The sequence below is a fragment of the Falsiporphyromonas endometrii genome (assembly GCF_042654485.1).
GTDB lineage: Bacteria > Bacteroidota > Bacteroidia > Bacteroidales > Porphyromonadaceae > Porphyromonas > Porphyromonas endometrii.
Genome location: NZ_JBHSGO010000214.1, coordinates 1 through 41,361 on the forward strand (window position 1 = coordinate 1; position 41,361 = coordinate 41,361).

Consider the following 41,361-nt stretch of genomic DNA (forward strand, 5'->3'; position numbering starts at 1 on the left):
CCCGGGCGGACGCCAATCCCCCCGGTGTTTTTCATGTCCGCCTGACGGATGAACAAAACAATGAAATGAAATGATTAATTTTGACTCAAAGATAAACCTCCTTTACACACTTTTTGGGATACTACCTAAAAGATGATTTTATAAAGAATTACTGATAAAAATCAAGCCATATGCCTAAATCGCATTGAATATTTGAAGCTAAGACAAATCTAGGTTTATGGATTGGGATACAAAGGATTGTAATTATCGATATAAATGGATGCTTCTTCTAATCTCACATTATGAGACTGTCTTGTTATCATCCAATATCATGTTGATGATTTCTTGAGCCATTTCTTGATCTTTTATTCTTATTGCAGATTCTTTTTCGGATGATTTGTTGAGGTAATTGATATTGCCATACCATACGATTTGATTATCGATGATGGTAGCATTGATATTGATTGGATGATTTGTTATGTAGTTGGTTCCTAATGCTTGGAATAGATTTAGGAGCAAAGTTGTATTTGTAATTATAGTTGTTTGTATACCTCTAAGATTAGCTTCTTTGATTGTTTTTCTAACCTCTTTTGAATAGTAGGTACTTATTTTGGGGCTTACAATGACGATCGTTTTGTTTGCATGTTTAATGTCTTTTAAAAAAGCGCATTGATAGTTTGTTCCATTGAAGATACTGTTAAGTAGCTGCTCCTTTTGAGTCTGATCTCTATTGAAGGTTTTGTATCCGATGGCTTTATATGTAGAGATTCTTTTTTTGTACATGTTTTCGCAAACCGGTATGTGAATATCTACATAATCATATATGTAAACATAGCAAAACTCACAAGTAGCTATATTCCAGCAAATTGGGATAACAAAAAAGAAAAGTTGGTAACGATAAGGAAACCAGCGATGTTCTATATTCTTCCCTGTTTTGCATTTTCAAAGAATCGCTTTTGAATACGACAAAGGTAATATTATCTGTGGAGAAAGACGAAACTTTCTCCGTTTTTCTTTTCTGACGGCACTCTATTCAGACAGCTGATTCTATTTTTCATCTTATAGTTCATTGTTGTGGCAGTCTTACTTGTGAAGACTGCCTTTCATTTTTTTTCACTCTGTCCTCTGCAGTGTTCCACTCCACATTCTACTCTATGTATTCGCTTCGGGATCGGTCTTCGTTCTCTTCGGCAAAGGTAGTTCCGGTGTCTGACGGGCAAAAAGGTCAAGCGGCAAGCCGTTAGGACAACAATCTCCACACTTCATTCTTCAGGTAGTATTCTTGCCCTAAACCTTGTTGTCCTTGCCCCCTACCTTTTTATCGCCTTGAAACGAAAACGACCGACCCGACGGAAATACGCAAAAAAAATGTCGGAAACGAGAGGACAGAGAAAAAGAAAAATGGAAACTCAACTCCCTCACCTCAAGAATCCGCATAAAATCAAAAAATCAGACAAGATGAAACTGAGATACAAAATATCAATTTGGGTGGCTCTTGCACTTGTAGGCTCTCTCCTTTGGGGCGGAAGCGTCTGGCTTTGGCTGGCAGGGATATGTGCAGGGAAATTCCTCATTCGGCTACTCCTTTCCATCGCTTTGGCTATCGCAATGTACATTCTGACTTATGCCCTCATCATCGGGGGAATACTTTGGTTACTCATTTCTTAAACAGACAGATATATGAAAAGAAGAAGCAAGACAATCGCACAGCAATGCAGATACTACGAGGTAGATAACATCTTCGAGTATATGGTATCGGTTTACCTCAATGGAAATATATCCGCCTTTGGGGAACTATACAAGGAACTCAATCGGAAAGACAGAAGGGAGTTTATCACCTATCTCTTTTCAGAGGTTGCCCCTACCCATATCCAAGAAATCATTTTAGCAACAATCTAAACATAGAAACAATGGAAGCATTCAGATTTTACCAAGACCGAAAGGTTACTTGTTGGGAACGCACCCACTTTGAAGTAAGCGCAGGAAGTTACGAGGAAGCCGTTGCCCTTGTCAAATCGTGGCAAGGTGAGGATGTACTCTGTTTTGAGGACAACGAGAAAGTCATCATCACAGACGGAGAGACCTTATTTGAAACATCGGAAAGTCTATCCGTAGAGGACAATGACGGACAACCAACAATAGAGGTCTTTGGAGAGTACGGAGAAGACATCATCAATAATAAACCCGATAACACCGAACAGATATGAGAACGGAAATAAGAACATACGAAGTATATAACCTCCACGAACTGACAAGAGAGGCACAGACAAAGGCACACAGCCATTGGGCAGAACATTACGACTATGCTTGGGACAAAGAAAACCGAAAGACATTGCAAGCCTTTGAACAGATATTCAATATCAAGGTGGACAGATGGTCATACGATAGTTGCACCTATTGGTATCGTTTCACTTCCCATTACAGCGAGGAGGAAGACAATCTGAAAGGAACAAGACTCCTGAAATATCTTGTCAATAACTATTGGAACGACTTGTATATACCAAAGACTTATTGGAGCAGAAACTACAAGAAGAAACGCAAGAGCCGTGTATTTGTTTCGGACGATTGTGTGCTGACGGGCTACTATATGGACTATGAGATATTACAGCCTATATATGATTTTTTGAAATCCCCCGACGACACCACCCTTTACGAACTTATGGACAGGTGCTTGGACGGCTTTTTCAAGGCTTGCAGGGACGATATGGAATACCAACTTAGCGAGGAAGCCTTTGCCGAGAGTTGCGAAGCAAACAACTACGAATTTCTATCCAACGGAACATTATTCAACTGATTAAAATATCAACCACAATGAAAGGTACAGAACATTTTAAGGACGTTATCCAAAACTATTTGGAAACGAGAGCATCATACGATGAACTCTTTGCAGAGAGTTTCCGCAAGGAGAACAAGAACATAGATGAGTGCATTACCTACATCTTGACGGAAGTCCAAAGAATGGGATGTGCAGGTCTGTCCGATGAGGAGGTATATTCCCTTGCCGTCCACTACTACGATGAGGATAACATCGAGGTGGGCAAGTCCATCAACTGCCAAGTCGTGGTAAACCATACTATCGAACTTACAGAGGAGGAAAAAGCAGAAGCACGGAAAAAGGCTGTCAAGCAATACCAGCGTGAGGAACTTGCCAAGATACGGAACCGTAATGCAAGACCAAAGAAAGCGGAGACAACGGAAATCGCATCACAGCCCTCACTGTTCGAGTTTTAACCCCTAAACAACAAAAGGATATGGAAGCAATGGATTTGAATGAAGCACGCATCTATGTAGGCACTTATGCCAAGTACAACAACGGCTCATTGCAGGGCGAGTGGGTGGAACTTTCAGACTTCTACGATTGGGACAGCTTTATGGAGCGTTGTGCCGAGATACACGAGGATGAGGAAGAACCCGAGTATATGTTCCAAGCGTGGGAGGAAATACCCGATGGTCTGATAGACGAAGGGCATTTGGAGGAAAACGTCTTTGAACTTCGGGACGAGTTGGACAGACTGAGCGACAAGGAGCAAGAAGCCTTTTGGGTATGGGCGGACGGCAACAACGCACAATTCACCCAAGACGCATACAGCCTTGTAAAGGCTTTCCAATCCTCCTATATAGGCAGTTATGCAAGCAGAGAGGATTTTGCGAAGGAACTCGCAAAAATGGAGAATGAATTACCCGATTTTGCACTGATATACTTTGACTTCTCCAAATATGCCGATGACCTTTTCTGTACGGACTTTTGGTATAAGGATGGCTATGTATTTCGTAACGAATAAAGCAAGAAGGACAGATTATGAAACCGAGAAACAAATATGAGAAAGCAGTACTTGCCGAGAGCAAGAACCTACGCCCGATAACTAAGACACAGAGCAAATGGGCATTCCGTGAATGTATAGACCATTTCGCCTACCGCCTACCCAAAGGTCGTACCACGTGTATGGATTGTGGGCATAATTGGACAATGGAGAAGCCAACGGACACTTGCTCTTGCCCTCATTGCAGGGCAAGGTTGCAAGTCAGGGAAACTTTTGAACGTAAGATAAGGCAGAAGCAGTACTTTACGATACTTACCATTTGTGGAGAGTATCAAGTGCTAAGAATGTTCCTGCTTTCTGTGGAGATGGAGAAAGGTTGCAAGGCATCATCATACACGATTGAAATAGGTCAGTATTGGTGGAACGCACAAGGTAGAAAGACGATTGTTGCCGTTCAGAGAGTATTAGGCAGATATATCGACACCTTTTCCTATTGCTCGCCTATGGCAATCCGCAACGACAACGAAGCCTACCGCCATATATCATACTCCCCGATATATCCTAAGTTCAAGGCTACGGAAGCACTCCGCAGGAATGGATTTGAGAATGATTTTCACGGCATCGCACCAACCGTTCTCATTCCTGCCCTATTGTCCGACAGCCGTGCGGAAACATTGATGAAAGCAGGTAGAACCGAGCATCTGAAATACTTTCTTGACAATTCGAGTGCATTTGACGCTTGTTGGCAGTCCTATAAAGTCGCCACTCGCAACGGCTATGAGATAGAGGACATTTCGATATGGTGCGACTATATGGATATGCTCCGCAGATTGAATAAGGACATACACAGCCCGAAGTATGTTTGCCCCACCGACCTGCATAGGGAACACGACCGCAGACAAAACGAACTTCGCAGACAAAGGGAAAGGGAAGAAAAGGAGAAGAGACGCAAAAAGGCAATGGAGGACGAAAAACGTTTCCACGAACTCAAATCAAAGTTCTTCGGTATCTCATTCACGGATGGCACAATCCAAGTCCACGTCTTGGAGAGCGTGCAGGAACATTTGGAGGAAGGAGTGGCAATGCACCATTGTGTATTCGATAGTGCCTACTATCTCAAAGAGAACTCACTTATCCTTTCGGCTACCATTGGGGGCAGACGGATAGAAACCATAGAGGTCAATCTGGACACGCTCAAAGTGGTGCAAAGTCGTGGTGTGTGCAATCAAGACACAGAATATCACGACCAAATCGTGAGCCTTGTCAATGCCAACAAACGGCTAATCCGTCAGCGAATGAGACAAACGGCATAAAGTATAAACCATAAAACTATCACAGCAATGAAAGCAGAAATAGAAAGCATCGTATGCAATTGGGCAGACGAGATACCCCATATCCTTGTAAGGGTGATCAATGCCATTATCCTATCTGCCAATGAAGAGGAACTAAGGACTGCCATCAAGCGGATAGCCGAAGAAACGGAACTTGACAAGTTCTTTGCATACGGCTATGGCGCACACCATTTTTGACTTACCCACCGCAGGTTATCCAATGGAGAGCCAAAGGAATACAGATTATTAAAGGTTGAATTTTGAGAATATGAAGAAGAGAGTTTACAGAATACGGACACAATACATCTTCGAGGGAGTTTTTGAAGTGGTTGCCGAAAGCAGGGAGGAAGCACGGCAGAAAGTTCGGCAAAATTGTGGTTTGGTAATGGGTGGAAACATTCACAGCACTTTGCCCGATGAGGAAATCAATTGGGCTTTCTCCACTCACCCCGATGTAAAGACGGGACGAATAACCATTCAAGAAAAACAAACAGAGTAAAGCGGTCGGCAGATTTGCCGACCGCTCCTTTCTTTCGTGAGCTTCGAGCGGACAAAGAAAGGAGCAAAGAAACCCCGATGAAAAACACCTCGTTACTTTTGACAGTGAGTTGAGACGGCTCAAAAGTAACAAAAAGCCATAGTTAAACCTCCATAAAAACAAGGCTTTTACTTCGCAACATTCGAAAGCCGTTTTTGCTTTTCAAGCAACTCATTTAATGTCAATATCAGAAACATTATAGTCTCGGATATGGTTCCGCGTATTCATAGTGAGAAAATCGAATAAAACAGACAGGAAACGCCCCTTACAAGCCGATAAAACTTACAAGGGGCGTGCTTCGTTAATCAGGGTATATAAAACAGGGCAAACTCCACCTTTCGCCGTTTGACAAGATCTCTGAGAACTTTACCCTTGTATCGGCAGAACGAGACATATTCACGGTAAATATCCCTATCGCCCGACTCCAATTTCCGGACAAGGCGACACTTCGGTCGCTTGCCACTTCCCAAGAGGCGATACTCGCCTACATTGTAGGAGAGAACGGTGAGCAGGAGCGCATCTTTACCAAACCTTTGGAACGAAGCAAAACGCTTCATCAGGTCTGCCCGAAGCAGGGAATCCGCCTGCCGTTCCGTCATCGCCGCCGTGAACCGTTCTCCGGGCAGAAGCCGATGCCCATAACCCACATAGGGATAATCCTTCCAAGAATGTAAGCCCTCGAAGTGCTTGATGCAGACAACGGCACGTTCGAACGGCGGTAGTGAGAAGAGAGCCTTTCCGCCCTCCTGAGCGGAAAGGCGGAAGCAGGATAGGCAGACGAGGTAGAAGGCGAGAAGTTTACTTCTTGTCCTCATTCGGTTTTTCCTTTTCCTCGTCCCTTTGGCTGTTGAATTCAAACGAGAGTTTTGCCCTCTGTCCGAAATTATCCTCCACATACACGTCTATCGTCTGTTGGTCAGTAGAAGCGGAGGTATAATACAGCCTGAACTCCTCTTTCATGAGCGGATAGCGGTCATTGGCTTTGAAGACCGTGCCGTTATCCATCTTCAATCTTCCCTTGCCGTCAGGCTGAAAATACCTTATGGTGTAGTGGGTGTCGGCAAAGTTTCCTTCCCTTTTCAATGTACAGCGTATCTCCGCCGTCTGTCCCTTGACGATGTGCTTCTGCACCGGCATCGTCTCTACCGTGAATGAATATGCCTGCTGAATATCCAACTCGTGATTACAAGCAGATAGACAAAACCCCACAAGGGCAAGCACTCCCATTACCCAAATCGTATTCAATATTTTCTTCTTCATTGTTCGTTATCGTTTTGTTGTTATACATTGTTCTCTGCTTTCTTGGAAAGCAGAAACTCATTCAAATCCTTATGGTTGTCATACAGGGAGGAACGGTCGATGACCTTCTCCCCGAAACAGTCGTGCAGCCTTTGAAAAGTCCTTCGCCCCGCCTCGTCATTGTCGAGGAAGCAGTCAATTCTCTCATAGCCGTGCAAGGCTCTTACTGCCTTCTCCACATTGGAAATGGAATTAAGCACAAGCCAGTCCGAAGCAATGATGCCGAGTTGCATAGCCGAGAGGTAGTCCATAAAGCCCTCGAATATGGCACATACATCCGAGCCGTTACGCTTCAGTGAAATATCTTTCGGCGGTATGCAGCCCTTGAAGAATCGGTTGCGCAATTCCAATCCTCCAGCCTCGTTACGGAATCCGATGGCATAGTACCGTTTGCCATGCATACGGTATCGAACCTCCTCGCAGTTGGCTATGGCAGTATCGGCAAAAATACCCCGTTCCCTCAGATACCCCAGCAATTTGCTGTCCTGTAATGGACGTACCCAAATGTCCTCGAATACGGGTTCTTTCTTTTCGCTTCTTTGCGATTGTTCCAAAGCAGGTAGCGGACACATTCCGCTCTTTGCAATGAAAGCCGCCCGCAGGAGGAAATCCTTGCTTCCGATAAACTCTCCTGCCAAGTCGAAGATGTCGCCCCCTTTGCCCATCCCGAAATCGAACCAGACATTCTTGGCGCTATCGACCTTGAACGAAGGTGTCCGTTCCGTGCGGTAAGGGGCGGAATACCACAAGGCGTTTCCTTTCTGTTTGGTCGGATGAATCCCCATTGCGTTTAGGAAGTCCGCAATGGGAATTTCTCTCATCTTCTCTACCTCCATCATCAGTCAATCATTATTTTCAGTCCGACACCGTATTGCGTATGAAAACGCCCCGTGGAGCTTCCCCACAGACAACGCTCCCTGCCATAGAGCAGCAACACCAACCTGTCCGTCAGATAGATCTCCGCCTGCAAGGTGACGGCTCCGCCATAAAGAAAGCCGTCCTTATTGCGTAGTGTAGCACCGTCAAAGAGCCGTTTCTCTCCGCCATTGACCGTCTCATATCCCACCAAAGCGGAAACACCTGCGGAGAGGAAGAAGGTCTTGCTCCCATCCGAAAGCACGCCAAAGAAGAAACCTCCCTCGCCCGTGAACTGTTCCACAGGGATACGGCTATCCCGATAAGGATGGTATCTGCGGAGATACTCCGCCCCGAACACCCATTGATGTCCGCCTTTCGTGTAGGTGGCAAGCGAAGCCCCAAACGAATAACCCGTCTCATTCTTGGAAGAGGGAGAATAAAAACCGTCCGCCATACCTGTGGTAAGGCGTATGCCCTTCATCTTGGGCAGACAGCGTTGGGCGTGCGCCTGCCCCACAAAGAGGGCAAGCATCACGGCAAGCAGGAAAAACAGAGACTTTCTCATACTACTTCACTTTGAGTTCGTCAATTACTCTTGCACGAACAAGGTCTTCGTTCTCCACGACAAAGGACTGGTGTCTTCCTCCGTTCTTCTCATGCATCTCCACAATAAGCTGCTTGTCATCGGGGATGGTGAACTTCTGGAGTGTGAACACCGTGCGTTCGCTCTTCTGCCCCGCCACGCAGGTGATGTAATTGTAGGCACGCAGCGGAAGCAACACCTGCTCCTGCATGGCGGTCTGTTTGGCGACCTTCTTGTCCACGATTTTGAACGTGATGAAGTCGATGTCGAACGGCACGTTGGATTTGTTGCGCAGTTCCGTATGGAAGTACAGCAGTCCGTTATGCGAGTACAGCCCTTTGAGCAGGTACTGAATGCCGAAGGACTTGCTGCCAATGTGTTTCACCGTCCGCCTGTCCTCCTTGTGAATGGACTTCATAATGAGCCGAACCAGCATCGGGCTTTCGCTGCCGAGTTCCTTGAGATAGACCTCCATCGCATTGTTCGGACGGTTTACGCCCTCCCCATCGTGGATGAAGTCCGTCATTTCCACATTAAGTAGTAGTGGCTCGTTGGCATACTTGACATTGAATGTGTAGAATGCCCCGTCTTCGGTAATGACACTCATGTTCGTCTCTTCACGGAAGTCCTTGACTGTCGCTTTCACACGGATAACGTTTTCCGCTCCGTCCGCCTTCCCCGCAATGAGGTTGGGCGACCCCAGATCCACATAGCGCACGGCAGAGGGGAAGATGATGTGCACCGTCTTGTCGTAGGTGATTTCCAAGCCGTGGGGCGGTATCATCCGCTCGAAGGCAATCTTGCGGGTCAGCCCCTGATAGAGGTCTCCCATTGAAGTCGTTTCCTGTGCGTTGGCACAGACTGCGCCCAGCATCAGGGCGATGGCTAAAACTATTCTTTTCATTTTTACTTTGGATTAAAGTGGTGAATAATAACTTTGAATTACTTGTTTTCAGGTTGGTAGAGCAATACCTTGTATCCTGCTTTGAGATGCACCTTGACGGTGCGCATCTTCTTGGCGAAATATTGCGAAGTTCCCTGTATCAGCCCCTTGCCCAAGTCGGCGGCAAGCTGTGCGCCCGCATCGGTGGAGATGTTCACGCTACTGCCCACGGATGTCCCCATGTTAGCGGCAATCTCCTTGGCGGCACTGCGCTCCATCGAGCCGGGGATGAATATCCCTGCCTGTCCGTCCGTATCGTACACTGTCAGCTCTATGGGAATGATATTGCCCTGATATTCCAGTGAAGAGATGAGTACGCTCAGGCGTTCGCCCTGTATCTTCGCCACGCCGACCACCGAGGTGTTCCGAGGGATTTCCTTGCCGGATACCAGCATCGGCTCCAAGAGACGGAAACGTACCGTTTGCCCGTCCGTAACCGTCTGCCGGGTATGCACACAGGCGGAGATGGTATTCTTCTCCGTCAGCGGGGCTGTTCCGATGGCGGTATGGAACATATAGTTTCTATCCTTGACATATTCGGAGCGGAAAGTCGAGTCGCTCATCGGCTGCGCCAGAGCCGACACCTCTTGCTCGCTCACAGGGGCAACGGGAAAGGCTGTCGCCTTCCCGTTTCGGGTGGTTGCGACCGCTTTCCTTTCAGAAGCCGTTTCCCCGTCCGATGCCGATGTCATACTGGAAGAGGGCTGTCCACTGCCCGACGGCATATACTTTGCCGCCAACTGATAGGACTTTTCAAGCAATGCCATCTGGTCGTTCACGGTTATGGCAGGCGACTGCTGTTCGCTACTCATACGGTTTTCCAACTCTGCCAATCGGGCACGCAGTTCCTCCTTTTCGGGGTCTTCCCTCGGTGCTTCATAGAAACTTCCGAGCGTGCGGTTGATGTCTTGGTAGGCTGATGCAGAGGCATGAAAGCCGTCTTGCGGAGCAGTGGCACGAGAGCCGAAGCCGTTATCTCTTTCCGATGCGTCCGTCTTCAAAGCCAACTCTTCGGAACTCTGCACCGGTAGTTGTCCTCCTGTCATTTCCCCGAACATGGAACTGAGGCTTTGCATCGCCTGACTTCGTTCCTGCTCCTTCTGTTCCATCATCTCCTTCTCGTAGGCTTTCTTCTTGTCGCCGATCAGTTCGGCTGCCATCGGGTCGGGCATTTCCGTATTGAAGCCCTTTGCCTGTTTCTCTTCTTCTTTCTCCGATGGAGCGAAGATGAGCCACATGGAGCCTGCAAAAAGCAGGAACATCAGGGGATAAATGACAAACTTCTGTCGCCTTTGTCTTTCTTCCTCCGTCAGCTCAGGCGAGGTGCTCGTGTCGGAGGCTGTCTTTCTTTTGAATGGGAACATAATCGTAATACTTTAATAGGTTGATACTGTCTTGCGGATAGAGCCGCCTTACTTCAGGGGCTTCTATATGCTTGATTGCCGGTAGCGTTTCCTCTTCGGAGTCTCCTTCGGAAAAGATATGGTACAAACCGTTGAAGAAAACATAGTTGGCAAGGAAGGCGAAAAAGAGAAGCATCGTCAGGACGACATACAGCCTCAGGTGAGTGGGGATGCGTCCGCACAGGCGGCGGAGTCTTGCCTCCGCTCCCTCCTGCATCATTCGGAACAGACTTTTCTTTTTCATCGCTTACGGGTACTGATGTCCTTGTTCTCCACAATCTCGAATCCCTCGATATTGAAGCCATTCGGATTGTCATCGCTGCGGCTCGTATTGAGCAGGCGACATACGGTCACGAGACTGCGCTCGGTCACGTTGGTGGCACGGATAATCATCTGCCGGGCATGCGTCCGTACCGCATAGGGATAGCGGTCGAAGTCGCAGAGTACGCTGTCCACCTGCACGACCTGATTGATATTTCCCGCCACGATACGGTTGTAGTACCCTTTCTCGGAGAAATCCCGATAGTAGTTGTAGGCACTCTTGTCCGCCAAGAGCAGTGCACGGGAGATATTCCCCTCGATGGCACTCTTGTCGGGCGAAAGGGTGAAGAACAGTTCGTGGAAGCGGCGCACATGCTCCTTGGCTTCTGCGGGTCTGTTCTGTGACAGATCCTGCGACAGGGCGAGCATCAGCGACTTACCGCCATCCAGCACATAGATTTTCTGCCTCTGGGCTTCGGCGAAGGAGTAGGCACTCCATACCGAATAGCCCGCAAGGGCGGTACACAGGCAGACGACCACCAACGTAAAGAGGCGTATCTGCCTGAAACTTGTTTCAATATTCTTTAATGACTTAAATTCCATAGCTTCTTAGTTTTGTTCCGATGGTTCGGATGATTCCGATGATTTGTTTCCTCCCCGATGAAATAATTTTCCGGCAATCTCTTTTCCTTTGCTCCCTGCATAGTTCATCACGTTTCGTGCGTGTCCTCCGGCGAAACCGCCAACGGCTCCACCCACAGCACCTGCGATACCGGCTCCCTTTCCTGCCGCATAATTCACATTCTTGCCGAAATTACCCGCTCCACCTGCCTGTATCACCCAGCCCGCAACCGTCGGAATGGTGAAGTAGCCGATGATGCCGATAATCATGAAGACGAGGTACACGCCATTCGAAGCATCGATCGTGTAAGTAGGGTCGTTCTGCAACTGTGTGATGTCGTGCTTGAGCATCAGTTCCTGAATCTTTGCCAGCATCGAACTGAACAAGTCCGCCACGGGCAGCCACAGATAGATGGAGATATACCTTGTGAACCATTGCGTGAGGGTACTCTGAAAACCGTCCCACACGGAGATGGCAAAGGCTATCGGTCCCAAAATGGAGAGGACTATCAGGAAGAATGTCCGGAGCGTGTCGATGAGCAGGGCGGCAGCGGCGAAAAGCAGTTCTAAAAGTTCCCTCACCATATTGCGAATCGATTTCTTCAGGTTATACATACCTCGCTCCACATACATTCCCGCCATCGTCGCCATATCCGAGGGGGCGATACCGAGTTCATCCAGTTTCTTGTCGAACTCCTCATTGCTGACCAGATAGGCTGTTTCGGGATTTTTCACCATCGCCTCGTATTCCAGTTTGTCCCGTAACTTGCGGTATTCATCTATGCTGAAGGTCTGCTTTTCGAGCATCTTGTGCGTACCCTGTACAATGGGACTGAGCACGCCGTTGATGGTGTCCAAGACCATCGGGAAAAAGAGGATGCAGAGACCGAGAGCAAAAGGACGAAGCAGCGGATAGACGTCGATGGGTTCCGCACGGGCAAGTGTCTGCCATACCCGGAGTGCCACATAAAAGAGCGCGCCCAAGCCCGCAATGCCTTTGGCGACGCCTATCATGTCGCCGCACATCGGCATCATCTCCGTGTAAAGGGTACGGAGGACTTGGTGCAGGTTGTCAAATTCCGCTCCCATACCTACCAATACCTTTCATTATCCGTTCCATAGAGCGAGAGCACCCGGTCAGTGTCCTGCTGCTTTTTGGCTCTGAGGTAGCTCACGGAGATGTTCTTGTTCGTGTAGTAACGCACGAGGTTGCGGTAATCCCTGATTTCCTTGTAGCAGCGGTCCACCACGTCCATACGTTCCTTGTCGGTCATCTTCAGCGTAGTGATGTTCACCACCTGCTTCAGCTCCTTGAGCAGGTTGTTGCTTTCTCCGAGCAGTTTGGTGTAACCATTGGCAATGGCGACCAACTCCTCCGGACGGAAGTTTGGGTCAGAGAGCATCTTCTTGTAGTTGTTCACATAGATGTCAGAGATTTCCCCGACCATCAGGATGGTCTCCTTTACCCGTTGGGCATCCCGCACGAGGTCATTCACCTTTTTCAGGGCATCGTAGTATTTCTTGCTCTCATTGTAGAGCTTCTCGACCTCTTTGAAGTTGTCAAGCGTGTTCTTGACCGTCTTGGAGGTCTGCACGATTTCCTTGGTCGTGTTGATGATACTCTGTGCAAGATTGGTGGGGTCTGTGACCACCCACTGGGCGTGTGCACTGCCTGCCAAGAGGCAACCGCACGCCATAAGCATTAAAATTCTCTTTCTCATTTTTCAAATTGATTTTGGCGTAGATACAATGTCGTTCGAGTCGGGTGAAAAATCAGTCGAGTAAATCTGGAAATCAGTCGACTGTTTTCTTGAAATATGACGTCATATTTTTTCAGACTTGTCGTATTACGCTGTTAAACTTTTATTGATTACTATTCTTCTTCGGCGAGTTGCCTGATGGCAAGCTCCATATTCCCGCCGAGTTGCTCGGCACGGGCAAGTACACGCATCTTCTCCGTCTCCTCGGTCGTGTAAGTGAGGTATTCGGCTTTCGATACTTCGGTGGCATAGACGGCAGATTGCACACCTCCCAGTCCGATCCACACCTCCTTGTACAAGCGTGTGGCATCGTTGCTCTGATTGATGGAGAGTATCTGCCCCCGTTCCTTGTCCGTCAGTCCCAAGAGTGCCTGTATCTGGTCGAACTTGTTCATGTACTTGCGCTGGTCAAGCAGAATCTTGCAATCACTATTATTGATGATGGACTCCTTGACCACGGGCGAGGAGATGATGTCGTCCACTTCCTGCGTCACCACGACCGCCTCTCCGAAGAACTTACGGACGGTCTTGTAGAGATACTTGATGTATCCCGCCATATTTGCAGATGCAATCGCCTTCCACGCCTCCTCGATAAGGATGACTTTCCGCACCCCTTTCAGTCGTCGCATCTTGCTGATGAACAGTTCCATAATGATGATGGTCGTGATGGGGAAAAGGATGGGATGATCTTTAATCGCGTCGATTTCGAAGACGATAAAACGGGCATTCAAGAGGTCGAGCTGCTTGTCCGAGTTCAGCAGGTAGTCGTATTCGCCACCTTTGTAGTACGGCTCCAGCACATTGAGAAAATTGGCCAAGTCAAAATCCTTTTCCCTGACCTTTTTCTCACGGAGCAATGCCGAGTAGTCGGTGGTGAGATACTCGTAAAAGCTGTTGAACGAGGGTACGATACCATCGTCCGCCTTGATACGCTCGATAAAGAGCGACACGGCATTGGAGAGGGCGACCTCCTCCGAACGGGTGGCAGGCTCATTGTCCTTCTTCCATAGTGTCAGCAGCAGGGTCTTGATGCTTTCCCGCTTCTCCACATCATACACCTTGTCGGTGGTATAGAAGGGATTGAAGCTGATGGGTCTCTCATCCGAATAGGTGAAATAGACCCCGTCCTCGCCCTGTGTCTTGTGGCGTATCATCTCGCACAAGCCCTGATAGCTGTTTCCCGTGTCCACCAAGACGATATGGGTGTTCTGCTCCCAGTACTGCCTCAAAAGGTGGTTGGTGAAGAACGACTTTCCCGAACCCGAAGGACCCAAGATGAACTTGTTGCGGTTCGTGGTGATGCCTTGCTTCATCGGCAGGTCGGAGATGTCGAGATGAATGGGCTTGCCGCTGCGGTCAGCCATCTTGATACCGAACGGTGACAACGAATCACGGTAGTTGGTCTCCTCATTGAAGAAGCATACCGCCTGTTCGATGAACGTGTAAAAACTCTCTTCTGCGGGAAAATCGGCTTCATTGCCGGGAATGCCTGCCCAGAACAGCGTCGGCACATCCACCGTGTTGTGTCGTGGCTTGCACTCCATCAGAGCCAGCTGACTGCCCACATCGTTACGGATACGGCGAAGTTCCTCCTCATCCTCGCTCCACGCCAAGACGTTGCAATGACAGCGGACGGAGGTAAGCCCGAAGCTGTGTGCCTCGTTCAGATACTCGTCAATCCATTGCTTGTTGATTTGATTGGAGCGACTATAACGGGAGAGCGAATGCATATTCCGTGCGCTCTTCTCGAAGCGTTGCAGGTTCTCGGCACTGTCATCAATCAAGACATACTGGTTGTAGATATGGTTGCACGAGAGCAACAACCCTACGGGAGCGGCAAAGGAAAGGCGGCAGTCGCTGCGGTCGGTGGATAAACGCTCATAGCGCATATCCGTGCCTACCAGCCCGGGCAGGTCTTCCGTATCGGAAAGGGTATGCAGGCAGAGCCGCTTGTCGCCGATGCGCATTTGGTCGGCTTTGAGGTCGATGTCCTCCAAAACCGTCGTGTCGGAGAGGGAAAGCGAGAAATACTTCTCTATCAGTCCCGGCTTTTCTTCCGTGCCGACAATCTCTTCGTCGTTCAGGCGAGAGAGGCGAATAAAACCGCTTTCGTTCATAATCCGCTCGAATTGTTCGGTCGCTTCGAGGAACTTGCGGGCAGTATCCTTGTCCCGTACCTCCTTGGGGATGATATGTCCCCGGCAGAGGGTGGAGAAGTTGCTTTGCTGTCGATTGCGGTTCTTGGTCGTCTTGGTCAGGAACAGGTAGCAGGCGTGATGGAGGAAGGGTCGCTCATTGAAGTGTCGCTCGAAACTGCGGGAGAGGAAACTCATATCCTCCTTTTGCAAGTCCGGACGGTAGCCCTCCTTGACAAACCAATCCTGCTTGTGTACGACACTGTAGGTCGGCAACACCTTGATCGCTTTTACCCAAGAGGAATGGATGGTGGCATACTCCGCACTCGTCACCGTATAGAGTTCGGGAAGCTCGACCCGAAAGGCGACCGTAATGTCGGCGTCTTTCGAGAGGATACAGCCCTCTTCGACGGCAAGCAGCGGAAAGCGGTTCTCCAGCGTGGTGGCTTTCAATAGGTTTCTCATTGTTTTTCCTCCTTTCTGTTTGGCAGATTCTTCATCGGTTGCTTTTCCGTTCTTTTCCGCTCTCGATGGCGGAAGAGACGGGGGATACGTCGTCGGTTGAGCAAGTAGCGGGGATGGCTGTGCAAAGCGGAACGCTTCATCAGCCCGTGTTCCCCATACTTCTTGTTCAGGGAGAAGGTCTGCCACACCAGAATGGATGCGGAAGTCCCTCCGAAGCCGATACAGATCCATTGATTGACACCCGCCATATAGAGGATGACAAACAGCACGAAAAGGGCAAGCAACCCTCCGGCGAAAATGAACAGATACTGGCTTTTGAGTCCTTGAAACTCTACCGAGCGACCGATTCCCTTGTTGATGGGATAGGTCTCCATAGGCTTAGAGGAAGAAACTTCTCAGAATGGTGGCTGCGACAATGAGGAAAATACAGGCTCCGAACCAGCTTGCAGCGGTCTTCGAGGTGTCAGGATCTCCGGACGAAAACTTTGAGTATACCTTTACCCCTCCGATAAGTCCCACGACCGCACCGATGGCATAAATGAGCTTCGTGGCAGGGTCAAAATAACTCGTTACCATACTGGTGGCTTGGTTGATGCCTGACAAGCCGTTGCCTTGGGCAAAGGCAGAGGAAATGGAGAGCAGCAGAATGGCTGCGAAAAGAAAATATTTTTTGGTCATAAATCATTCTTGTTTTGTGTCGGGAGAGGTGGATAGGCTCTCCCGACGGATGAATACTGTTGTTACTTTTGGATCTTAGTGGTGGCTCTCTTGGGGTCAGCCGTACTCTTTTTCTTTCATTGCTTGTTGCATTAAAGGGTTCATACTATTGGAACAAAACCATTCGGAAGGGACGTTATGCCTTCTCACCGCTGTAAAGTTCCTCGAAACGAGCACGGACGATTTCATCTATCGTGGCCGAGCGTTTCGCATCGCTTCGGAGCGTTTCCATCAGGTGAGTTCCTTCCAACTCACTCAGCGTATCGCCGGTTCGCTGTCGTTCTGCTTCGGTGGGGGCGTGGCGGTGAATGACCGCCAAGGCTTCCAGCACCCGCTCAAAATCAATCCCCGTGGCATATTCGCTTTTTCCCGATACGGGAAGTTCTTCATCTTCCTCTTCTGCAAAGGATGGAGCATCCGAAGACTCATACACCAAAGGAATCTCATCTATGTCGGGCAGATCATCCGGCTCTTCCGATGGCTCTTGTCCGTTTTCGAGGGCAAATGTAGAAGCCTTTTTTGCTTCTGCCTCGCCTTTTGGATAACTGCGTACTTGTGGCGTCGAGTGGCTTATCTTAAAGCGACTCTTACCGATGATTTCGGCTTCATTGACCGTCTGGCAAGGTTCTTTGGGGGATGCTCCCTTCTTTCTTCTTTTCCCCTCATACAAGAGAAAAAGAAGCAGCCACACAAGGTAGAGCAAGAGAAGGACAAGGACTATTCGGTACATAGGCGTTGCAGGATTTCGTGAAGTTCATCGCCCAACCCGTTGCATAGCTGACTCAACTTTCCTCCGTGGGGTGGGAAGAGGGTGCATACCCCTTTTCTGCGTTCGGAAAGCAGCGGACGATACAAACGGGAGTGGCTCAATGAGGTCTGCATCAGGAGGACTCCCGTTTCATCGGCAAGGGTGCGACAGCGTTCGTCGGCTTCCTCTCGTTCCCAAGCCTGTATCATATTGCGGAGCAGGTAAAGTTCACGGATATTGCCCTTGCCCATCGTCAGTATCTGTTCTCCCAAGATGTCGATGAAATGGCGGACAGCTTCCATATCCATCGGACTGCCCGTAACGGGAAAGACGACGGCATCCATTGCTGAAAGCAGCTCTACTGTTCCTTCGGTACGCATCAATGGAGGGAGGTCGAAGAGGATGCAGCGAGGAGGATTGTCCGCACAGTGTCGCTCCACCCTGTTCAGGGCTTCCCGCACCGGAGTACAGATAATCGGATAAGGGGCATAGGCTGTCCGATGTTTCAGGCGCATCAGCCTTTGAGGATTCAGTTCTTCCGACTCTTGTTGCCGCAGACGGGCGATGGTATAGACGGGATGATTGCAATCCACGACGGCGACATCGTACCCTCTGTGGTAATGCAGAATGCTTGCGGCAAGTACCGTAAGCGAGGTTTTGCCGACACCTCCCTTGAGGGAAGCGATGGCGAGATAGATGGGGTTACTCATACTTTCTCCTTTCTTTGAATGGGTGAATACTATGTCTTGATAAATCGTTTGTAATCGAAATTGCCTGACAGAATCTCTTTCGGGGCTTCTTCGGCAACGCGATCCAGCAATTCGCGGACACGTTCCCCGACTGCTTTCTTAATTGCTTGGAACATTGGGGAGTCGTGTATCTTATAGATGGTTTCAGCAGCTTTTGCAGCTTCCTCTATCGGAGCATTCTTGCAGGAAAGGACATTACCCATTTGTTGCAGTTCTTCCACGGTGATGCTTTCCGAAAGAGAGTGGCTTTCACCTTGGACTTCCACCAATACATAATCCTCTTCCTCTTCGGGGATGAAAGGAGAGGTCTCTTCCGACATTCCCGTTTCAGGCGTCTGTTCCTGTTGCTCTTCTTCAATGGGCAACTCGGCTAAAAGGATATTCTCCTCTTGGGAGAGTTCCTTCTGAGGGATGCGGATGGTAACGACGAATTTCCCCTTGCCTCGTTCTCGGAAAAAGAGCCGCAATTCACGATAGAGTCTCACGGCACTCCGATAGCGTCCGTACAGAAAGCGGGCAACCTGTACGCTGCCGAGATAGGCTAAGCCTACCGACAGCAGAATGACAATCACCTGCTTCATCGCTCGAAACGTTTACGGAACTGTTGCTCAAACAAGGCATCTATCTCATCACGGTGACTCTCTAAGTGATGCCGGAGAATATGTTCTACGAATGCCCCAATCGTCAGTTTGCCTGCGGCTGCCACATAGACGATTTCAGAAATCTCTTCCTGTGTCTTTTTGGAAATGAACACTCCCTTTCGGTCTCCGATGTTCAGGGGGTGCAGAAAGGCGGTTTCATAATCGCTTCTCTCTTCCTGAAGGAGACCTGTAGAGTGTCCCTCGGAATGCTCGATGAGCGTGGTGGAGTTACGGATGGTTACTTTTGATGAGACGCTTTTTCGTTCTCTGCAGGACTTATTACCTGCCATTGGTCGGTCTTTTTTCTGTTTCATATCACAATAATTTCTTGAAGTTCTTTTCACTTAATCGGTTGATTTCTTCCTTGTAGTCCTCCAAATGTTTGAGAAGGATGTTTTCCACGTACATACCCAATGTCATCTCTCTCTTTCGGATGAAGAGGACGATTTCCGACAGTTTGTCCTGCAACTCTTTGGAGATGTAGATTGCCTTACGGTCGTATAGGTCATTGCGGTGCATGAAAAGCGAGATGTAATCTCCCTTGGCGGGATTCTTGCGACGTGTTCGGATGGGGAGTTGTGGCTCTTCCGCAACCTCTTTCCGTGTTTCCGAAACAGACTCATCCACCTCTTCGACGGTGGCAGGCGGTATCATCTCGCTCTCTTTCTTTTTCATTGGGATACCCTGCGAAATCAGTTCCCGGATAGCGACGGGATCTATCGCCCCCTTATTCTTTCCTGCCATATGCTTCTGGTTTTACGATGGACAGGATTTCCTCCACAAGCTCTTTCAGACGACTGCCTCTGAGCAGTGTGCGAGAGGCGGGAAAGATGGTCGAACGGAAGAGGGTCGTACCCTCCTCCATTACCTCCTTTTTGTAGCGGGTCGTATTGGGGACTGCCGTTTTTAAGATGGGAAGTCCCAAATCGGCAATGACCTTTTCATACATCGCATAGAGGGGTGTTTTCTCTCTCCCGTCCACCATATTCCAAAAGAGATAAATCCCTTTGTTGGCAGTGGCTGCATTATTGGTTATCGCCTCCTTGATGATGGCAGAAAAGCTCAGCGTGCTTTCCAAGGAAATACGGTCGGCGGAGATGGGCGTGAAGATGTAATCCATACCGGAGAGTGTGTTCAGTACACCGTCATTGTTGATGGTTCCGGGCAGGTCAAAAAAGACGAAATCCGTATCGGGTTCGTCTGTTTTCAGATATTCCCTGACCGTATCCACGGCTGCCTCTGCCGTGGCACAAAGAATGGTGTACGTGGGCTTTTGCAACTCGGAGAATTGAGTTGCTGCCAATTCTTGCAGTGCGGGGTTGCGATCCACGCCCTGTGCGTCACGCTGACGCATGGCATTGATGCTGAATTGCGGATAGTCGCAATCCACCACAATAAGGTTATACCCGCAGGCATAGTACAGGTAACTTGCCGTCAAGACCGTAAAGGTCGTTTTGCCGACACCGCCCTTCTGGGTGGAGAAGGCAATGAAAACAGGTTTCTTTTTCATTTCATTTTCTGTTTAATGGTTTTACATATATGTGTGGAAAGGCGTATGCACACCTTGGTTTGTTTCCTTGAAAAGGCAGATGTGGAAACGAGTCTGTGAGGGAATAGATCCCCGGACAGGCATACAGAAAGGTATTCCAACAAGGGAACATAGACCTGCCTTTCGGGATATGTCCCTCCCTGCATAAGGGTGGGGCTATATGACGGGATTCATACCTGCGCACATCCACCCATCCATACGTCCGCACTTGTACCCTTGTGCAAGGGTATGGGGATCGACGGGTGCAATAACTTGTACATATTCTCATTCCTATTTCCATTTCCGTAATTGTCTGTTCAAATGGTTGCGGACTGGTTTTTAGACTTGGGCAGGCAGGTATATCCACCGACCCGCAAACAGCCGTCCGACGGGGCAAATATAGATGCCTTTACCCCCTTGTTTCTACCATTTTTGCTAACTGCGTACTTGTGGCTTCGATTTGCGTATTTGTGGCTTCGTAAAAGATAAGTGACTTAGGCACAAGGCTTAGTAACTTTGCACCCAAGCGGAAAGCCGAAGTATTCGAGGCATGAAGCGTTCTTTTTTGAGAGACTCGACTTCCGTCCTTCGCGGACGGATTTATTTGCGTCGGAGCAAATAGCAAGATATGTCCTGCGTTACTCGAAATAAATTCGGTAACTCAGAACTCTTGCTCTTGCAGAGGGCTGAAAAAACTCCGAAGTCGTTTTTTCTTGGAAGAGAGAATGACTTGTCTTGAATGCCGGTGATGCCGTGAAACCTCCCGAAAGGGACTCCATCGTGCTTTGCACATCTGTCCCCTTAGAGAGAAATACAAACCATTAAAATCCAAAGTAAAATGACAAAGAGACATGTGGGGAGACCCTTGAAAAAAGAGAAAGCCAACCATTGTTGTATGGTTCGGTTTACGGACACGGAGTTTGCGCGTTTCCTGACGCTTTATGAACAGTCAGGAGTCCCGAACAAAGCGCTTTTCATCAAAGCAAGGGTCTTTGATGAGACTTTCCGGGTGATAAAAGTAGACCGTTCATTGCTTGATTACTACCAAAAACTGACGAATTTGTACGGGCAGTTTCGCAGTGTTGGAGTGAATTATAACCAAACTGTAGTCACTTTGAAGAGTAATTTCACCGAGAAAAAAGCCTTCGCCATGCTTGCCCAATTGGAGAAACTGACACTCGAATTGGCAGCCATCGGAGGTGAAATCGTACAACTCACCCGTGAATTTCAGGAAAAATGGTCGCAAAGATAAATTATGGAAGCTCCCTTTACGGCGCGTTGGCGTACAATGGGGAGAAGGTAAATGAGGGCGTTGCCAAGATTCTGGAGACCAACAAAGTGTTCTCTCCGGCTGATGGGACACACGATATATCCGCCTGTATGCAGGACTTTATGGCATATATGCCAAGTCATGTCCTCACTAAAAAACCGGTTATACACATCTCCTTGAATCCGCATCCCGATGACCGTCTCAGCGACGAGCAGTTCTCTGACATCGCACGGGAGTATATCGAAAAGATGGGCTACGGCAATCAGCCTTTTGTCGTATATAAGCACGAGGATATAGACAGGCATCATCTGCATATTGTCACCTTAGCCGTCGATGAGCGGGGAAAGAAGATAAACGACGGCAATAATTTCTACACCAGTACCCGTATTCTCAAAGAACTGGAACAGAAGTACGGTTTGATTCCTGCGCAAATGCGGAAGGAAAGAGAAGCATTTCGGCTGAAAAAAGTCTGCTACGGCGACGGAGAGAATCTTAAAAAACAACTCGCTTCGGTTATCAAACCGGCAGCGAAATTCTACCATTGTCCGAGTTTCAAGGAATACCGAGCCTTGCTCTCCACCTATAATATATGCGTGGAGGAGGTCAAGGGGAATGTAAACGGAAAGACTTATATGGGACTTCTCTACTTTGCCTCGGATGACAAGGGAAATAAAGTAGGAAAAGTATTCAAATCTATTGCTGTCCGATAAAACTATAAAAGAGTATAATGAGGCGTCTCAGTCGCAGATTTGATGCGGCTGAAAGCTTCATTTCCAAAATCCAAGCCCCCTAATCAAATAAAGAGGGACATGAAGTCTCTTCAGAGACTTCATTTAAGCATGCTTCCCAGTCTTTTTCCGGATGATTAAAGAGGCTATAGAAGTCCACGTAGTACATCAGCGTTATTCTAACCATCGTTGCCAGTCCAGAGAAACTCCAAGAGCGTGTTAATCCACTCTTCATAACCATTAAAAGCAGATTCGCTATCAGAGTTACCCATATTTGTATCTTTATGGCATTGGCACTCTCTCCATAGAAATATTTCAAAGGAAAGTTTTGCTTTAATTGTTTGAAAAGGAGCTCTATCTCCCATCTTTTTCTGTAGATATCAATGATCTCTTGAGGATAGGACTCCATATCATTGGTGAGCAAAGAGATAAGTTTTCGTTTCTTCTCATCAGCGTATGTGATGAGACGTGCTTTGTGTATGACTCGCTCCCCCTTTTTTAACTCCTTAGTGAAAGTAATGTGCTGTACTCTCATGGCCATGAGCCCTTCGGGAGATTGGTAAATGATCTCATCAGAGACCGTGTAGAGTAGTTTCTTCTTCATTTTTGTGACATAGATCACACCTCGTTGTGTCATTGCCTCAAACTTTTCATAGTCAACGTATGCTCGATCCATGGCTATGATGTCCCCTTTGGATAGTGTCGTGGGATTCAGCATAAATGAGTCATGTGTTGCTGCAGAAGTGAATCGGATATCAGAGGGAACACCCTCGTTAGCATGAATAACCGTGTGTACTTTAATACCGCCTTTCTTTTTACCTCTCTTCGGATGCCTACCTACGCCTTTAAAGATAAGATTAGAGAATAATGATATGGTGGTCGAGTCTATTATCTGTAATTTTTTCATCCATTGAGGCTCTTTCTTCAAAGGATGTCGGCTGTCCGATAAAAGACGATTGTGATAGGTAGCATACAAATGTCTGTATATGGCCTCAAAGACAACCTCCGGACGCCGTTTATTCGCATCCGCCAGTGTGCTTTTGGAGGTCATCATGCAGATCCCTAAATGTTGTAGCTTTCTGGCTTCAGCCTGCAAGGATACTGTAATCTCGCGAAGTGAATCAAAACGCATAATGATGGCATACAGCATGACTACAAGATGTGTCCAAGCATCAAAACGCTTAACGTATCGCTCTCCTTGATGTGATTGACTTAATCGAAGAACGGTTGGCTTATGAAGCAATTTAATAATCTGAGAATAGAGCGGCTGTCCGATAAAATGTGTACTTTTACCCATCGTTAGTTTTGTTTTTGGGGATAATTACAAAACTAATCATAAAGGGCTGAATCCTACTAATGGAATCAGCCCTTTTCTTCTTATCATAAAAAACTTTTATCGGACAGCAATAATTCAAATCCTCTCTCTTTGGAAGGTCTGTCGGATATGAAGCCCTGCAAAACAGCTTCAAGGCTTCAAAGGAGAAACTGAAAGAAAAGCATCTTGCTCCCAAGACCAAAGCGGTCGTAGCCGGAGCATTGAGGCGTTCCGCTACGAAAGAGGATTTCAGGGGAAACCTTCATCGCAGGGGTATTGATGTCATCTTCCGAGAGAACGTGGAAGGTCGGATCTATGGTGTCACCTTTATAGACCATAACAACGGCTGTGTTGTCAATGGCTCGCGATTGGGCAAGGAACTTTCGGCAAACGCCGTTGCCGAGTGGTTCGACCGTCCGCATCCCGAACTGTCCGATTCTGTACAGCAGAGTGAAAAAAGTAATCTTTCCCAAACTCCGACCTCGGATGAAGACTCCGTATTGGGTGGTCTGCTTGACCTGCCGTTGGAGGATCACGGTACGGATTGGGAGGAAGAGCAGTTCAGAAAAAGGATGCAGCGGAAGAAAAGAAAACAACGTAAACTATAAAAACAACGGATTATGTCACAACAAGAAGATGATTTGAGGGCACTGGCGAAAATCATGGATTTTCTGCGTGCCGTAAGTATTATATTGGTGGTTGCCCATCTCTATTGGTATTGTTACGAAGCCATCAAATTATGGGGTCTGAACATCGGTGTGGTGGACAGGATACTGATGAATTTCCACCGCACGGCGGGGTTATTCGGCAATATGCTTTACACCAAGCTCTTTGCGCTGGTACTGATGGGGCTTTCCTGTCTGGGTACGAAAGGTGTGAAAGAGGAGCATATCACGTGGTCGAAAATAGGGGCATTTATGAGTGTCGGCTTTGTCTTTTTCTTCCTCAATTGGTGGATACTTGCCTTGCCACTGCCTATAGAGGCGAATGCAACTCTCTATACCTTTACGATAACCGTTGGATATGTGTGCCTGCTGATGGCAGGACTCTACATGAGCCGACTACTCAAAAACAACCTGATGGAAGATGTCTTCAATCAAGAGAACGAATCCTTTATGCAAGAGACAAGGCTCTTGGAAAACGAGTATTCGGTCAATCTGCCGACCCGTTTCTATTATCGCAAAAAGTGGAATAAAGGATGGATAAACGTGGTCAATCCTTTCCGTGCGGTCTCCGTCTTGGGAACGCCGGGCAGCGGTAAGTCTTATGCCATCATCAATAAATTCATCAAACAGCAAGTCGAGAAAGGATTTGCCATCTACTGCTACGACTTCAAGTATCCCGACCTCTCCACGATTGTTTACAACCATCTGCTGCATCACTCGGAAGGATATAAGGTCAAGCCGAAGTTTTACGTGATCAACTTCGACGACCCTCGTCGGTCGCACCGCTGTAACCCGATACACCCGGACTTTATGAGTGACATTTCGGATGCCTACGAGTCGGCGTACACCATCATGCTCAACCTCAACAAAACGTGGGTGTGACCTGAAAAGTCACGTAATTGATTGTTAAACAGCAATGTATATTGCAAGATTTAACCCGCTGTTCCGTCAGCGGTAGCCTACTATAAGGTGCATCTCCAGTGATGGGTTGTGCTAAGCTTATAGGACAAAGTACACTTTCCGAAAGGACAAGACTGAACCGTGAGGGAACGTCAAGGGCGGTTAGTATCATACCGTCGAGTGGCGAGGCTGGATAGCATGGTTAACGTAATGTGAACTGACTTTAGCCGTCGTAAGGTTTGAAGGAGCGCAAGATACTTTAGCTCTCACCAAAAGGTAAGCAGTCGGATAACCCTCGCCCATGTTGGGGTTACACGGACATAGCACTGCCGGCGGACTTGGCAGAACCTAAACTATCCGTTTGTCAATTGCGTGGAACAGGGCAAGCCTGTATCTCTCTCGTAATAATGCGAGTAAGCGAACCGCAAGGCAAGCCGAATGGGGTGCAGGTATGAGATAACGGAGAAAGCGAATGCCGCCCTGTAATGGGGAGGATACGGATTGAACCAACATCACGAGTTAATGAGGGTAACATCATCCGACACGAAAGTGGGCAGACTTCCGTATATGGTAACTCTTTACAAGATAACTTTTAGAACTTTCAAAAGGAGGAAAGCAAATGAACGAGATTAAAACATCGTGTGCGCCTGCTGACAGCAGGAATCTGACTTGGGACGGTATGAACTGGTCTAAGTGTGAAACCTATGTCCGAAAGCTACAAGCGCGTATTGTAAAGGCTCAGAAAGAAGGCAGACATAACAAGGTGAAAACCTTACAGTGGATGCTTACTCACTCTTTTTACGCCAAGGCATTGGCAGTAAAGAGGGTTACTTCCAACAAAGGGAAGAATACGTCTGGAGTAGATAAACAGCTTTGGGACTCTCCCAAGCGCAAGTACAAAGCAATCGGTGAACTTAGACGTCGTGGCTACCATCCACAGCCGCTCCGTAGGGTTCACATCAAGAAAAAGAACGGTAAACTCCGACCGTTGGGAATACCGACCATGAAAGACAGGGCGATGCAAGCATTATATCTCATGGCATTGGAACCGATAGCCGAAACGACAGGCGACCGTTTTTCTTACGGCTTCCGAGAGAAGCGCAGGACAATGGACGCAATTCGTCAGATTGATACGGTTCTAAATCGCCAGCATTCCCCCGAATGGATTTTGGAGGGAGATATTAAGGGTTGCTTCGACCACATCAGTCACGACTGGCTTATTGAAAATATCCCTATGGATAAAACAATACTCAGAAAATGGCTGAAATGTGGAGCTGTATTCAATGGTAAACTGTTCCCGACAGAAGAGGGTACACCACAAGGAGGTATCATATCACCGACACTTGCAAATATGGCACTTGACGGACTTCAACCACTCTTGGCTGAAAGATTCAAAAGACGCTTCATCAACTATAAGACATTCCACTACAAAGTGAATCTTATCAGGTATGCGGACGACTTTATAATCACAGGTCGAGATAAGGAATTATTGGAAAACGAGGTCAAACCAATGGTGATAGAATTTCTCAAAGAAAGGGGTCTTACCTTATCCGAAGAGAAAACTACCATTACGAACATATACGATGGATTTGATTTCTTAGGTTTCAATGTAAGGAAGTTCGGCAAAAGGCTGTACACATCTCCGTCCAAAGATGCACAGAAACGCTTTAGGGCAAAAATCAGTGACATCGTTAAAGGACATAAAATGTGTAAGCAGGAATCGCTGATACGAATGCTCAATCCTGTGATAACAGGTTGGGGAAACTATTACCGATATGGTGCATCAACCAATGCTTTTCACGGTTGCGACAATCACATTTACAACCTCACAAAGAAATGGGCTTTACGTCGCCACCCAAAGAAACGCAAGTCTTGGGTTGCAGATAAGTATTGGCATGAAATTCGGGGGCGTAAATGGACGTTTGCATGGAAATATGAAACAAAAAGCAAGAAAGTGAACTACCTGACCCTTAAAAGGTTGTCGGATATACATTATACTCCGTACAAGCAAGTCAAGGGGGAGGCAAACCCTTTCGACCCGGAATATGATGATTATTTCTTTCAGCGAAAGGAGCAACAAATGCTGGAATCTCTCAAAGGACGTAAGTCACTCTTATATTTATGGAACAAGCAGAAGCGGACTTGTCCGTTATGCGGCAAGGAGATAGATTGTACAAAAGCATGGAACGTCAATGAAATATCTGTTGGTGGTTCAATTGTACGGCAACTTGTCCATAACAACTGCTACAAGCGAAATAAACGAAACTGTTGAAAGTATGAGCCGATTTCTAACAACAAATAGAAATATTGAGTTGCTTGAGCCGTATGAGGGGAAACTCTCACGTACGGTTCTTAGGGGAGAAGGGGGCAGTAATGCCCTTGACTTACCCGATGTGCAGAAGCAGGGGGATTTCTTCGTGGAATCGCCCATCGTACTCTTTGCCGCCATCATTTGGTATCTTCGCATTTTCGAGGGAGGAAAATACTGCACTTTTCCGCACGCCATAGAGTTTCTCTGTCGGAAATACGAGGATATTTTTCCGATACTCACCTCTTATCCTGAATTGGAGAACTATCTTTCTCCTTTCATGGACGCTTGGCTCGGAGGGGCGGCTGACCAGTTACAGGGACAGATAGCCTCTGCCAAGATACCGTTGTCAAGGATGATTAGTCCGCAGCTCTATTGGATTATGACAGGGGATGATTTCACGCTCGACATCAATAACCCCAAGGAGCCTAAAATCCTTTGTGTGGGGAACAATCCCGACAGGCAAAATATCTATGGGGCTGCATTGGGGTTGTATAATTCGCGTATCGTCAAGCTGATAAACAAGAAAGGGATGCTGAAAAGTTCCGTGCTGATAGATGAGCTGCCTACCATATATTTCAAGGGATTGGACAATCTGATTGCCACCGCACGAAGCAACAAGGTAGCAGTCTGTTTAGGGTTTCAGGACTTTTCCCAGCTGAAGCGTGACTATGGAGACAAGGAGGCTGCCGTGGTGATGAATACCGTCGGAAACATCTTCTCCGGTCAGGTCGTTGGCGAAACGGCAAAGACCTTATCGGAGCGTTTCGGAAAGGTGCTTCAAAAGCGGCAGAGCATGAGCATCACCCGAAGCGACAAAACTACTTCTATCTCCACGCAGATGGACAGCCTGATTCCGCAGAGCAAGATCTCCACGCTCACACAGGGAATGTTCGTGGGAGCAGTCGCCGATAATTTCTCCGAACGCATCGAGCAGAAGATATTCCACTGTGAGATTGTGGTGGACAATGCGAAAGTTGCAAAGGAAACGGCTGCTTACCGCCCGATACCCATTCTGACAGACTTCACGAATGAAAACGGAGAGGATATGATGGAGCAGGAAATAAAGGCGAACTATGAACGGGTGAAGACGGAGGTGCGAGACATCGTGGAACGGGAGTTGCAACGAATTTCCGACGACCCGGAACTTTCCAAACTACTCAATACCAAGAAATAATGGCTGTTTTTCTTGGCTCAAAGGCAGGATTTTTGTATTTTTGGACACGCTAATTGATGGCACTATGAATTGTTTTAATCATACCCAAGAATCGGCAGTTGCCCAGTGTTCCGATTGCGGAAAAGGACTCTGTCCTGAATGTGCGGGAAGGTATCAGCCGATACTTTGCACACCCTGCTATCAGAAGAGAAAGGGCAGAGCCATTTGGGATAATCTCTATTTCCTTATCCTGTACACCGTCTTCTTTGTCATAGGCTATAAACTCGACTTCATGACCACCAAACGGATGCCTGACATGCAGTGGATGTCGGGATATGTTCTGATGGCTTTCTGGACAGGGTATGTGTTTATCAACAAGGTGCTGCCGTGGAAGATGACGGCTGGGACCACCGGGCAGTGGAACTTCTACTATGTATTCAAATTCCTGCTTTACCTCGTGGGTGGTTTCTTTACGGCTCCTTTCGTTGTTCTTTGGACGGTGTTCAGACTAATACAAGCAATACGACGATAAAACGTTGAAAACTTAACTTATTATGAGCAAGCAATACATACTTGATACATCTAAGGAATATCTGAATTTTAGGGATGAGATAACCAAGTGTATTCGCTCCGCACAATACGAGGCGTTGAAAGCCGTCAATAAGGAGATGATAGCCCTTTATTGGGAAATAGGCAGGCGCATTACAGAACAACAAACTGGACTCGGATGGGGAAAGTCTGTTGTGGAAAACCTTTCCCAAGATATTCAAAAGGAATTTCCGGGCATACAAGGATTCAGTGCGAGAAATATGTGGGACATGGCACGATTCTACTCTGATATCAGTCGAATGAAATTCTGCAACCATTGGTCGCAGAAATCAGTTGGACAAAACATATCGTCATTCTGACCAAATGTAAGGAGACACAGCAAAGGCAGTTCTACATCTTGGCAACCAAGAAATACGGATGGACGAAAGATGTGCTGATACACAAAATAGAACTGAAGACGTATGAGAACTTCCTGCTCGGACAAAGCAATTTTGATACCACGCTATCCGAAAACATCCGTAATCAAGCCGTACTCGCCGTAAAAGACGAGTACACTTTGGATTTTATCGGATTGGGCGAGGGACATTCGGAGTATGAGCTGGAACAGGCGATCATCAAGAATATCCGCTCTTTTCTGATGGAATTCGGAACGGACTTTTCGTTCATGGGAAATCAGTACCGACTGGAGGTGGATGGCAGGGAGTATTTTATTGACCTGTTGCTATACAATCGTCGCTTGCAGGCAATGATAGCCGTGGAGCTGAAAGTCGGTGAGTTTAAGCCTGAGTACAAAGGAAAGATGGAGTTTTATCTCAATGTCCTGAATGAGATGGTTAAGTTGCCGCATGAAAATCCTGCCATCGGCATCATCATCTGCAAGTCCAAGAGCCGAACGATTGTGGAATATGCCCTCAAGACTTCGACAATGCCCATCGGTGTGGCGACATACAGCCTTTCCCCCGAACTGCCCGAAGCCTATAAGGAACTGCTTCCGGCATCCGAGGATATAGCCAAGAAATTGGAACTGCTTATCAAGGAATAATAAAAAGGGAGATACTCTGGTCGGAGTATCTCCCTTTTTATTTACCGCTTCTTGAATTTTCCGCCTTTCAGGTCACTTTCCACCATACGCTTATTGAGCTTCTCTCGGAGTTCATCAAGAAAATAGGTGCGGCTGTCATCTTTACGACGTTTCATGTCCATGTAGGCACTGAAGCAGTTTTTAATCTTCACATCAAAGATTTCGGAAAGAGAGTCCGCTAATTCCTCTACGCCAATCTCTCCATTGTTAATGCAGTTGCAGGTGTCGAGGGCATAGAGTAGTTCTACCAAATCGACGACCTTGCCCGTCCAATGAATTGATTTTTTTGCTTGTTGGAGAGGAGAGGGAAAAGTCTTTCTTCTCAGACCTCTTTCTAAAATCTCCAGCTCAATCGACAGAACTTGACACAGTTCAATCAAACAGGACTGAGTTGAAGGTGTTGTTTCGTGATTTTTTTTGGAGAGTTTGAAGGCTAAATTGTGTATAGCTCATAATGCGAAACAAGGACGTTTCATCAGTTTCAGAGTCGCCCAACTCAATCACTTTTTCAATCAACTCATCAGTTGCCTTACGTATCTGTGATACAGTGGATTCTTTTGAAGAAAGAGTCCTAAACGAATGTGTTTGGGTTAGTCTTTTCATATCATAAATATTTGAGATTTGCCCTGAATTGTGAAGGTTGTAGAAGCTATTCCCCAAAGAATTCGGAGAAAAAGCGGCTTAATAAGTTTCCGGATTGGAGAGACAATAGAAAATCGACTTCACGATGTTCCATCTTTCTCATTGGTTGTAATGGCAGGCGACAAAGAGCCTCTTGCCGACCAAGCGTATCACGCTCTATGGAAAGAGAAAGAATCCTACCATTGACAACTCCAGAAGCAGATTGAAAATCAATAGATGCCTCCTCGGTAAGTATATTAGGACGCTTCTCTCCAAATTTCAATAACACGGTCATTTCTGTAGCATCAACTTTCTGATCACCGGGAATGCCATGTATGACTGCCGTCCCGGAGTAGACCTGCTTATAGGGGAGAAAATAGGCTACTGCAAAAAGACAAAGCAGTACCACCCCGATAGCACTAATGCCGTAGCGAACCAGTGAAGAGGGGATTTGCCCCACGATACTACGAACCTTCTCACTACGCAGTTCAAAACTCCGTTCTTGTTTCTGTCTCTCTTCCATATCAGTTGCCTAATTCCAATTGATTCTTCACTAAAGCAAAGTATTTACCTCGTTTTGCAGTCAGTTCTTCGTGTGTTCCTATCTCTACAATTTTTCCTTCATCCAAAACCACGATCTGGTCGGCATTGCGGACAGTGGAAAGGCGGTGTGCCACCACAACCACCGTTTTCCCTTTATAGAAATCTGATAGATTCTCAGTAATGGCTCGCTCGTTGTTCGCATCAAGAGCATTGGTAGCCTCGTCCAAGAAGACGAACATTGGGTTCTTATAGACGACCCGCGCAATCAGTATGCGTTGTCGTTGTCCCTGACTGATACCTTGTCCGTCTTGTCCTATCATGGTGTTATAGGCTAATGGTAAGGCTTCGATGTAATCTGCTATGTTTGCTACACGTGCAGCATGGCGGATACGCTCTATGTCGGGCTCGTCATCCGAAATGGCAATGTTCCTTGCAATGGTATCTGAAAAAAGATACCCCTCCTGCATCACCGCTCCGCATTGATTTCGCCACCAGCCGAGATTGAATTCATTCAGATTGGGGTCACCTACTTGAATACTTCCCTTCAATGGCTCGTAGAATCCTAAAAGGAGTTTGATGAGTGTGGTCTTACCGCTTCCACTGGCTCCAACAATTGCGGTAACTTTTCCATTAGGAAGGGAAAGATTGATGTTCGAGAGAATATCTTTCGGACTGTATATGTCGTATTTGAAAGAAAGATTTTTGATAGCAAGTGAATGTCCGTCTATAGATTCACTAGTATAGTTATTCCTCGTTCGTTCCGCATTCTCTTCGTTGGTTTCTGTATGGATTTCATTCATACGATCCAAACTGATGCTCACGTCCTGCCATGAATAGATGAATTGGATGAGTTGCTCCACGGGACTATTGAGTTGTCCGATGATATACTGCACCGCTAACATCATACCAAGGGTCATATTGCCTTGGATAACGGCTGTAGCAGCAAAAACGGTAATAAGGATATTTTTCACCTCATTGATGGTGATGCTTCCTGCCAATTGTATCTGTTGCATATTGAGAACTTGGAGATTGACCTTGAATAAATCAGCTTGTACATCCTCCCACTCCCAACGTTTACGCTGCTCACAGCCCTGCAACTTAATCTCCTGCATACCACCTATGAGTTGGTAAGTAACGTTGCGGTTGCGCCCTGCCTGCTCAAAATATTTATAGTCCAGCTGTCTACGTTTTTTGAGAAATAAGACAATCCAAGCGGCATAGAGAATCGTTCCCAAAAGAAAGACGAAGAAGATACCGAGATTATAGACGGCAAGAACTACTCCAAAAACAAGGAAAGTAAAGAAAGAAAAAAGTAAGCTCAGACTACTTGAGGTCAAAAACTGCTCCACACGACGATGGTCTTCGATGCGTTGCAAAAGATCGCCCATCAGTTTAGTGTCAAAGAACTTCATCGGTAGCTTCATCAGCTTGATAAAGAAGTCCGAGATAAGAGAGATATTGATGCGTGTGGAGATATGCAAAAGTATCTTGGAGCGGACGAATTCAATGGCAGTACGACTGAATAGTAGCATCATTTGTGCTAACAATACCAGCCATACAAAACCAAGATCTTTTCCTCCGATACCTGTATCCACGATGGCTTGGGTAAGAAAAGGGAAGACTAATTGAAGTAGTGAACCAAGTAACAATCCTAATATCAATTGCGTAAAGAAACGCTTGTACTTCTTGAGATAGCCCCAGAGAAACTTTGATCTGCTTTTGATCCTTACTGAATAATCTCGTAATCGATCATTATCTTTTTTTTGATTTCCCGATGCCTGTTCGCTATTTTTCCGAAAATAGAAATCGTGACTAGGTTCCAAAAGTAGAGCAATTCCCTTTTCCTCTCCATTTGTTTGCGTACAGATCCAGTGCTTACAAAATTCTTCTTTTGTATAAGTAATAAGCCCTTTACTTGGGTCTGCCACATAGACTGTATATTCACCCTTGCGACGTTTCCTGAACTTATTGACGACCACAAAATGGTTTTGATCCCAGTGGACAATACAAGGAAGAGGAGCTGAGGAGGAAAGGGTCTTGAAACACAATCGACCGCCTACTGTTTTGAACCCTAATTCCTCTGCCGCCTTACAGATGCCAAGCATTGACACACCATCTTTCCCTAAAGCACACCGTCGCCGCAACCAATCTCGATTGGGTTGTCTCCCATAGTGTCCTGCAATCATTGCCAAACACGCCGGGCCACAGTCCATTTGATCTAATTGCTTATAGAACATACTTATACTTTTTTGTGTTTATCTGAAATAAAAGCCTTATCAAACTACACAAATAGCTCCTTCATATCACTTTGACTGATTGGGTGCTGTAGATTCTCATCGTGCATTTTCTTTTCTATGTCAAGAATTTCAAACAAGGCGGATTTTGAATGAAAATCAGTTTTAAGTAGGTTAAAACCTATGGGAAAACTATGATAGTCTAACACTTTTAGATTATCTATCATATCTTGATAAATTTCATGAGCAATCTCTGGAGTATATTTTAATCCCAACAAGTTTATAACATCATCGGATTGCAATGATTTAATCCTATAGAGATAGATAAAATCTTTTACACCGAAAAAGTATTCATAAACTATGGCATTCTTGTTCTCAAGAAATCGACACATATTATCGTATGCTTTTTTATAGTTTCCCATATAATAATGCAACATGGCAAGCAAATGACTTATTTCGATATCGATGATATCTTTATCTATCCAATATGGATAATTTTTAGTATATGACTTTTCTCTTAGGTTTATGAGATCTTCGCCTTTTTCTAGTTGCTCAATTATATCTTTAATGGCTTCCTTGTCATGTGCACCAAGATTAACAATTTCGCTTAAATCAGGATTTGTATATGTAGGGATAAGACTTTTTCTATCTGCAACAATTTGGCTCATGCCAGGAATAAGGATATAGAATGCAGGAAATCCTAAATACGAATTATTTCTAACGAAAAGATTGAATCCTAACCTGTTGATAAGGTCAAGTGCTATCTTCAAATCTGAGTCATTAGACAATCCATAAGTATTTGGAAATGGAGTATGATCATATGAATACGAATTAGAGAAAATAGTTATAGGCCAATGCCCACTACCATTAACGAATATTCTCTCTAAATTGACATGAGAAGAGTTCACACCACGAAGATTATTCAGATCGTCCTCGTTATAAAAGTCAAATGGAATACTTTTGAAAGACTTGAGACCTTGATATAGTTCATTTAGACATCGATCAAGGGCTATATCTTCTATGAAATCTGAAGCGAGCTTAAAGTTATATCTCTTATTTTTCTTATCAATAATGATTAAGCCAATCACCGGAAGCCCTTTGCCTAGAGAACAATCTTTTATTATTAGTTCATAACCTTTAATTGAGTTCAAATAATCAAGCTTATTCTTTACTGTTGGATTGGTGAAATAGCTATGCGGTATTGTTGGAGGGACAATACCATACGTATATATCTGTGTAATGGCATATCGTTCGAATATTTCACACATCCCTTGTAAAAGAGCCTCCGATGGGATATTACCAGAAGCCATTCCATTGGAACCTGTTGCTGATAGACATAATTCAATTGGGACGAAAAGTTCTTTTTGATTTTGGCAATCATAAAATGGTATGCATAGGAAAGGTTTATCTCCATACTTTTCGACCAAATCATGTGCAAATTCTTCTATATCGTCATAATTGAATAATGCGCATAATTCTTTCCCAAATCTTATTAAGACTTCTTCTCCCGATAAATATATCTCTTGTGGATCATAGTAAAAATCAAAGACTAAATCTTTTTGTTGCAAGTATTGCCTATAAGATTGATCCGCTTTACTAGAGTTCAGAAACTCTTCTGTAGCAAATCTTCTTGCGAAAAGAAGCATGTTATTTTGGAGACGTTCCATAAACTCTGCGTACCCACTAGCCAACGAATACTCAAATGAGGAACCCTTCCCATTTGTGCCGATATTAAGGTCTCTAATCTTATCATTCCCAATCGTGATACGACATGAATAAAATTTAGAGGACTCTACATAACTCTCACTTGTGAGGAGTCCCAACTTTCCTAGAATTGCTTTGATACGAGTTATTGTACTTACAGGAGTAGTAGCTTTGTACTTCTTTTTCATACTCACTTATATATTAAATAGTTAAATATTGTCATTCAAAAAAGACTGATTGAGAGAATAGAACTCTCTTATAGATGCAAAATAATCTCTCAAATTATGTATTTCGCTCAATTCACAAAGATCCATAATACTAAAAAATATCCGACTAGAAAAAACTCTATTTTGGGTATAATTGATTTTGTCAATTTCATACGGAATATCGGATGTATTGCGATAATAATGTCCAAAACAGACATCTTTTACTAGGATGCACTTACCTCGATTTTTCCAAACTCGCATGCTCATAACTTGCTCGTCAAACCCATATCCGTCAAGACCACATAAGCCTCCAAAGCTTTGCCAAAAAGTACGAGAGCAGAAATAAGCACCGCCCAATACACATGGAACTAGTTCTATTGAATCAGTGGGAACGTGTTCCTTATAATTCCATTTTACAAGCAAATCCAAAGGATTTATATATGCCCCAAAAGATCGTTGTCTTTCTTTGATCAAACTACCATGCTTGTCTATAGATGCAGTTTGACAGCAGTAAAGTTGATTTTCTGCGTTCATCCCATAATCTAGCAACTTCCTATCCCAATATTTTGTCAATGCTATCATATGTCCATCCAACAACAAGAAAAATTTTGAATCGCAGAGTGCTATCCCAATTTCCCTACTGCGTGCTATCCCTTTTTTTGTACTATTTCTATGATATTTAGCGCCAAATTCTACTGCGAGACTCTGATAATCATAATGATCAGTTGATGCATCATCAATTAAAAGAATCTCTGTCAGATGAGAATCCATCGTAGAAAAGATATTCTCGACTGTCATTCTGAGCAAGTCCGCCTCATTGCTAAAAGGTATTACGATCGTCAAAGCCTTTCTCATCATATTCCAATCCTATCCTTTTTAATATCCACCTTATTTTTCTTGAACATATCTCCCAATGTCCACTGTAAAGCTAACTTTAAGATACGAGTGTCATTGTCCAATGTGAATTTGTAGTTTTGGTTTCCGATGTTTGCTCTCGTTGTAGAATTCTTTCCTCGTAGTAAATCTTGTACATCTAATGACAAAGACAAATTCTTTCGTATGAACCAGCGTACTCCAATATCTAAACTATGGAGAGAAGAAACGTCATAAATCCCCTGTATCATGGGTGTTACATAATATCCATCTAAATAACAAGAGATGTTTTTTATCGGTGAATAATTGATATTGATAGCTACCCTACCGGTAAGCTTAGTTCGATCAAAGGCTATATTTTGTAATTGACCTCTGTGCATAAGGTAGAAGACAGTTCCCGTTAATCTCAAATCAAAATTGTTGGAAACATTTAGAGGTATTATAGTCATCAATCCCCACTGTCTATTCATTTCCATATTTATAGAATGATATGTAGCAGTCTGTTCTTTGGGATCTATGTAAAGTTGTTGGGTAATATGATTTTTAGTGTCTTGAAGAAAAAACTGTGTGATATATTTTCCTTTGTTTATCCATGCTAGTCGCAAGGAATTCATTTGACTAGGAACGAGTGAAGGGTTTCCTTGTACTCTCGTCAACTCTGATATATATGAAAGACCTGAAGTTAATTGCCAGTAGTCAGGATCTCTCAACTCTGATGAGTATGAGAGCATTAGCACATTCCGTTTGGGTAAGCGAAATGTAAGGCTTGCCGTTGGATATAGCCTTGAAACTTTACGATTCTCTTCTTTGCCATGAATCCAACGATCTATATGTAAATCATAAATAAGATTACCTTTTACTGTTAGCCATTTAGTTACGGTATAGTCAGCTCCTAAATAGGTCTTATTGTAAAACTCTATATCTTTAGATTTCACTTCATGCGAGGTGATTTTTTGTTGTATCTCATTATTTACTATACTTGTCCTAAAATATTCTCCTGCTATGATTCTCAACCCTTTTATGCTTTTGACTGGTTGATTGTAATCAATTGTAAGCCCGCTTCTGTAGACTTGCTGATTGAGTAATTGAGGAACAAGTCGCTCAGTGATAGTTGGTTGACTTATTCTCTCTGTGTGGTAGCTCATCCCTTGGAGTGACATTGTTAACCTTGGGGAGGTATACGAAAGATCTACTATATGATTAGATGCCTTTGTATTGTTCTCAATCTGAGATTTAATATTTTTCCGTCCATCTGCTAAACTAGTATTTCCAACAATATTGCCCTCAGAAGCGGAATGGTTAATGTTATAAACAAAACCCAATTGTTGTTTACCATCAGAAGAAATAGGGTAGATAAAACTAAGGTAACCTTTATGAAAATTCCCCTTGGTATTATTTTCCGATAATTCAGAGAAATCTATTACTTTCTCAGATTTTCCCCAGATAGACTGATTGGTAAAATAATTTTCGTTAGCATAAGAGTAATGAGCTTGTACGGAAAGTGACTTTAGGTTCGTATTAACCGTAAGGTTTCCATAAGTAGTCGTTCGCCTTGAAAAGTCTCCTCCAATATTCAGGTCTGTCTGAAAATGTTTGCCACGGGGAGCTTTTTTTAGTACGATGTTGATGGAGGAATGCATGCTTCCCAATTCTGGAGCAGGATCGTACCTAATGTCAATTCGCTCAATCATCTCGGGAGAGATCGCTTTCAGTTTCGTAACAATTTGATCATATGACATAAGCGTCTTGCGTCCATTGATTACTAGTGTTGTAGAAGGCATACCAATCAGAGATACCATCCCTTTTTCTATGCTTACTCCAGGTAGCTTACTTAGCATGTCATATGCACTCGCAACACTCCTGCCAATCTTTTGTAAAGAATGGTTGGAATAGACTAATACCCCTCCCTCAACCTTTACCATTGGACGTTCGGATACGATGACCACCTCATCTAACACTTTAACGATATCTTCTAGAATGAAATAATTTACCCGTCCTTGCTCAATCTTTTGTAAGGTTAGAGACTTATACCCTAAATGGCTCAGAGAAATATTTAGACAATTACTAAACTTTTCAGTTGGCTTGATAACAAAACGTCCAGACTTACTGGTTACGATCGTTTCAAGTCTCTGAAGTGTATCGGTACAGTTGTAGACACTTACAGTAGCTTCTGAAATAGGACGCCCAGAGTGATCTAAAACCACTCCTTCTATATCATTATTTTGAGCAAAACATATATCTGTTATAGATAATAGTAATGCTATAACCAATGCCAATCTATTAAAATGCATAATTATGAGGAGAAAAGATTAAGAGGGGGACAGGGCAAGCCCTGCCCCCCAAAATTCAATTAAGTTCACTCAGAACGTAGAGTTATCACAAAGGATACTGAATAAGATTCTCTTACATTAATCCGTGACCTCTAGTTCTGTCTGGTGTTACAACGACTTCATCCAGTGTACCACCATCTAATGTATCTTCGGATTTGCTAATATCATTAGCTACCGATCTACCTGCCTTGATGGCTTCCACTGAAACTTCCTCGACTTCAACACTTTGAATTTGCAGTCTTTCAGATAGAGTTTTCATACTAAAATACTTTTGTTAGTTACACTCCATTCATACTCAAGAGCTATTTGTACCTTTACAATCTGTTTGGTCAGAGCCCTTTTTAGTACCATAGGGGGCGGCTATGTTGCGATAGCAAATGTTAGATGTACGAGCTAACAAAAACTTTTGCAATATTAGCGTGAGACGCGTCTCACCTTTTCGAGGTGTACTATCCTCTACCTACGAGCTCTGTAGATATTATGCTTTGATATCAAATGTATTCAATAATACTATTCCATACGAGAATCTACCACTTTCTGAAACGAGATGGAATTTTTCTCCCTTCGTCTATTTCTCTGCTACTTGCTTCTTAGAATAGAATTCATCATCTGCATGAGAGCAGCTTCTATTTCTCGTTTTGGAATACTTGTAAAATCTATTCCACAAAATGTAGACACATCCTTATGCAATGCCAAGTACTGTATTCCTGCTGTAAGAATAGCTAATTGTATTCTCAATGTATCTGGAGATTCAGATGCTTTAGCATAGAAATCAACTAAATCTTCTGTCTTAATCTCTCTCTCCTTTGCTATTTCAACAGCAGCTTCCAATGGAGCATCTTGGAGCTCCAAACGAAGCAAAGATGCTAATAATCTATCTTCTGCAATTTGTGCCCATAAAGAGAGTAGAATCTGTGTCAAATCCTCTGGAGTTCTATTTAGTTTTTCAACTGGGAATTCTTCATAATGAGAAAACCAAAAATCATGGTCACGGATAAATTTCTCCACATAAAAGGCAAACCCCTCAGGATAGCGTCTATAAAATACTTGAGGTTCTATTTCTGCTCGATCACAAACTTCTTGAATAGAAAGTCCTCCAAACCCCTTTTCTCGTACAATATCCTCTGTTGCCTTATCAATTAACTGAGCAATCTCGGCAGAAGAGCGTCTCTTTCTTGGCATATATTTATAATCCTTCTTTGTTACTGTAAGCAATTTTGAAATTAAAAAGTCTATATCTCTATATGAGTGTAAGTTGGAAAGAGCTAATCGCAATCTTGGGTAGCGTTTTGAGACAGCAGGATAGCCGATAGGAACGATATAAACATCGTGTCGAAGTAAACGTTCTGCCCACAGAATAGCTTCATCATAACTCGGGGTCAGTATTCCTACGATAGGAGTGGTGGAGTCTGTTGTGGAGAAACCAGCTTCTTGTAGTTTCTCTTTTGCGTACTGTGCTTTTGCCAACAACTCTTTTCGCTCAGAGGTCGCTTTCTGAATTAACTCTAAAGATTTCAAAGCAGTAGCCAAACAAGGAGGAGGAAGAGAAACCGAAAAGCAGCAACTTCCTGCATAGTAACGGATGTAATCAATTAGCTCCTTGCGCCCGGATACGTACCCTCCAATACTTCCAAAAGCCTTACTGAGTGTCCCCGTAACAAGAGGAACCTGTCCCAACAAATTCAATTCCTCTAAAAGACCGGCACCATTTTCACCTAACACTCCGATACCATGGGCATCATCCACGATGAGCAAAGCCCCATGCTTTTGAGAAATCTCTAAATACTCCCGAACCAAACCTCTATCTCCATCTTGGGAATAAACCCCATCCATCACGACATACAGATTACTTCCTTCAACTTTGTAGCGTTGCAGGGCAGCGTCTAATGCCTCCGGGTCATTGTGAGGAAGTACTTTACACGTACAATGCCTTACTCCTTCAAAGACACTTCGATGAACCCCTTTATCAAGGAAGACAATATCATTAGGCTTCGCCAAAGCAGAAAACACGCCGACATTCGTAGAGAATCCGGAATTAAAAACCAATGTGTCTTCTGTGTTCAAAAGAGCAGAAAGTCCATCTTCCAATCTCTTTTGGAATGAAGAATAGCCTCCAATGCTGGGAGCGGCACAGAATCCCGTCCCAAATTGATTGATGGCTCTGATGGCATCACTTTGCACAAGTGGATGCTGGGAAAGCCCTAAATAATCATTGGAAACAAAACTGACCATGCGAGAATTGGCGCGATTTCTCAAAGACATTTTAGAAGACACCGCAGAGTCAGACTCTTTCCAATAGACTTGTCCGGCTTCATTCCCATAATTGTCTTTGTATTGAGAGAACTCTTTCGCAAGTTCCTCAATAGATTGGGATGACTGTGCTATGTTGTATTTATCTAGCTTCATAGATAGAGTGTTATCTTAACATAGCGCAATAGTTCGTTAAAAAATATCCAAGCCTAAGCGGCTCTGGCAGTAAATAAAATGAGTTCTTTGAAAAGTTTGTCAATAACTTGCGGGTCTGGGCTAATCCCAAACACGCAAATAAATCGTTCAAG

The 41,361-nt window shown here is 45.2% G+C and carries 40 protein-coding genes and 7 pseudogenes; 16 read left to right on the top strand and 31 right to left on the bottom strand.

From position 1 onward, the window contains the following. Nucleotides 1-279: 279 nt before the first annotated feature. The gene (locus tag ACFO3G_RS08900; protein WP_380080051.1) at nucleotides 280-762 is read right to left on the bottom strand and encodes a phospholipase D-like domain-containing protein; all 483 of its coding nucleotides are present in this window, start codon (nucleotides 760-762) and stop codon (nucleotides 280-282) included. A gap of 675 nt (nucleotides 763-1,437) precedes the next feature. Here ACFO3G_RS08900 and ACFO3G_RS08905 point away from each other — a divergent pair. The 9 genes and pseudogenes from ACFO3G_RS08905 (at nucleotide 1,438) to ACFO3G_RS08945 (ending at nucleotide 5,570) form a co-directional block, all read left to right on the top strand. After that, nucleotides 1,438-1,647: a hypothetical protein gene (locus ACFO3G_RS08905; protein WP_380080125.1), complete on the top strand. Its 210-nt coding sequence runs from the start codon at nucleotides 1,438-1,440 to the stop codon at nucleotides 1,645-1,647. Between the two features lie 12 nt (nucleotides 1,648-1,659). Then, nucleotides 1,660-1,878 (top strand): hypothetical protein, encoded by a 219-nt coding sequence (locus ACFO3G_RS08910; RefSeq protein WP_380080053.1) that lies wholly within the window; start codon nucleotides 1,660-1,662, stop codon nucleotides 1,876-1,878. Nucleotides 1,879-1,889: 11 nt separating this feature from the next. Continuing rightward, nucleotides 1,890-2,186 (top strand): hypothetical protein, encoded by a 297-nt coding sequence (locus ACFO3G_RS08915; RefSeq protein ID WP_380080055.1) that lies wholly within the window; start codon nucleotides 1,890-1,892, stop codon nucleotides 2,184-2,186. Beyond that, nucleotides 2,183-2,773, top strand: a complete 591-nt coding sequence (locus ACFO3G_RS08920) for a hypothetical protein (RefSeq protein WP_380080057.1) — start codon at nucleotides 2,183-2,185, stop codon at nucleotides 2,771-2,773. Before ACFO3G_RS08915 ends, ACFO3G_RS08920 begins: the two co-directional genes overlap by 4 nt. 17 nt (nucleotides 2,774-2,790) lie before the next feature. Then, entirely contained in the window at nucleotides 2,791-3,210 is a 420-nt protein-coding gene (locus ACFO3G_RS08925; RefSeq protein ID WP_380080059.1) for a PcfK-like family protein, read from the top strand. A gap of 20 nt (nucleotides 3,211-3,230) precedes the next feature. Continuing rightward, nucleotides 3,231-3,761: an antirestriction protein ArdA gene (locus tag ACFO3G_RS08930; protein WP_380080061.1), complete on the top strand. Its 531-nt coding sequence runs from the start codon at nucleotides 3,231-3,233 to the stop codon at nucleotides 3,759-3,761. A 17-nt stretch (nucleotides 3,762-3,778) separates the two neighbouring features. Beyond that, nucleotides 3,779-5,053, top strand: coding sequence for a PcfJ domain-containing protein (locus ACFO3G_RS08935; protein WP_380080063.1), 1,275 nt, complete (start codon nucleotides 3,779-3,781; stop codon nucleotides 5,051-5,053). A gap of 27 nt (nucleotides 5,054-5,080) precedes the next feature. Then, nucleotides 5,081-5,335, top strand: a pseudogene (locus ACFO3G_RS08940) (hypothetical protein). A gap of 4 nt (nucleotides 5,336-5,339) precedes the next feature. After that, nucleotides 5,340-5,570: a hypothetical protein gene (locus ACFO3G_RS08945; RefSeq protein WP_380080065.1), complete on the top strand. Its 231-nt coding sequence runs from the start codon at nucleotides 5,340-5,342 to the stop codon at nucleotides 5,568-5,570. Nucleotides 5,571-5,914: 344 nt separating this feature from the next. Here the strand turns inward: ACFO3G_RS08945 and ACFO3G_RS08950 are convergent, their stop codons facing one another. From ACFO3G_RS08950 to ACFO3G_RS09040, 19 genes are all read right to left on the bottom strand, one after another. Further along, on the bottom strand, nucleotides 5,915-6,424 hold the full coding sequence (locus tag ACFO3G_RS08950) for a glycoside hydrolase family protein (protein ID WP_380080067.1): 510 nt from the start codon (nucleotides 6,422-6,424) through the stop codon (nucleotides 5,915-5,917). After that, nucleotides 6,408-6,869 (bottom strand): DUF3872 domain-containing protein, encoded by a 462-nt coding sequence (locus ACFO3G_RS08955; RefSeq protein ID WP_380080069.1) that lies wholly within the window; start codon nucleotides 6,867-6,869, stop codon nucleotides 6,408-6,410. Before ACFO3G_RS08955 ends, ACFO3G_RS08950 begins: the two co-directional genes overlap by 17 nt. A gap of 20 nt (nucleotides 6,870-6,889) precedes the next feature. Next, nucleotides 6,890-7,744, bottom strand: coding sequence for a toprim domain-containing protein (locus ACFO3G_RS08960; RefSeq protein ID WP_380080127.1), 855 nt, complete (start codon nucleotides 7,742-7,744; stop codon nucleotides 6,890-6,892). Nucleotides 7,745-7,746: 2 nt separating this feature from the next. After that, nucleotides 7,747-8,331: a conjugal transfer protein TraO gene (locus tag ACFO3G_RS08965; protein WP_380080071.1), complete on the bottom strand. Its 585-nt coding sequence runs from the start codon at nucleotides 8,329-8,331 to the stop codon at nucleotides 7,747-7,749. A gap of 1 nt (nucleotide 8,332) precedes the next feature. After that, nucleotides 8,333-9,253 (bottom strand): conjugative transposon protein TraN, encoded by a 921-nt coding sequence (gene traN, locus ACFO3G_RS08970; protein ID WP_380080073.1) that lies wholly within the window; start codon nucleotides 9,251-9,253, stop codon nucleotides 8,333-8,335. A gap of 38 nt (nucleotides 9,254-9,291) precedes the next feature. Beyond that, the gene (gene traM / locus ACFO3G_RS08975; RefSeq protein ID WP_380080075.1) at nucleotides 9,292-10,656 is read right to left on the bottom strand and encodes a conjugative transposon protein TraM; all 1,365 of its coding nucleotides are present in this window, start codon (nucleotides 10,654-10,656) and stop codon (nucleotides 9,292-9,294) included. Then, nucleotides 10,607-10,939 carry a TraL conjugative transposon family protein gene (locus tag ACFO3G_RS08980; RefSeq protein WP_380080077.1) on the bottom strand — a complete coding sequence of 111 codons (333 nt, stop codon included), beginning with the start codon at nucleotides 10,937-10,939 and terminating at the stop codon, nucleotides 10,607-10,609. Before ACFO3G_RS08980 ends, traM begins: the two co-directional genes overlap by 50 nt. Further along, on the bottom strand, nucleotides 10,936-11,559 hold the full coding sequence (gene traK, locus ACFO3G_RS08985; RefSeq protein ID WP_320818595.1) for a conjugative transposon protein TraK: 624 nt from the start codon (nucleotides 11,557-11,559) through the stop codon (nucleotides 10,936-10,938). Before traK ends, ACFO3G_RS08980 begins: the two co-directional genes overlap by 4 nt. 6 nt (nucleotides 11,560-11,565) lie before the next feature. After that, a complete protein-coding gene (gene traJ, locus ACFO3G_RS08990; RefSeq protein WP_380080079.1) occupies nucleotides 11,566-12,666 on the bottom strand; it encodes a conjugative transposon protein TraJ in 1,101 nt (366 codons plus the stop codon). Nucleotides 12,667-12,668: 2 nt separating this feature from the next. Beyond that, nucleotides 12,669-13,298, bottom strand: a complete 630-nt coding sequence (locus ACFO3G_RS08995) for a DUF4141 domain-containing protein (protein ID WP_380080081.1) — start codon at nucleotides 13,296-13,298, stop codon at nucleotides 12,669-12,671. A 152-nt stretch (nucleotides 13,299-13,450) separates the two neighbouring features. Further along, nucleotides 13,451-15,937 carry a TraG family conjugative transposon ATPase gene (locus ACFO3G_RS09000; RefSeq protein ID WP_380080083.1) on the bottom strand — a complete coding sequence of 829 codons (2,487 nt, stop codon included), beginning with the start codon at nucleotides 15,935-15,937 and terminating at the stop codon, nucleotides 13,451-13,453. Further along, complete coding sequence (locus tag ACFO3G_RS09005) at nucleotides 15,934-16,311, bottom strand: DUF4133 domain-containing protein (RefSeq protein ID WP_380080085.1); 378 nt, start codon at nucleotides 16,309-16,311, stop codon at nucleotides 15,934-15,936. Before ACFO3G_RS09005 ends, ACFO3G_RS09000 begins: the two co-directional genes overlap by 4 nt. A 4-nt stretch (nucleotides 16,312-16,315) precedes the next feature. Beyond that, a complete protein-coding gene (locus ACFO3G_RS09010; protein ID WP_380080087.1) occupies nucleotides 16,316-16,615 on the bottom strand; it encodes a DUF4134 domain-containing protein in 300 nt (99 codons plus the stop codon). Between the two features lie 175 nt (nucleotides 16,616-16,790). Next, nucleotides 16,791-17,384 carry a conjugal transfer protein gene (locus ACFO3G_RS09015; protein ID WP_380080089.1) on the bottom strand — a complete coding sequence of 198 codons (594 nt, stop codon included), beginning with the start codon at nucleotides 17,382-17,384 and terminating at the stop codon, nucleotides 16,791-16,793. Further along, nucleotides 17,372-18,112 (bottom strand): ParA family protein, encoded by a 741-nt coding sequence (locus ACFO3G_RS09020; RefSeq protein ID WP_380080091.1) that lies wholly within the window; start codon nucleotides 18,110-18,112, stop codon nucleotides 17,372-17,374. Before ACFO3G_RS09020 ends, ACFO3G_RS09015 begins: the two co-directional genes overlap by 13 nt. Before the next feature lie 29 nt (nucleotides 18,113-18,141). Then, on the bottom strand, nucleotides 18,142-18,732 hold the full coding sequence (locus ACFO3G_RS09025; RefSeq protein WP_380080093.1) for a hypothetical protein: 591 nt from the start codon (nucleotides 18,730-18,732) through the stop codon (nucleotides 18,142-18,144). After that, complete coding sequence (locus tag ACFO3G_RS09030; protein ID WP_380080129.1) at nucleotides 18,729-19,082, bottom strand: DUF3408 domain-containing protein; 354 nt, start codon at nucleotides 19,080-19,082, stop codon at nucleotides 18,729-18,731. Before ACFO3G_RS09030 ends, ACFO3G_RS09025 begins: the two co-directional genes overlap by 4 nt. 25 nt (nucleotides 19,083-19,107) lie before the next feature. Continuing rightward, nucleotides 19,108-19,536, bottom strand: a complete 429-nt coding sequence (locus ACFO3G_RS09035) for a DUF3408 domain-containing protein (RefSeq protein ID WP_380080095.1) — start codon at nucleotides 19,534-19,536, stop codon at nucleotides 19,108-19,110. Then, on the bottom strand, nucleotides 19,520-20,302 hold the full coding sequence (locus ACFO3G_RS09040; protein ID WP_380080097.1) for a ParA family protein: 783 nt from the start codon (nucleotides 20,300-20,302) through the stop codon (nucleotides 19,520-19,522). The genes ACFO3G_RS09035 and ACFO3G_RS09040 overlap by 17 nt, the downstream gene beginning before the upstream one ends. 856 nt (nucleotides 20,303-21,158) lie before the next feature. Here ACFO3G_RS09040 and mobA point away from each other — a divergent pair. Beyond that, nucleotides 21,159-21,572 (top strand): conjugal transfer protein MobA, encoded by a 414-nt coding sequence (mobA, locus tag ACFO3G_RS09045; protein ID WP_380080099.1) that lies wholly within the window; start codon nucleotides 21,159-21,161, stop codon nucleotides 21,570-21,572. Continuing rightward, nucleotides 21,557-22,285 (top strand): annotated as a pseudogene (locus ACFO3G_RS09050) (relaxase/mobilization nuclease domain-containing protein); the annotation flags it as partial. The gene mobA and the pseudogene ACFO3G_RS09050, both read left to right, overlap by 16 nt. Nucleotides 22,286-22,379: 94 nt before the next feature. Here ACFO3G_RS09050 and ACFO3G_RS09055 read toward each other — a convergent pair. Further along, nucleotides 22,380-23,615, bottom strand: a complete 1,236-nt coding sequence (locus ACFO3G_RS09055; RefSeq protein WP_380080101.1) for an IS4 family transposase — start codon at nucleotides 23,613-23,615, stop codon at nucleotides 22,380-22,382. Nucleotides 23,616-23,728: 113 nt separating this feature from the next. Here ACFO3G_RS09055 and ACFO3G_RS09060 point away from each other — a divergent pair. From ACFO3G_RS09060 to ACFO3G_RS09080, 5 genes and pseudogenes are all read left to right on the top strand, one after another. Beyond that, nucleotides 23,729-24,241, top strand: a pseudogene (locus ACFO3G_RS09060) (conjugal transfer protein MobB); the annotation flags it as partial. 12 nt (nucleotides 24,242-24,253) lie between these two features. Continuing rightward, nucleotides 24,254-25,177 (top strand): annotated as a pseudogene (locus ACFO3G_RS09065) (YWFCY domain-containing protein); the annotation flags it as partial. A gap of 640 nt (nucleotides 25,178-25,817) precedes the next feature. Then, nucleotides 25,818-27,470, top strand: coding sequence for a group II intron reverse transcriptase/maturase (gene ltrA, locus ACFO3G_RS09070; protein WP_380080103.1), 1,653 nt, complete (start codon nucleotides 25,818-25,820; stop codon nucleotides 27,468-27,470). Nucleotides 27,471-27,591: 121 nt separating this feature from the next. Beyond that, nucleotides 27,592-28,683 (top strand): annotated as a pseudogene (locus tag ACFO3G_RS09075) (TraM recognition domain-containing protein); the annotation flags it as partial. A gap of 533 nt (nucleotides 28,684-29,216) precedes the next feature. Next, nucleotides 29,217-30,253, top strand: a pseudogene (locus ACFO3G_RS09080) (PDDEXK nuclease domain-containing protein). A gap of 41 nt (nucleotides 30,254-30,294) precedes the next feature. On the opposite strand, the gene ACFO3G_RS09085 reads toward ACFO3G_RS09080, so the two are convergent. The 10 genes and pseudogenes from ACFO3G_RS09085 to ACFO3G_RS09130 form a co-directional block, all read right to left on the bottom strand. Further along, complete coding sequence (locus ACFO3G_RS09085; RefSeq protein WP_380080107.1) at nucleotides 30,295-30,672, bottom strand: RteC domain-containing protein; 378 nt, start codon at nucleotides 30,670-30,672, stop codon at nucleotides 30,295-30,297. Next, nucleotides 30,665-30,895: a hypothetical protein gene (locus ACFO3G_RS09090; protein ID WP_380080109.1), complete on the bottom strand. Its 231-nt coding sequence runs from the start codon at nucleotides 30,893-30,895 to the stop codon at nucleotides 30,665-30,667. The genes ACFO3G_RS09085 and ACFO3G_RS09090 overlap by 8 nt, the downstream gene beginning before the upstream one ends. 46 nt (nucleotides 30,896-30,941) lie before the next feature. Beyond that, nucleotides 30,942-31,436: a hypothetical protein gene (locus tag ACFO3G_RS09095; RefSeq protein WP_380080111.1), complete on the bottom strand. Its 495-nt coding sequence runs from the start codon at nucleotides 31,434-31,436 to the stop codon at nucleotides 30,942-30,944. 1 nt (nucleotide 31,437) lies between these two features. Continuing rightward, nucleotides 31,438-33,693 (bottom strand): peptidase domain-containing ABC transporter, encoded by a 2,256-nt coding sequence (locus ACFO3G_RS09100; protein ID WP_380080113.1) that lies wholly within the window; start codon nucleotides 33,691-33,693, stop codon nucleotides 31,438-31,440. A gap of 44 nt (nucleotides 33,694-33,737) precedes the next feature. Continuing rightward, a complete protein-coding gene (locus ACFO3G_RS09105) occupies nucleotides 33,738-35,582 on the bottom strand; it encodes a YcaO-like family protein (protein ID WP_380080115.1) in 1,845 nt (614 codons plus the stop codon). 21 nt (nucleotides 35,583-35,603) lie between these two features. Then, on the bottom strand, nucleotides 35,604-36,458 hold the full coding sequence (locus tag ACFO3G_RS09110; RefSeq protein WP_380080117.1) for a glycosyltransferase: 855 nt from the start codon (nucleotides 36,456-36,458) through the stop codon (nucleotides 35,604-35,606). Next, a complete protein-coding gene (locus ACFO3G_RS09115; protein ID WP_380080119.1) occupies nucleotides 36,455-38,764 on the bottom strand; it encodes an outer membrane beta-barrel protein in 2,310 nt (769 codons plus the stop codon). The genes ACFO3G_RS09110 and ACFO3G_RS09115 overlap by 4 nt, the downstream gene beginning before the upstream one ends. A gap of 112 nt (nucleotides 38,765-38,876) precedes the next feature. Continuing rightward, complete coding sequence (locus ACFO3G_RS09120; protein WP_380080121.1) at nucleotides 38,877-39,062, bottom strand: hypothetical protein; 186 nt, start codon at nucleotides 39,060-39,062, stop codon at nucleotides 38,877-38,879. 320 nt (nucleotides 39,063-39,382) lie between these two features. After that, nucleotides 39,383-41,209: an aminotransferase class I/II-fold pyridoxal phosphate-dependent enzyme gene (locus ACFO3G_RS09125; RefSeq protein ID WP_380080123.1), complete on the bottom strand. Its 1,827-nt coding sequence runs from the start codon at nucleotides 41,207-41,209 to the stop codon at nucleotides 39,383-39,385. A 53-nt stretch (nucleotides 41,210-41,262) separates the two neighbouring features. Next, nucleotides 41,263-41,361: pseudogene (locus ACFO3G_RS09130) on the bottom strand (transposase); the annotation flags it as partial.

Excerpts from the sequence above, each read along its gene's own strand:
- mobA (WP_380080099.1), top strand. The coding sequence starts at position 21,159 with ATGACAAAGAGACATGTGGGGAGACCCTTGAAAAAAGAGAAAGCCAAC.
- ACFO3G_RS08930 (WP_380080061.1), top strand. The coding sequence starts at position 3,231 with ATGGAAGCAATGGATTTGAATGAAGCACGCATCTATGTAGGCACTTAT.
- traN (WP_380080073.1), bottom strand. The coding sequence starts at position 9,253 with ATGAAAAGAATAGTTTTAGCCATCGCCCTGATGCTGGGCGCAGTCTGT.
- ACFO3G_RS08960 (WP_380080127.1), bottom strand. The coding sequence starts at position 7,744 with ATGGAGGTAGAGAAGATGAGAGAAATTCCCATTGCGGACTTCCTAAAC.
- traJ (WP_380080079.1), bottom strand. The coding sequence starts at position 12,666 with ATGGGAGCGGAATTTGACAACCTGCACCAAGTCCTCCGTACCCTTTAC.
- ACFO3G_RS09025 (WP_380080093.1), bottom strand. The coding sequence starts at position 18,732 with ATGAAGCAGGTGATTGTCATTCTGCTGTCGGTAGGCTTAGCCTATCTC.
- ACFO3G_RS09090 (WP_380080109.1), bottom strand. The coding sequence starts at position 30,895 with ATGAAAAGACTAACCCAAACACATTCGTTTAGGACTCTTTCTTCAAAA.
- ACFO3G_RS09005 (WP_380080085.1), bottom strand. The coding sequence starts at position 16,311 with ATGGAGACCTATCCCATCAACAAGGGAATCGGTCGCTCGGTAGAGTTT.
- ACFO3G_RS08920 (WP_380080057.1), top strand. The coding sequence starts at position 2,183 with ATGAGAACGGAAATAAGAACATACGAAGTATATAACCTCCACGAACTG.
- ACFO3G_RS09015 (WP_380080089.1), bottom strand. The coding sequence starts at position 17,384 with ATGTACCGAATAGTCCTTGTCCTTCTCTTGCTCTACCTTGTGTGGCTG.
- ACFO3G_RS09055 (WP_380080101.1), bottom strand. The coding sequence starts at position 23,615 with ATGGGTAAAAGTACACATTTTATCGGACAGCCGCTCTATTCTCAGATT.
- ACFO3G_RS08955 (WP_380080069.1), bottom strand. The coding sequence starts at position 6,869 with ATGAAGAAGAAAATATTGAATACGATTTGGGTAATGGGAGTGCTTGCC.
- ACFO3G_RS09035 (WP_380080095.1), bottom strand. The coding sequence starts at position 19,536 with ATGGCAGGAAAGAATAAGGGGGCGATAGATCCCGTCGCTATCCGGGAA.
- ACFO3G_RS09040 (WP_380080097.1), bottom strand. The coding sequence starts at position 20,302 with ATGAAAAAGAAACCTGTTTTCATTGCCTTCTCCACCCAGAAGGGCGGT.
- ACFO3G_RS09120 (WP_380080121.1), bottom strand. The coding sequence starts at position 39,062 with ATGAAAACTCTATCTGAAAGACTGCAAATTCAAAGTGTTGAAGTCGAG.
- ACFO3G_RS09100 (WP_380080113.1), bottom strand. The coding sequence starts at position 33,693 with ATGTTCTATAAGCAATTAGATCAAATGGACTGTGGCCCGGCGTGTTTG.
- ACFO3G_RS08915 (WP_380080055.1), top strand. The coding sequence starts at position 1,890 with ATGGAAGCATTCAGATTTTACCAAGACCGAAAGGTTACTTGTTGGGAA.
- ACFO3G_RS08925 (WP_380080059.1), top strand. The coding sequence starts at position 2,791 with ATGAAAGGTACAGAACATTTTAAGGACGTTATCCAAAACTATTTGGAA.
- ACFO3G_RS08950 (WP_380080067.1), bottom strand. The coding sequence starts at position 6,424 with ATGAGGACAAGAAGTAAACTTCTCGCCTTCTACCTCGTCTGCCTATCC.
- ACFO3G_RS09010 (WP_380080087.1), bottom strand. The coding sequence starts at position 16,615 with ATGACCAAAAAATATTTTCTTTTCGCAGCCATTCTGCTGCTCTCCATT.
- ACFO3G_RS08945 (WP_380080065.1), top strand. The coding sequence starts at position 5,340 with ATGAAGAAGAGAGTTTACAGAATACGGACACAATACATCTTCGAGGGA.
- ACFO3G_RS09105 (WP_380080115.1), bottom strand. The coding sequence starts at position 35,582 with ATGAAAAAGAAGTACAAAGCTACTACTCCTGTAAGTACAATAACTCGT.
- ACFO3G_RS08995 (WP_380080081.1), bottom strand. The coding sequence starts at position 13,298 with ATGAGAAAGAGAATTTTAATGCTTATGGCGTGCGGTTGCCTCTTGGCA.
- ACFO3G_RS08965 (WP_380080071.1), bottom strand. The coding sequence starts at position 8,331 with ATGAGAAAGTCTCTGTTTTTCCTGCTTGCCGTGATGCTTGCCCTCTTT.
- ltrA (WP_380080103.1), top strand. The coding sequence starts at position 25,818 with ATGAACGAGATTAAAACATCGTGTGCGCCTGCTGACAGCAGGAATCTG.
- ACFO3G_RS09125 (WP_380080123.1), bottom strand. The coding sequence starts at position 41,209 with ATGAAGCTAGATAAATACAACATAGCACAGTCATCCCAATCTATTGAG.
- ACFO3G_RS08900 (WP_380080051.1), bottom strand. The coding sequence starts at position 762 with ATGTACAAAAAAAGAATCTCTACATATAAAGCCATCGGATACAAAACC.
- traK (WP_320818595.1), bottom strand. The coding sequence starts at position 11,559 with ATGGAATTTAAGTCATTAAAGAATATTGAAACAAGTTTCAGGCAGATA.
- ACFO3G_RS08905 (WP_380080125.1), top strand. The coding sequence starts at position 1,438 with ATGAAACTGAGATACAAAATATCAATTTGGGTGGCTCTTGCACTTGTA.
- ACFO3G_RS09095 (WP_380080111.1), bottom strand. The coding sequence starts at position 31,436 with ATGGAAGAGAGACAGAAACAAGAACGGAGTTTTGAACTGCGTAGTGAG.
- ACFO3G_RS08980 (WP_380080077.1), bottom strand. The coding sequence starts at position 10,939 with ATGAAAAAGAAAAGTCTGTTCCGAATGATGCAGGAGGGAGCGGAGGCA.
- traM (WP_380080075.1), bottom strand. The coding sequence starts at position 10,656 with ATGTTCCCATTCAAAAGAAAGACAGCCTCCGACACGAGCACCTCGCCT.
- ACFO3G_RS08910 (WP_380080053.1), top strand. The coding sequence starts at position 1,660 with ATGAAAAGAAGAAGCAAGACAATCGCACAGCAATGCAGATACTACGAG.
- ACFO3G_RS09020 (WP_380080091.1), bottom strand. The coding sequence starts at position 18,112 with ATGAGTAACCCCATCTATCTCGCCATCGCTTCCCTCAAGGGAGGTGTC.
- ACFO3G_RS09110 (WP_380080117.1), bottom strand. The coding sequence starts at position 36,458 with ATGATGAGAAAGGCTTTGACGATCGTAATACCTTTTAGCAATGAGGCG.
- ACFO3G_RS09030 (WP_380080129.1), bottom strand. The coding sequence starts at position 19,082 with ATGGCAGGTAATAAGTCCTGCAGAGAACGAAAAAGCGTCTCATCAAAA.
- ACFO3G_RS09000 (WP_380080083.1), bottom strand. The coding sequence starts at position 15,937 with ATGAGAAACCTATTGAAAGCCACCACGCTGGAGAACCGCTTTCCGCTG.
- ACFO3G_RS08935 (WP_380080063.1), top strand. The coding sequence starts at position 3,779 with ATGAAACCGAGAAACAAATATGAGAAAGCAGTACTTGCCGAGAGCAAG.
- ACFO3G_RS09115 (WP_380080119.1), bottom strand. The coding sequence starts at position 38,764 with ATGCATTTTAATAGATTGGCATTGGTTATAGCATTACTATTATCTATA.